52 protein-coding genes and 1 riboswitch (1 of these 53 only partly in view) are annotated in these 56,520 nt (G+C 60.6%); of the genes, 10 read left to right on the forward strand and 42 right to left on the reverse strand.

Annotated elements, in window-relative coordinates; genetic code table 11:
* Positions 1-89: 89 nt before the first annotated feature.
* From RBI05_RS14675 to deoC, 3 genes are all read right to left on the reverse strand, one after another.
* Positions 90-503 (reverse strand): hypothetical protein, encoded by a 414-nt coding sequence (locus tag RBI05_RS14675; RefSeq protein WP_310551653.1) that lies wholly within the window; start codon positions 501-503, stop codon positions 90-92.
* A 102-nt stretch (positions 504-605) separates the two neighbouring features.
* Positions 606-1,913 (reverse strand): homocysteine synthase, encoded by a 1,308-nt coding sequence (locus RBI05_RS14680; protein WP_310551654.1) that lies wholly within the window; start codon positions 1,911-1,913, stop codon positions 606-608.
* Positions 1,914-2,136: 223 nt separating this feature from the next.
* Positions 2,137-2,814 carry a deoxyribose-phosphate aldolase gene (gene deoC / locus RBI05_RS14685; RefSeq protein ID WP_310551655.1) on the reverse strand — a complete coding sequence of 226 codons (678 nt, stop codon included), beginning with the start codon at positions 2,812-2,814 and terminating at the stop codon, positions 2,137-2,139.
* 267 nt (positions 2,815-3,081) lie between these two features.
* On the opposite strand from deoC, the gene RBI05_RS14690 reads away from it, so the two are divergent.
* Both RBI05_RS14690 and RBI05_RS14695 read left to right on the forward strand, forming a co-directional pair.
* Positions 3,082-3,423, forward strand: a complete 342-nt coding sequence (locus RBI05_RS14690; RefSeq protein WP_150459298.1) for a hypothetical protein — start codon at positions 3,082-3,084, stop codon at positions 3,421-3,423.
* Between the two features lie 12 nt (positions 3,424-3,435).
* Positions 3,436-4,431, forward strand: coding sequence for a ketoacyl-ACP synthase III (locus RBI05_RS14695; RefSeq protein WP_150459299.1), 996 nt, complete (start codon positions 3,436-3,438; stop codon positions 4,429-4,431).
* A gap of 188 nt (positions 4,432-4,619) precedes the next feature.
* Here RBI05_RS14695 and RBI05_RS14700 read toward each other — a convergent pair whose 3' ends face one another.
* The 4 genes from RBI05_RS14700 to RBI05_RS14715 are packed head-to-tail and all read right to left on the reverse strand — an operon-like array spanning position 4,620 to position 11,386.
* Positions 4,620-6,356, reverse strand: coding sequence for an allophanate hydrolase (locus RBI05_RS14700; RefSeq protein ID WP_310551656.1), 1,737 nt, complete (start codon positions 6,354-6,356; stop codon positions 4,620-4,622).
* Entirely contained in the window at positions 6,353-10,000 is a 3,648-nt protein-coding gene (gene uca, locus RBI05_RS14705; protein ID WP_310551657.1) for an urea carboxylase, read from the reverse strand. The genes RBI05_RS14700 and uca overlap by 4 nt, the downstream gene beginning before the upstream one ends.
* Positions 9,993-10,661, reverse strand: coding sequence for an urea amidolyase associated protein UAAP2 (locus tag RBI05_RS14710; RefSeq protein ID WP_310551658.1), 669 nt, complete (start codon positions 10,659-10,661; stop codon positions 9,993-9,995). The genes uca and RBI05_RS14710 overlap by 8 nt, the downstream gene beginning before the upstream one ends.
* Positions 10,661-11,386 carry an urea amidolyase associated protein UAAP1 gene (locus RBI05_RS14715; protein ID WP_310551659.1) on the reverse strand — a complete coding sequence of 242 codons (726 nt, stop codon included), beginning with the start codon at positions 11,384-11,386 and terminating at the stop codon, positions 10,661-10,663. The genes RBI05_RS14710 and RBI05_RS14715 overlap by 1 nt, the downstream gene beginning before the upstream one ends.
* Positions 11,387-11,463: 77 nt before the next feature.
* Positions 11,464-11,575: riboswitch (guanidine-I (ykkC/yxkD leader) on the reverse strand.
* A gap of 257 nt (positions 11,576-11,832) precedes the next feature.
* Here RBI05_RS14715 and RBI05_RS14720 point away from each other — a divergent pair.
* Positions 11,833-13,161 carry an APC family permease gene (locus RBI05_RS14720; protein ID WP_310551660.1) on the forward strand — a complete coding sequence of 443 codons (1,329 nt, stop codon included), beginning with the start codon at positions 11,833-11,835 and terminating at the stop codon, positions 13,159-13,161.
* Between the two features lie 127 nt (positions 13,162-13,288).
* On the opposite strand, the gene RBI05_RS14725 is transcribed toward RBI05_RS14720, so the two are convergent.
* From RBI05_RS14725 to RBI05_RS14735, 3 genes are all read right to left on the reverse strand, one after another.
* Positions 13,289-14,125: a prohibitin family protein gene (locus tag RBI05_RS14725; RefSeq protein ID WP_223879930.1), complete on the reverse strand. Its 837-nt coding sequence runs from the start codon at positions 14,123-14,125 to the stop codon at positions 13,289-13,291.
* Positions 14,126-14,233: 108 nt separating this feature from the next.
* Positions 14,234-14,371, reverse strand: coding sequence for a hypothetical protein (locus RBI05_RS14730; RefSeq protein ID WP_310551661.1), 138 nt, complete (start codon positions 14,369-14,371; stop codon positions 14,234-14,236).
* Between the two features lie 65 nt (positions 14,372-14,436).
* The gene (locus RBI05_RS14735; protein WP_150459305.1) at positions 14,437-15,516 is read right to left on the reverse strand and encodes a bifunctional 3-deoxy-7-phosphoheptulonate synthase/chorismate mutase; all 1,080 of its coding nucleotides are present in this window, start codon (positions 15,514-15,516) and stop codon (positions 14,437-14,439) included.
* Between the two features lie 532 nt (positions 15,517-16,048).
* On the opposite strand from RBI05_RS14735, the gene RBI05_RS14740 reads away from it, so the two are divergent.
* A complete protein-coding gene (locus RBI05_RS14740; RefSeq protein WP_310551662.1) occupies positions 16,049-16,735 on the forward strand; it encodes a GGDEF domain-containing protein in 687 nt (228 codons plus the stop codon).
* 83 nt (positions 16,736-16,818) lie between these two features.
* On the opposite strand, the gene RBI05_RS14745 is transcribed toward RBI05_RS14740, so the two are convergent.
* From RBI05_RS14745 to RBI05_RS14755, 3 genes are all read right to left on the reverse strand, one after another.
* Positions 16,819-18,747 (reverse strand): PAS domain-containing hybrid sensor histidine kinase/response regulator, encoded by a 1,929-nt coding sequence (locus RBI05_RS14745; RefSeq protein WP_310551663.1) that lies wholly within the window; start codon positions 18,745-18,747, stop codon positions 16,819-16,821.
* Between the two features lie 207 nt (positions 18,748-18,954).
* Complete coding sequence (locus RBI05_RS14750) at positions 18,955-19,341, reverse strand: response regulator (RefSeq protein ID WP_310551664.1); 387 nt, start codon at positions 19,339-19,341, stop codon at positions 18,955-18,957.
* 149 nt (positions 19,342-19,490) lie between these two features.
* A complete protein-coding gene (locus tag RBI05_RS14755) occupies positions 19,491-20,165 on the reverse strand; it encodes a Na-translocating system protein MpsC family protein (protein ID WP_150459309.1) in 675 nt (224 codons plus the stop codon).
* Positions 20,166-20,356: 191 nt separating this feature from the next.
* On the opposite strand from RBI05_RS14755, the gene RBI05_RS14760 reads away from it, so the two are divergent.
* Positions 20,357-20,908 (forward strand): glutathione peroxidase, encoded by a 552-nt coding sequence (locus RBI05_RS14760; RefSeq protein WP_310551665.1) that lies wholly within the window; start codon positions 20,357-20,359, stop codon positions 20,906-20,908.
* A gap of 103 nt (positions 20,909-21,011) precedes the next feature.
* On the opposite strand, the gene RBI05_RS14765 is transcribed toward RBI05_RS14760, so the two are convergent.
* The 10 genes from RBI05_RS14765 to RBI05_RS14810 all read right to left on the reverse strand — a co-directional run bounded on the left by RBI05_RS14765 (position 21,012) and on the right by RBI05_RS14810 (position 29,901).
* Positions 21,012-21,362, reverse strand: coding sequence for a 4Fe-4S dicluster domain-containing protein (locus RBI05_RS14765; RefSeq protein WP_150459311.1), 351 nt, complete (start codon positions 21,360-21,362; stop codon positions 21,012-21,014).
* Positions 21,359-22,999, reverse strand: a complete 1,641-nt coding sequence (locus RBI05_RS14770; protein WP_310551666.1) for an FAD-binding protein — start codon at positions 22,997-22,999, stop codon at positions 21,359-21,361. Before RBI05_RS14770 ends, RBI05_RS14765 begins: the two co-directional genes overlap by 4 nt.
* Positions 23,000-23,020: 21 nt before the next feature.
* Positions 23,021-24,073: an ABC transporter substrate-binding protein gene (locus RBI05_RS14775; RefSeq protein ID WP_310551667.1), complete on the reverse strand. Its 1,053-nt coding sequence runs from the start codon at positions 24,071-24,073 to the stop codon at positions 23,021-23,023.
* Positions 24,074-24,125: 52 nt separating this feature from the next.
* On the reverse strand, positions 24,126-24,458 hold the full coding sequence (locus RBI05_RS14780) for a 4Fe-4S dicluster domain-containing protein (RefSeq protein WP_150459314.1): 333 nt from the start codon (positions 24,456-24,458) through the stop codon (positions 24,126-24,128).
* Positions 24,455-26,059 (reverse strand): FAD-binding protein, encoded by a 1,605-nt coding sequence (locus tag RBI05_RS14785; protein ID WP_310551668.1) that lies wholly within the window; start codon positions 26,057-26,059, stop codon positions 24,455-24,457. Before RBI05_RS14785 ends, RBI05_RS14780 begins: the two co-directional genes overlap by 4 nt.
* Before the next feature lie 59 nt (positions 26,060-26,118).
* Positions 26,119-27,000: an ABC transporter permease gene (locus RBI05_RS14790; protein ID WP_310551669.1), complete on the reverse strand. Its 882-nt coding sequence runs from the start codon at positions 26,998-27,000 to the stop codon at positions 26,119-26,121.
* Between the two features lie 20 nt (positions 27,001-27,020).
* Positions 27,021-27,824 carry an ABC transporter permease gene (locus RBI05_RS14795; RefSeq protein ID WP_310551670.1) on the reverse strand — a complete coding sequence of 268 codons (804 nt, stop codon included), beginning with the start codon at positions 27,822-27,824 and terminating at the stop codon, positions 27,021-27,023.
* 41 nt (positions 27,825-27,865) lie between these two features.
* Entirely contained in the window at positions 27,866-28,642 is a 777-nt protein-coding gene (locus tag RBI05_RS14800) for an ABC transporter ATP-binding protein (RefSeq protein WP_310551671.1), read from the reverse strand.
* A gap of 197 nt (positions 28,643-28,839) precedes the next feature.
* Positions 28,840-29,295, reverse strand: a complete 456-nt coding sequence (locus RBI05_RS14805; RefSeq protein WP_150459318.1) for a CBS domain-containing protein — start codon at positions 29,293-29,295, stop codon at positions 28,840-28,842.
* A 15-nt stretch (positions 29,296-29,310) separates the two neighbouring features.
* Positions 29,311-29,901 carry a TetR/AcrR family transcriptional regulator gene (locus RBI05_RS14810; protein ID WP_310551672.1) on the reverse strand — a complete coding sequence of 197 codons (591 nt, stop codon included), beginning with the start codon at positions 29,899-29,901 and terminating at the stop codon, positions 29,311-29,313.
* A gap of 282 nt (positions 29,902-30,183) precedes the next feature.
* Here RBI05_RS14810 and RBI05_RS14815 point away from each other — a divergent pair, with 282 nt between their 5' ends.
* The gene (locus RBI05_RS14815) at positions 30,184-31,617 is read left to right on the forward strand and encodes a DHA2 family efflux MFS transporter permease subunit (protein ID WP_310551716.1); all 1,434 of its coding nucleotides are present in this window, start codon (positions 30,184-30,186) and stop codon (positions 31,615-31,617) included.
* Positions 31,618-31,759: 142 nt separating this feature from the next.
* On the opposite strand, the gene RBI05_RS14820 is transcribed toward RBI05_RS14815, so the two are convergent.
* Together RBI05_RS14820 and RBI05_RS14825 are read right to left on the reverse strand one after the other, a co-directional pair.
* Entirely contained in the window at positions 31,760-33,130 is a 1,371-nt protein-coding gene (locus RBI05_RS14820) for a PQQ-binding-like beta-propeller repeat protein (protein WP_310551673.1), read from the reverse strand.
* Positions 33,131-33,306: 176 nt separating this feature from the next.
* A complete protein-coding gene (locus RBI05_RS14825; RefSeq protein WP_310551674.1) occupies positions 33,307-34,092 on the reverse strand; it encodes a Cof-type HAD-IIB family hydrolase in 786 nt (261 codons plus the stop codon).
* Between the two features lie 307 nt (positions 34,093-34,399).
* Between RBI05_RS14825 and RBI05_RS14830 the strand changes: the two genes are divergently transcribed.
* Positions 34,400-35,494: an LLM class flavin-dependent oxidoreductase gene (locus RBI05_RS14830; protein ID WP_310551675.1), complete on the forward strand. Its 1,095-nt coding sequence runs from the start codon at positions 34,400-34,402 to the stop codon at positions 35,492-35,494.
* On the opposite strand, the gene RBI05_RS14835 is transcribed toward RBI05_RS14830, so the two are convergent.
* The gene (locus RBI05_RS14835) at positions 35,491-36,501 is read right to left on the reverse strand and encodes a bifunctional glycosyltransferase family 2/GtrA family protein (protein ID WP_310551676.1); all 1,011 of its coding nucleotides are present in this window, start codon (positions 36,499-36,501) and stop codon (positions 35,491-35,493) included. The two genes, RBI05_RS14830 and RBI05_RS14835, sit on opposite strands and share 4 nt — an antisense overlap.
* A gap of 3 nt (positions 36,502-36,504) precedes the next feature.
* Positions 36,505-37,443, reverse strand: a complete 939-nt coding sequence (locus RBI05_RS14840; RefSeq protein WP_310551677.1) for a phosphodiester glycosidase family protein — start codon at positions 37,441-37,443, stop codon at positions 36,505-36,507.
* A 244-nt stretch (positions 37,444-37,687) separates the two neighbouring features.
* Here RBI05_RS14840 and RBI05_RS14845 point away from each other — a divergent pair, with 244 nt between their 5' ends.
* Positions 37,688-38,827: an N-acetylmuramoyl-L-alanine amidase gene (locus RBI05_RS14845; RefSeq protein ID WP_310551678.1), complete on the forward strand. Its 1,140-nt coding sequence runs from the start codon at positions 37,688-37,690 to the stop codon at positions 38,825-38,827.
* A 127-nt stretch (positions 38,828-38,954) separates the two neighbouring features.
* Here the strand turns inward: RBI05_RS14845 and RBI05_RS14850 are convergent, their stop codons facing one another.
* The 3 genes from RBI05_RS14850 to RBI05_RS14860 all read right to left on the reverse strand — a co-directional run bounded on the left by RBI05_RS14850 (position 38,955) and on the right by RBI05_RS14860 (position 41,817).
* Positions 38,955-39,293 carry a cupin domain-containing protein gene (locus tag RBI05_RS14850; protein WP_150459326.1) on the reverse strand — a complete coding sequence of 113 codons (339 nt, stop codon included), beginning with the start codon at positions 39,291-39,293 and terminating at the stop codon, positions 38,955-38,957.
* Between the two features lie 161 nt (positions 39,294-39,454).
* The gene (locus tag RBI05_RS14855; RefSeq protein WP_310551679.1) at positions 39,455-40,759 is read right to left on the reverse strand and encodes a galactokinase; all 1,305 of its coding nucleotides are present in this window, start codon (positions 40,757-40,759) and stop codon (positions 39,455-39,457) included.
* A gap of 143 nt (positions 40,760-40,902) precedes the next feature.
* Entirely contained in the window at positions 40,903-41,817 is a 915-nt protein-coding gene (locus tag RBI05_RS14860; protein ID WP_310551680.1) for a hypothetical protein, read from the reverse strand.
* A 264-nt stretch (positions 41,818-42,081) separates the two neighbouring features.
* Between RBI05_RS14860 and RBI05_RS14865 the strand changes: the two genes are divergently transcribed.
* Positions 42,082-42,966 carry an AraC family transcriptional regulator gene (locus tag RBI05_RS14865; RefSeq protein ID WP_310551681.1) on the forward strand — a complete coding sequence of 295 codons (885 nt, stop codon included), beginning with the start codon at positions 42,082-42,084 and terminating at the stop codon, positions 42,964-42,966.
* Between the two features lie 111 nt (positions 42,967-43,077).
* The gene (locus RBI05_RS14870; protein ID WP_310551682.1) at positions 43,078-44,382 is read left to right on the forward strand and encodes a glycoside hydrolase family 27 protein; all 1,305 of its coding nucleotides are present in this window, start codon (positions 43,078-43,080) and stop codon (positions 44,380-44,382) included.
* A 262-nt stretch (positions 44,383-44,644) separates the two neighbouring features.
* Here the strand turns inward: RBI05_RS14870 and RBI05_RS14875 are convergent, their stop codons facing one another.
* From RBI05_RS14875 to RBI05_RS14930, 12 genes are all read right to left on the reverse strand, one after another.
* A complete protein-coding gene (locus RBI05_RS14875) occupies positions 44,645-45,604 on the reverse strand; it encodes an acetylxylan esterase (RefSeq protein WP_310551683.1) in 960 nt (319 codons plus the stop codon).
* Positions 45,605-45,716: 112 nt separating this feature from the next.
* On the reverse strand, positions 45,717-46,544 hold the full coding sequence (locus RBI05_RS14880) for an alpha/beta hydrolase (protein ID WP_310551684.1): 828 nt from the start codon (positions 46,542-46,544) through the stop codon (positions 45,717-45,719).
* Between the two features lie 159 nt (positions 46,545-46,703).
* Positions 46,704-48,713 carry a methyl-accepting chemotaxis protein gene (locus RBI05_RS14885; protein WP_310551685.1) on the reverse strand — a complete coding sequence of 670 codons (2,010 nt, stop codon included), beginning with the start codon at positions 48,711-48,713 and terminating at the stop codon, positions 46,704-46,706.
* Between the two features lie 152 nt (positions 48,714-48,865).
* On the reverse strand, positions 48,866-49,696 hold the full coding sequence (locus tag RBI05_RS14890; RefSeq protein ID WP_310551686.1) for a helix-turn-helix transcriptional regulator: 831 nt from the start codon (positions 49,694-49,696) through the stop codon (positions 48,866-48,868).
* Between the two features lie 95 nt (positions 49,697-49,791).
* A complete protein-coding gene (locus RBI05_RS14895; protein WP_310551687.1) occupies positions 49,792-50,526 on the reverse strand; it encodes a LytR/AlgR family response regulator transcription factor in 735 nt (244 codons plus the stop codon).
* Positions 50,527-50,532: 6 nt separating this feature from the next.
* Positions 50,533-51,840, reverse strand: a complete 1,308-nt coding sequence (locus RBI05_RS14900) for a sensor histidine kinase (RefSeq protein WP_310551688.1) — start codon at positions 51,838-51,840, stop codon at positions 50,533-50,535.
* Between the two features lie 96 nt (positions 51,841-51,936).
* Positions 51,937-52,110: a cyclic lactone autoinducer peptide gene (locus RBI05_RS14905; RefSeq protein WP_150459337.1), complete on the reverse strand. Its 174-nt coding sequence runs from the start codon at positions 52,108-52,110 to the stop codon at positions 51,937-51,939.
* Positions 52,073-52,717 carry an accessory gene regulator B family protein gene (locus RBI05_RS14910; protein WP_310551689.1) on the reverse strand — a complete coding sequence of 215 codons (645 nt, stop codon included), beginning with the start codon at positions 52,715-52,717 and terminating at the stop codon, positions 52,073-52,075. Before RBI05_RS14910 ends, RBI05_RS14905 begins: the two co-directional genes overlap by 38 nt.
* 192 nt (positions 52,718-52,909) lie before the next feature.
* Positions 52,910-53,584: a 4'-phosphopantetheinyl transferase family protein gene (locus RBI05_RS14915; protein WP_310551690.1), complete on the reverse strand. Its 675-nt coding sequence runs from the start codon at positions 53,582-53,584 to the stop codon at positions 52,910-52,912.
* Between the two features lie 41 nt (positions 53,585-53,625).
* Positions 53,626-55,227: a non-ribosomal peptide synthetase gene (locus RBI05_RS14920; RefSeq protein WP_310551691.1), complete on the reverse strand. Its 1,602-nt coding sequence runs from the start codon at positions 55,225-55,227 to the stop codon at positions 53,626-53,628.
* Between the two features lie 21 nt (positions 55,228-55,248).
* Positions 55,249-55,974 carry a thioesterase II family protein gene (locus RBI05_RS14925; RefSeq protein ID WP_310551692.1) on the reverse strand — a complete coding sequence of 242 codons (726 nt, stop codon included), beginning with the start codon at positions 55,972-55,974 and terminating at the stop codon, positions 55,249-55,251.
* 19 nt (positions 55,975-55,993) lie between these two features.
* Positions 55,994-56,520, reverse strand: the 3' end of a protein-coding gene (locus RBI05_RS14930) for a beta-ketoacyl synthase N-terminal-like domain-containing protein (RefSeq protein WP_310551693.1). 694 nt of this gene lie beyond the right edge of the window; the window shows 527 of its 1,221 coding nt (coding positions 695-1,221); its start codon lies off the right edge, out of view — the gene reads right to left on this strand; its stop codon occupies positions 55,994-55,996.

Below are 56,520 nucleotides of genomic sequence, written 5' to 3' on the forward strand. Positions count from 1 at the left end.
CTGAATATTGTTTGAGCTTCTGCCCTTTAAACGCCATAAAAATGCACCCCTTAGATTTTATCGGAATAACCAGGGGGGTTTTCCAATGTCTATTCTAAGGGGTGCACTTCACAGTCGCTTCCGGGGCTCTCCAGCAAGGCGGCAGCTTCAGCCCGCAGCCGCAGGGACAGGCGGCGAAGCTCGGCTTCCCGGCTCGCGGACCGGCGGTTCAGCCAGGCTTCATACCGCTCCGCGATCTCCGGCAGGCGAAGCCACTCTTCCGTACGGATCAAGACCGGTCCGGACGCCGAATATTCTCCTTCCCGCTTCTCGCGCAGTTCCCGCCGCTCCTGCCGGCCTTCCCGGAGGACCAGGAAGGCCGGCCGCGGATCGCGGTAAGACAAGGAAAAAGACGGCCCGGACGCCGCAGAAACCGCCATCTCTTGCGGCGGTTCCGTGCGGCTGTCCCACAGCCGTCCCAATGGATCGAAAGAAGAAGGATGCTCCTTCGGTTCATACTTCATGTTAATCGCACCGCCTTTTTCGCAAGGTACTACATACATACGGGCAACCGTCCCGATTTATGCAGAAGCGATAAAAGCGCGCTGATCCCGGAGAAGGGGCAATCAGCCCACCGTCACCTCGACCTGGCTGGCCTTGATGGCCTGGCCGAGATCATACAGAATATCGTCGATGTTCTCTGTGCCGATGGACAAGCGGATCAGCTCCGGCGACACGCCGGCAGTGACCTGCTCGGCATCGGTCAGCTGGCTGTGCGTCGTGCTGGCCGGATGGATAATCAACGATTTGGAATCGCCGACATTCGCAAGATGGGAGAACAGCTCCACGTTCTCGATCAGCCGTCTGCCCGCTTCGCGCCCGCCCTTGATGCCAAAGGTCAGAATCGCTCCCTGGCCCTTCGGCAAATACTTCTGGGCCAATTCATACGAAGGATGGCTCGGCAATCCGGCGTAGCTGACCCACTCCACATCCTCGTGAGCCTCCAGATACTGGGCTACCCGGAGCGCATTCTCGCTGTGGCGGGCGACCCGCAGATGCAGCGTCTCCAGGCCCTGAATCAGCTGCCAGGAATTGAACGGAGAGATGGCGGCGCCCACATCGCGCAGCAGTTGAACGCGGGCTTTGATAATATAGGCAATCGGCCCCAGCGCCTCGGTATAGACAAGGCCGTGGTAGCTCGGATCAGGCTCGGTCAGGCCGGGGTACCGCCCGCTGGCGGCCCAGTCAAATTTGCCGCTGTCCACGATGACGCCCCCGATGGACGTCCCGTGTCCGCCGATAAATTTCGTAGCCGAATGCACAACGATGTCCGCTCCGAATTCAATGGGCCGCAGCAGGTACGGGCTGGGGAACGTATTATCCACAATGAGAGGAAGTCCATGCTCGTGGGCAATGGCCGCAACCGCTTCAATATCCAGCACGTCGCCGCGCGGGTTGCCGATTGTCTCGCCGAAGATGGCCTTCGTCTTCTCATTGATGGCCGCCCGGAAATTCTCGGGATTGGAAGCGTCCACGAACCGTACTTTGATGCCGAGCTTCGGCAGCGTGATCGCGAACAGATTGTAAGTGCCTCCGTACAGGCTGGAGGAGGACACGATCTCATCGCCCGCTCCGGCGATGTTCAGAATCGAGAAGGTAATCGCCGCCGACCCCGACGCGGTCGCAAGCGCGCCCGCTCCGCCCTCAAGCGCCGCAATCCGCTGCTCGAAGACATCGGTGGTAGGATTCATCAGCCGGGTGTAAATATTGCCGAATTCTTTCAGGCCGAACAGATTGGCCGCATGCTCCGTGTCCCGGAACCCGTAAGAGGTGGTCTGGTAGAGCGGGACGGCGCGGGACCCTGTCACCGGGTCGATCTCCTGGCCGGCGTGAATGGCGAGGGTTTCAAATGCGAGCTTGCGTTCTTCTGTCATCTTGTAAGCCTCCTCCAAATATTAGTAGCGAAAAAATGGTTACCCCATTCTCTCATATCTCCCGTTGCTTGGAAATAGGAAATTCACATTATTCGGGTCAGAATTATATCATTTATTTTTGGCACTTCAAATACCCCGACAAACAATTGTTTATCAGGGTAGTGTTTTATCGAAGCGCAGCGTTCAATCGTTGGCGGAAGCCCGGTTAAGAGGAGCCTCCGGATTAGTAACCGGAGGTATTCTGTTCGCCCTTGGCGATGGCTACGCCGCCGCTTGTTCCGATGCGCGTAGCACCGGCGCCGATCATAATCAGCGCGTCTTCGGCGCTGCGCACTCCGCCGGAAGCCTTGACGCCGATGTCCGGGCCTACCGTCCGGCGCATCAGGGCAATGTCTTCCTTGGTGGCTCCCCCGGTCGAGAATCCGGTGGACGTCTTCACATAGTCCGCTCCGGCTTGCACAGCCAGTTCGCAGGCCCGCACCTTCTCTTCGTCCGTCAGCAGGCAGGTCTCGATAATGACCTTCGTCAGCGCTTTGCCCTTGGCCGCTTCCACGACGGCGGCGATGTCACGCTGTACCAGCGCATCGTCTCCGCTCTTCAACGCTCCGATGTTGATAACCATGTCCACCTCGCCTGCCCCTTTGGCAATGGCATCGGAAGTCTCGTATGCCTTCGTCTCCGGCGTTGAAGCGCCCAGAGGGAATCCGATTACCGTACAGACCTTGACTTCAGGCGTATCCTTCAGCACTTCGCTGGCCACGCTCACCCAAGCCGGGTTCACGCAGACCGAAGCGAACTTGTAGAGCTTGGCTTCTTCCGCCAGCTTGACGATATCTTCCTTCCGGGCATCTGCCTTCAGCAGTGTATGGTCAATCATTCGCGATAATTGGGGTGTATTCATAGTGTCTTATCCTCCATGGCCTTCCGATGAAGGCGAATTTGCTTCCCTGTAATCATACCAATTGATCGTCCATTTGCAAAGGAACGGCATTCCGGCTTATGAATCCCAGTACCCAGGGGCCCTTCCGTTAATATGTAGTTTTTCTACACATTCAGGTCTTATATCCTAAATATTTCTTGCCTTGCGTCCGATAAAAGATAAAGTGGCGAACGAATTGCCACTTTTTGTCGCGTCATTTTGATAATAGGAGAGGAGCCATTTTAATTCATGGGTACATTCAATCTCAACACAGACAAAAATGCAAGCACACTGAACGTCAAGGTAGGAGGGACCTTCTCCACCGAGGACGCCGAGCTGTTCATCGCCGACTATAACCGGGCGATTGGCGCTTTCGATCCGAAGCAGTACGAGATCATCCTGGACTGCACGGAGCTGAACGTATCGTCTCCCGATGTTCTGCCCATGCTGGAGCAGTGCTTCATTCTCTACAAAAACTCCGGCTTCAAGAACGTAGTCTTTACCATTAAACGCAACCCGATTCTCAAAATGCAGCTGTCCCGCGTCGCACGTACGACACAGCTTCAGCATTATGAAATCCGGGAAGTTTAAGAGGTAACTTCTATGGATATTTCGGTCTCGATTCGACAGGCAGCCTACTATCATCCCAAGAAAATTGTCCATAACGATTATTACCTGGAACACTTCGATCGCCAGGGCAAGGACATCCGCAATTTTATGGCCGCAATGGGCCGGGAGAACCGCTATATTGCCGACCCAGCCGAAGAGAATGCGTTAACGATGGGTGTTCAGGCGGCTCAGCGCGCGCTGGAGGCCTCCGGTCTCGCCGCCGAAGATATCGATATGTTCGTATTCGCTACCCAGACGCCGGAATATACGTACCCCACCAATTCGCTGCTGCTTCATAACCGGCTCGGCGGGAAGCACCGGGCGATCACGATGGATTCCAACGCCAACTGCGCCGGCATGGTAACCGCGGTCGAACAGACCAGCCGGTATATGCGCGGCAATGAGCAGGTCCGCTACGCCCTCGTTGTCGGCTGCGACTTCAGCTCCGTTCACTGCAACCCGGACGATGAAGTTACCTACGCCAATTTCGGCGACGCGGCTGCGGCCGTGATTCTCGAGAGGGGCGGCGAAGGCCAGGGTCTGATCGACTCGCTCTATTACACGGATTCCGACCTTCATGAGACGATCACTTTCCCTGCCTGCGGCAGTTCCAATCTGTACCGGGAAGGGATTCAGCCCCGCGATATCCATATCCGGTGGCTTCCGTTCGACGGGACCGTCTGCGTCGATGCCGCCATCGCGGATATCCGCACCCTGCTGGAACGCAATCACCTGACACCGGACGATATTTCGGCATTCTGCCTGTCCCAGTTCTCGCTGAAGAATATTGAACTGATGCAGGAAGCTTTGGGACAGTCCAAAGAGAAGTTTATCTACGTCGGCGACGAATTCGGCTATACCGCCACGAGCAGTCCGTTTATCGCCTTCCAGCGCGGAGTCGAAGACGGAAGAATCCGGCGCGGAGATTACCTGATCTTCTGGTCGGTCGGGGCCGGCTGGCAGATTCCGACGATGCTTCTGCGCTACTAGGAGCGCTGTCTCCGCATGCCTCTGTAAGTCTTGCGTCTTGCAGGGGCATGCGACTGCACACACTTATCTTGAATCAGCAAAGCCGCGAGTCCGGGGGAAATCCCCGTCATTCGCGGCTTTGCTGTCGTTGCCGGGACGGACTGCCTATTTAAGGAGTTCGGACCGCTTCCGCCGGCGAACGGCGCGCTCTATACTCCTACCTTCTGCGCCTTCCTCCATCCGCCGTAAGCGGTAAGCTCCTCCGCCTCCTGAACCGCATAGGCTTCGCAGACAAAGCCAGGGACCGCGCTTCCGTCCTCCAGCTCGATTCGGCCGATTCCGAGCGGAGCGGGAATTCCGGCGGTGAAGAGGCCGAAGGAAGCCGCCGGCATCTCCCATAGTTCCAGCGCAATCGAAGCGCCTCCCGACGCAGTCCGGACAAGTCCGGGCTTGGCCGGCTCCGTAGGAAGACGGTACAGCCGGTAGCAGGCAGCGGTTGCGGCTTCCTCTACAAACCGGGCTCCGAAGCCGGTCATCTGCGGCTCCAGCGCCATTCCGCGCATATGCAGCCCGCAGACGGCCACCCGGATGTACGCCTGCTGCTGCAGAAGGAACCGGGAAGCCGGCAGCAGATTCCCCTCTTCCCCGGGAACAGTAAACAGCGTGACGCCAAACGGCAGATCCGGCCCTGCGCTGCCTGCCGGAACGGCGATGGCACTGAGATCGAGCAGATTGCAGTGGTTGGTGTACAGCCCCATCGCGCTGTTCGCGCCTACCGGGTCGGCTTCGGCCTGCTCCCGGGTCCAGGTTCCTCCGCAGGTCGGGAGGACCAGCACCGCTCCGCCCAGCCAATCTCTCACTTCCGCCTTGATTGCGGCCAGACGGTGCTGGGCTTCGAACAAGGAGGCGGCGCTGTATTCCGGCTTCGCCCCCGAGCGGAGAATGCGTTCGGTGACCGGGAGCGCCGCTCCCGGATGCTCTTCAATGAAGGAAGCCAGATCGCTCCAGCGCTCGGCGACGAGCGGCCCTTCGTAGAGCAGCGCCGCCGCTTCCTGAAGCGTTCCGGTCTTCACTTCGCGGACTTCGGCTCCCGAGCGAAGAAGCCTGTCCTTCGCCCCGTCCCAGGCCGCTTCATATTCTCCGGCAAAGGGGCCGTAGAATGTAAGCGGCTCCTCCGGCAGCAGCCATACCCCCGGCTGCCCGGGACGGTTCAGCGGACGGTCCGCCGAATACGGATCGCCTGCGAGCGGACCCCGGACCGCCCGGTCGACGGCGGCGGCCTCATCGGGAGTCCGCGTGAATACCGTCACGCAGTCGATGCTCCGGCAGGCGGGAATGACGCCGGCCGACGGCCAGGCGCCGACGGCCGGCTTGTAGCCGACCAGACCGTTCAAGGCCGCGGGGACCCGCCCCGAACCGGCGGTGTCCGTGCCCAGCGCGAACGCCGCCTGCCCCCGGGCGACAGCGACGGCGGAGCCGGAGCTGGACCCGCCGCTGATCAGCTCCGGGCGCAGCGCGTTGCGGGTCGCGCCGTAAGGGCTGCGCGTTCCGACCAGGCCGGTGGCGAACTGGTCGAGATTGGTTTTGCCCACCGGAACCGCTCCGGCTGCGATTAACCGCTCGACGACGGCCGCATGGGACTTGGGCGTATACTCATAATCGGGACAAGCCGCCGTCACCGGCCAGCCCGCCACTTCAATATTGTCCTTCACCGCGAACGGAATTCCCCAGAGCGGGCACTCCGCGGGATTCAGCTCCTCAAGACGCTCCAGATAGGGCGCGATGCGCTCCGCATCCGGCTCTGTGATCCAGATCTTCATCTCCCGGTCGCGGACTGCCCGTTCAACCACTGCTAGGATGACCTCCCGGGGCGTGAACGCGCCCGACAAGTAGCCGCTCCGCAGCGCATGCAGCGTCAGTTCTCCCGGTACCGCCTGAATGCTCATGATGCCGTCGCCTCCTCTTCCTGTTCGATCGGATAGATGGCCGCGATGCAGTCGCCGGCCCGGACCTGGTCTCCGGACTCCACATAAATGGAAGCGATGATGCCGTCGCACGGGGCGGACTGCGCGAATTCCATCTTCATGCTCTCTTCAATGACAACCGTCTCGCCCCGGCGAACGCGCTGTCCCGGCTCGACGAGCACCTTCCAGACGCTCCCGGACATAGTGCTGTTCATCCCCAGACTCCCGCCGGGCAGCGCCTCCTGCTCGCCGTGGGAAGCGGGCTCCGGTTCGGAGACGTGCTCGGCGATGCCAAGCCGCTTCCAGAGGGCTCTCTCTTCCTGAAAAGAAGCCTGCTGCTTCCGGCGGAATGCCGCCGACTCTTCCCCGATCTCCTCCAGCCAGTTCAGGTAATCTCCCAGATTGAAGGTCGTCTCTTCAATCTCTACGGCGAATTCCCCGCGCGGGAATTCGTCTCTCATCCGCAGCAGCTCTTCTTCCGAGACCGGATAGAAGCGAATCTGATCGAAGAAGCGGAGCAGCCAAGGCTTGCCCTCGGCGAAATTCTTTGTCTGCCGGAATTTGTTCCACATCTGAACGGTCCGGCCTACGAACTGGTATCCGCCCGGCCCCTCCATGCCGTAGACGCAGAGGTAAGCGCCGCCGATCCCGACCGCATTCTCCGGCGTCCAGGTCCGGGCGGGGTTGTACTTGGTCGTGACCAGCCGGTGCCGCGGGTCCAGCGGTACGGCGACCGGGGCGCCGAGATAGACATCTCCCAGCCCCATGACCAGATAGGAGGCGTTGAAGACGACCTCGGCAACTTCCTCCAGCGAGCCGAGTCCGTTCATCCGGCGGATGAACTCCAGATTGCTGGGGCACCACGGCGCGTCGGGGCGGACGTTCTGCTGGTAACGCTCGATGGCGAGCCGGGTAGCCGGATCGTCCCAGGAGAGCGGCAGCTTCACAATCCGCGACGGGACCTCGATGGAATCCAGCGGCGGAAGGGCGCGGTCAATCTCCAGAATGCGGGCCGCGGCTTCCTTGACGGTAATCCGGGAAGCGTCCAGATGAATCTGGAGAGAACGGATGCCCGGCGTCATCTCGATGAAGGGAATCGCTCCGCTGTCCTTCACGCCCTGCATCAGCACGTAGACCTGGAACCGGTACAGGAGATCCAGCTCCCGGTCGCCATATTCCACCAGAATGTTCTCGTCGCCGGAGCAGCGGACGGCAATCGCGAACCGCCGACCCTCTTCTTCATAGGCGATGAGCGGCGCATACGCGCCGGAGGAGACTTCGGGCAGCTCCGGCAGCGGCGCCGCTTCTTCGCCCAGCCGGTCCAGCCAGGCTTCCTGGGCGGCCCGCAGCGCTTCCGCTTCCTCTACCGTGATCAGCCGGAAGCGCACCTTGTCGCCGGGCCGGAGCTGGCCGATCTTCCACAGCTCCGCCGTTGCGGTGGTGACCGGACAGACGAACCCGCCCAGACTCGGGCCGTCGGGGCCGAGCAGAATCGGCATGTCGCCGGTCAGGTCCAGCGCGCCCACAGCATAGGCGTTGTCATGAATATTCGACGGATGCAGGCCGGCGTCTCCCCCATCCTCCCGGGCCCAGAGCGGGGCAGGCCCGATCAGGCGGACGCCGGTGCGGGAGCTGTTGAAATGCACTTCCCAGGCCGTATCCGTGAGCTGATCCAGATAGCCGGGAAGCAGGTATTCCGCCGTACAATGCGGACCCGGGATGACGCCGATGGTCCACTCCCGCCCGCAGAACGGGCGGCAGGCTTCGTTCAGCGGAGCCAGCGGCCGGCGCTGCGGCCGGCTATCCGCCGCGTGCCGCGGCCCGCAGACCCGGAGCACGGCTCCCGGACGCAGGGCTCCGCCCATATGCCCGCCGAATCCGCCCAGGGTGAAGGTGGCGGCGCTGCCCAGCGTCAGCGGCAGATCCAGGCCGCCCGCGACCAGCAGGTAGCCCCGCATTCCGGTCTGCGCTTCGCCGAGACGCAGCACGGAGCCCGCCCTGGCCTGCACCGGGGTGTACAGCGGCACGGGACAACCGTCCAGCTCGGCGCCCATGTCCGCTCCGCTCAGGCAGAACCGGAGATCCCCCCGGAAGCGGTAGGCTCCGCCGCGCAGCGTCATCTCCAGGCCGGCCGCCGAGTCGTCGTTGCCGAGCAGCCGGTTGCCGATGCGGAAGGCCAGCCGGTCCATCGGACCTGAAGGCGGCACCCCGACGTCCCAGTAGCCGACCCGGCCCGGCATATCCTGGACGGTGGTCTGCACGCCCCCGTCCAGCGTCTCGATCGCCCGCTCGGACGGCAGGAAGCCGTTCAGCATATGGGTGTGCACCAATCCTTCTCCGAAAGCTTCGGTCTGAAGAAATGCTTCAATATAAGCCTGGTTGGTGGTCACCCCGTACACGCGGAGCGTCCGCAGCGCTTCGGTCATCTTCGCAATCGCCCCGCTGCGGGTGTCGGCGTGGACAATCAGCTTGGCCAGCATCGGGTCATAGAGCGTCGTAACTTCAAGCCCCTTCTGAATCCAGGTCTCGATCCGGACGCCTTCCGGCCATAGAATATCGTCAATTCGCCCGTCCCCGGGACGGAAATCATTCACACAATCCTCCGCATACAGCCGTACCTGGAGGCTGTGTCCCTGCGGTGTACGCAGACGCGCCTCCAGGCCCTCCAGCTCTCCTTCGGCTTCGCGGATCATCCATTCGACCAGATCGACACCGAGTACTTCTTCGGTGACCCCGTGTTCTACCTGCAGCCGCGTATTGACTTCAAGGAAGTAGTACGACCGGGCCTCCGGATCGTACAGGAATTCGACCGTACCCGCACTGCGGTACCCGGCGGACCGGGCCAGACGGCGGGCGCTCTCGTGCATATCGCGCCGCACGGTCTCCGGCAGAAGCGGCGCCGGCGTCTCTTCGATAATCTTCTGGTTGCGCCGCTGCACGGAGCAGTCCCGCTCGCCGAGTGCCGCCGCTTCGCCGTACCCGTTCCCGAAGATCTGCACCTCGACATGGCGGGCGCGGGCAATATACTTCTCCAGGAATACCCCGCCGTCATTGAAGTTCGCAGCGGCCAGACGGGTTACGGAACCGAACGCTTCCAATAAAGCCGCTTCATCCGCACAGACCCGCATGCCGATTCCTCCGCCTCCGGCGGTGCTCTTCAGCATGACCGGATAACCGATTCCCGCCGCCTGTCTTGCCGCTTCGGCCGCATCCCGGATCAGTCCCGTTCCCGGAAGCATCGGCACGCCCGCCTCCTGCGCCGCCTGCCGCGCTGTATGCTTGAGTCCGAACAGCTCGATGTGTTCCGGGGAAGGGCCGATGAAGACGATGCCCCGCTCTGCGCAGGCCGCGGCAAAGGCTGCATTCTCGCTCAGAAAGCCATAGCCGGGATGAACGGCATCGGCTCCGGTCTCTTCTGCAACCCGCAGAATCAGGTCGGCGTTGACATAGCTCTCCCGGGCCGGGCCTTCGCCGATCAGGACCGCCTCGTCGGCCTGCAGGACATGCAGGCTGTCGCGGTCCGCCCGGGTATAGACGGCTACCGAAGAGATGCCCATTGAGCGCAGCGTACGGATAATCCGGACGGCAATCGCGCCGCGGTTGGCAATCAGCACTTTGCTAAACATGGCGTTCCTCTCCTTCCGCATTCCAGATCAGCACCTGAGCCGGCGTCGGGTTGTAGGCGTTGCACGGGTTGTTGAGCTGCGGGCAGTTGCTGATGAGCACCGTCACCTTCGCCAGCGCCGTCAGCTCTACATAGCGTCCCGGACCCGATACGCCGTCGGCGAAGGTCAGTTCTCCCTCCGGCGTGACCGGCACATTCATGAAGAAGTTGACGTTCGGCGCCAGATCGCGCTTGTCGAATTCGCTGCGGTCCGACAGCATCAGCATGAAGGTATCCCGGCAGTTGTGCATCGGCAGCTTGTCGTGCGCATAGCGTACCGTGTTGCTCTGGGCCGAGCAGGCGCCCCCGATCGTATCATGGCGCCCGCAGGTATCCGCCGTAATCTTCATCAGCTCCCGGCCGGATTCGGCCAACAGCACCGAGCCTGTCGTCAGATACAGATTGCGCTGGCGGGCAATCGTCCGCACCGCGCTGTAGCGGTCGCCGGGGTCCTCGGTGGAGTAGAACAGCGTGTCCACGGCCTGATTGCCTTCCAGATCGACGATGCGAAGCGTCTGACCCGGGAGCAAGTCTCCCATCCAGCCCTCTCCGGCCGGAATAATCCGGTCATAGACCGCCTCCGCCGCATTCTTGCCGCTGCTTACCGGTTGAAATGTGCTCATCACAGGTTCGCTCCTCTCATCAGCCATTCGGCATTCCAAGTGTTCTCAAAAGCGCGCCGGTTCTCGGCGCAGTGATTGACGCAGCGATCATCCGCCTTGACGGGCAGCGCCTCTTCCACCGCGATATTCACCGCAGCATCCGGATACACTCCCGAGGGATTCAGCGGATGCGGAGTGTTCGAGCAGATCAGCAGCACATCGGTCTCCGTCCGCAGCGTCACCGACCGGCCGGCCGAACCGGAAGGGATATAGCGCATCGTCCCGTCCGGCTCGCAGATGACACGGGAGAAGAAATTGACCGGCGTCCCCATATCCCGGGGAGTCAGATTATGGCGGAACAGCTCCACCGTCAGATTCTCTTCCCCGCTGCGCAGCCAGGCGTTGCGCTCGTTCTGATAGGAGGTGGGTCCGTACTTCCGGTCGGTCTCCGCCCGGTCGGTATACCCGCCCAGCGGATCATGCCAGCCCGCCGTGTCCTCGGTGATCGAGGCCAGCACCCGGCCCTGGTCGCTCATCAGAACATGCCCCGCGCTATAGTAGGCGGTGTGCTGCGCTTTTAAGGAATCCGGCATATTGTAGCGTTCCGAAGGATCGGCGGCCTGGTACAGCAGAACGGCCAGATTCGCTCCGTCTCCGGCAGCGGTCAACGTAACGGACTTGCCTCTGCCGATGCGGGCGGACCACTTGCCTCCCGGCTGCAAGGTAATCGAGAATGCGGCTGTCATCTGAATTCCCCCTGATTCGTTCGAGTTTGGATACAAAGAAAAAGCCCGGGAGAAGCATCAAAGTCGCCTTTGATGGATTCTCCCGGGCTTTTATCCCGCCGTGTACACCGGCTTGCTGGAAGCCGATGCGTCTTCTCTCGGACCAGCCGACCCCTGCTGGAGGAGCCCGGAACCCTAGAAGACTTTGCTATGAACTTTCTTGTGTAATTAATCCTAACACATAAATTTCCGTTCGGCAAGAAACCTGACCGTATTTTTTTGTAAAAGACGGATATTTCGCTCCGACTTGCAGTTTTCATTTGTGTTTTTTGTCCGTTTCAAACATATGTTCGGATGTAGCCGCGAAAAAAAGACTTGATTTTTTGAAAAACCCCTGCAAAAATGTGAGGTGTCATGACACGGGTGCCATTTCGCTGCGGATTCATTAAAAGTACGGAGGGATGCAAATGTCCGAAAACCTAACATTAAAGAGAAACTTGTCTCTGTCCCATGTTGTGACGATGGGGCTGGCCTGGATGTCGCCGATGATCTTCTTCACCAGCTTCGGTGTTCTGCACGACGGCTCCCACGGCCAATTGCTTGCAGCTTATATGCTTGCCTTCATCGCCATTGTGTTCACGGCATCCAGCTATGGCCAGATGTCCCGTGCTTTTCCCGTCTCGGGCTCCGCCTATACGTATGTCAGCCGGTCCATGAATCCCTTCATCGGATTTCTCGTCGGCTGGGCCGTTCTGCTCGACTATATCTTCTCCTGCATCATTGCCGTGCTCATGTTCGGAATCAATCTTCACGCCCAGTTCCCTTCCGTCCCCTCCTCCGTATGGATTGTCCTGCTTACGATTGTGGTCATGGGCATCAATATTGCCGGCATCAAGGAATCGGCCAATATCAGCAAAGTGTTCGTCCTGATGCAGATTCTCTTCATCGCCGGCTTCTGCGCGCTTCTCGTCTACAAGGCCCTTCAAGGCGGCATGACCGGGGGCTTGAACCCGCTGGCCGCCGGCGAAGGCGTGTCCTTCTCTTCGATTCTGGCCGGCGCGTCGCTGGTCTGCTTCTCGTTCCTCGGCTTCGATTCGATTACCACAATGGCCGAAGAGACCCGGGACCCGAGCCGGACCATCCCCCGCGCCATCATGATTATCGTTCTGCTGGCCGGGCTGATGTATTTCGCCACCGCCTATCTCATTCAGCAGATGTATCCGAACTTCGCCTTCGGACATATGGATTCCGCCGGGTTCGAGCTGATGCAGTCCATTGGCGGCAGTGTGCTCGCCTCGATCTTTACTTTTGTCATCATCTTCTCGATTCTCTCACAGGGCATGTCCTCCATGACAACCGTGACCCGCCTCCTGTTCGTCATGGGCCGCACCTCCCTGCTCCCGAAGCCCTTCGCTTCCCTTCATCCCAAATTCCGCACGCCGGTATTCAATATTATTCTCGCCAGTCTGATCTCTCTCTCCGCGCTCTTCATCAGCCTGGATACCGCGATCAAGTTCGTCAACTTCGGCGCGCTTACCGCCTTCCTCTTCGTCAACCTGTCCGTCATTTCCCACTACATCATCCGCCGCAGGCAGCGGTCTCCCCGGGATCTGCTGATCCGGCTTGTCTGCCCGCTCTTCGGCTCCGGCTTCGTCCTGTACCTTATCACCCTGCTCGATACCGGCTCTCTTGTTCTCGGCGGAGGCTGGCTGCTGGCCGGTCTGGCCTTCTATGCCCTGCGGGGAATCAAGATGCGGCAGGCCGCTTCGGTAGCCAAGGCTGAAGGAATGGCTTGAAGAGACGAATCGCGCCCCCTACTGTCCCCCTCTTTCGTAAAAAGGCGTTCCTCCGCAAAGGGAGGAACGCCTTGTCATGTCTTGTCTTGTCTTTCCGCTTCTTCCGCTCCGCTTCCGCGCAGGCGGCTTACTTCCCGCTGAGCGAATTCACATCGATAAACGGCGTGGCGCCGCCCGTAACGCTCGGCAGCTTGCCGTCCCACTTCTCCACCGCCTGTTCCTGGACTTCAAGCTGTTTGAGCTGAACCAGTTCCGGCGTGACCTCCTGCTTCTTCAGCTTCAGCGATTCCGCCTCCGCCTGCGCCTGGGCGATCTTCTGCTTCGCTTCAATCTGGACCCGCTTGAGGTCATTCTCCGCCTTCAGCGCCTGCTGCTGGGCAACCTGCTTCGCTTCGATGGACTGATTGAACGCATCCGAGAATTTGAAATTCACGATGTTGATCTCGTTCACGATCAGATCATACTTGGCCAGCCGCTTCGTCAAATGGTCGCTGATCTCCCCGGCTACCAGGTCGCGGCGCGTAATCAGATCTTCCGCCGGATAGCGGGCCGTCACTTCCTTGACGATCTCCTGGATCGCCGGATTGATGATCACCGTATCGAAGTTGCCCCCGATGTTGTTCATCAGCGTGAACGCCGTCTCCTTGTCGACCGAATAGTTGACGGCTACATGCGTCGAGACCGGCTGCAAATCCTTCGAGGAAGCCGAAGTATCCGTCTCCGTCTTCGCCACCTGGGTGTTGACCTGGATCACCTGCTGGATAAAGGGAATTTTAAAATGAATGCCGGGCGTCAGCACACTGTCATTCAGCTTGCCGAACGTCTTGTACAGACCGACGTGACCGTATTGGACGGTCGTGAAGGCGTTGCCTCCGATCACCAGCACCAACAGCACCGCAGCGCCTGCCCCGATCAGCCGGCCCGCCCGTCTGCCGCGAAACTTGGGGTTCAATTCCATGTTCATTGCGGATCCCTCCTTGTTCTCATGCCGTACAATACGAAGATCGCAGCATTTGGATGCAAAATTCGCCCGGCCGGGAATTCGCGGACGCCGCCCGCTCAGGACCGGCTTCTAGTCGTCCGCTCCTTTGCTCCGCTTCCGCTTGCGGTACACGGACGGCGTCGGGATTGCCGCCTTCCACCGGATCGAGGCCGTTCCCCAATATTGCACTGCGCTCGTTCCGGCTGTGCCGCGACGGTCCTGATCCATGACAAAGCCCCCCTTCGGAAGCGCTGAAATCGCGCTTTCGAAGGGGGGCTTCCGCTTGTCTGCCCTTATTGACGGAACAGGCCCGATGCCTTCACGTCATTGTAGAATTGATTGAATTCCTCGATATTGAGCTGCTGTGCCGCATCGGACAGCGCCGTTGCCGGATCAGGATGGACCTCGACCATAATGCCGTCGGCTCCGGCCGCCAATCCCGCCTTGGCGCAAGGGACGAGGATATCCTTGCGTCCGGTGGAATGGGTCACGTCCACCAGAACCGGCAGATGCGTCTCCTGCTTGAGAATCGGCACCGCCGAGATATCCAGCGTGTTGCGCGTCCACTTCTCGTACGTGCGGATGCCGCGTTCGATCAGCATCACTTCCGTGTTGCCGCGGGACATGATATATTCCGCAGCGTGGATGAACTCCTCCAGCGTCGCCGCCAGTCCGCGCTTGAGCAGGACCGGCTTTCTGACTTCGCCCGCCGCTTTCAGCAGTTCGAAGTTCTGCATGTTGCGGGCGCCGATCTGGATCACATCGACATAATCAAGCGCCGGTTCAATATGAGCCGGGTCCACGATCTCGCTGATCGTCAGCAGGCCGTATTCATCGGCAGCTTCGCGGAGAATGCGCAGACCGTCCATGCCGAGGCCCTGGAAATCATACGGCGAGGTGCGGGGCTTGAAGGCGCCGCCGCGCATGACCTTAATGCCGGCTTTGGCCAGCGCGGCCGCTACGGTACGGGTCTGCTCCTCGCTCTCGACAGAGCAAGGTCCCGCTACCATCAGAGAAGCCGCTCCGCCGACGAGCACGCCCTGCGGAAGCTCGATGACGGTGTCTTCCTTGCGGGTCTTGCGGCTGACCAGCAGACTCTTCTTGTGTTCGGCGCTCTGCAGATCAAGGGAAGCCTGGAAAATCTGTTTGAACAGCGTGCGAATGGTGCTGTTGGTGAACGGTCCCTTGTTGCTAGATACCAGCTTCTCCAGCATTTGCTTCTCACGCTCGGGGTCGAACTTCGGCACGCCCTGTTTCTCTTTGACGGTTCCGATCTCCCGTACAACCTCAGCCCGTTCCGAAATCAGGCTCAGCAGCTCTGCATTAATCTCGTCCAGCCGGTCTCTCAGACGATCCAGTTCAGCATTGCTCATTGTTCATGACACTCCCCTTGGTTAATATAAATTCACTTCGATGCAGACAAAAAGGCCCCCCGCCGCAAGGGACGAGGAGCCGTGGTACCACCCTTATTGGCAACCGGCGCGGGTCCGCTCCAGGCGGCCGATCCGATTCCCATCTTCAATCCGGTAACGCAGGAATGCGGGCCTCTCTACTTCCCGCCGGAGCGGTATTCAAAAGGCCGACTCGGAAGTGAACTTCGGCACGGTCGTCTTGCGAGGCTGCTCTCAGTCTTCGGCAGGCCTTCCCTGGTCCGGACATTCTTACCCGCGCTTACTCTCTTCGTCATCATCTGTCTCGTTTGATCGCCGGCCAAGGGCCGGTTTTCTGCTATCTTACATGCAAAGGCATCCCGGCTGCAAGGCACCGCTTTAAAGTGGAAAAGTTAAATGGTATAATTTTATTGGTTCTTTTGCAATTTGGCTAATGATTCGGACAGGGACGGTCGATAGTTAGTTATAAAGACTTACACAGATAGGTCTTAAAGACCAACTCGGGGTGATGTCGATGCGAACAACAGGGAGGGCGGTGGCCTTAACCGCCACTTTGATGTTCCACTCTTTCTATCTGCTCTATTATCATTTATCCGGCCGCGGAATTGACCCGCTTGACTGGTTCGGGTATCCTCTTCTCCTTGCGCTTGGCTATTGGGGCGGATTGCAGTATGACCGCGCCAATTTCTATGCCCATAAAGATCCTCTCACTCTGCTCTACAACCGGCGCTATGCGGCAAGCCGCATTCCCGCCATGATCCGGACGGCCCGTCGCCGCAGCCGGAAGCTCTATCTGCTGCTGATTGACTGCGATGATTTCAAGCAGATCAACGATACTCTGTCGCACGCCGCCGGAGACCGGCTTCTGACTGCCGTGGGGCGTATTCTGCTCTGCGCTCCCAAAAGAGAGCTTGCGGCCCGCTGGGGTGGCGACGAGTTCCTGATCTGCGGCTATTGCGACGATATCCGGGACATGGAGCAGCGAATAGAAGAGCTGCGCAGTGCGGCCTCCGATCTCTCTGCCGCAACCGGAATGCCGGTCAGCATCTCGGTCGGTTCCGCCCTCTTCCCCGACGACCGTCAGGATCAGCTGGAGCAGCTGCTCCAGCTCGCCGATCGCCGCATGTACGCCCAGAAGAACGGAGGAGACGCGGCTTCTCCTCCCGGCAAGGTCTCCGACAGTGTCCGACGAAGCGGCTGAACCTCTTAAGCAGCACGAACAGGCTGTCCGACGCCTCAGCGGGCAGGGACAGCCTGTCTATATACTGCGTCTGGTCTATGCAATTAGTGGCGTCTGGAATCTCCGGAATTCCGGAAGAACCGGTCGATCATCTCCACCACGTCCTCGCTCTTCAGCGGCTTGCTGAGGTATTCATCCATCCCCGCCTCCAGGCAGCGCTCACGGTCGTCCTTGAGCGCGTTGGCCGTCACCGCAATCATAACCGGCCGGCGCTCCGGCGGGAAGGTGGCGCAGATAATCCGGGCCGCTTCCAGTCCGTTCATCCGGGGCATCTGCACATCCAGAAGCAAGAGATCGAACTCTTCCTCCCGCAGGGCATCCAGCACTTCCAGCCCGTCCTCGACAATTCGGACGCTGTGTCCCCGCTTCTCCAGCATTTTGAGCAGCACCAGCTGGTTCACTTCATTGTCTTCCGCTACAAGAATGCGCAGCCGCTTCGCCGGCGGTTCCAGAGAGGTTGCTTCCCCGGCCGTAGCGGCGCTATGCCCGGGTCCCTTCAGAGCAAACTCCGCCGTGAAGACGAATACAGCTCCCGGTCCCGGCTTGCTGCCGATCTCGATATTCCCGCCCAGCAGCTCAACCAAGCGTTTGGAAATGGCCAGTCCCAGCCCGGTGCCCTCACCCTGCCGGTGCGCCGGCGTATCCAGCTGCATGAACGGCTCGAACAGCCGTCCGCGGTCTTCCTCGGAAATGCCGATGCCTGTATCCTCCACCCGGAACTGCAGCTTAATCCGGTCGTCCCGCCGCGCCACCGGGCTTACTTCTACCCGGACGCTTCCCTGTTCCGTGAATTTGACCGCATTGCCGACGAGATTCACCAGAATCTGCCGAAGCCGCCCGCTGTCTCCATACAGTCTGGCCGGTATGCCTTCCTCGAAGGCGACGCCCAGTTCCAGACCTTTGCCCTCCGCTGAAGCGCTGAGCATATGAATCACCGATTCCACCGTCTCCTGGAGGAAGAAGTCTTCCTCGGTAAGCTCGGTCCGCCCGGCCTCGATCTTGGCAAAATCCAGCACATCGTTAATAATTGCCAGCAGAGTGTTGCCGCTGCTGCGGATAACCTCGAGATATTCCTGAATGAGCGGATCGGGGTAATCCATCTCCAGCAGAAGCTCGGTCATACCGATAACGCCGTTCATGGGCGTGCGGATTTCATGGCTCATTACAGCCAGAAAGTCGCTCTTGGCCCGGCTCATCTGCTCTGCCAGCTCCTTCTCGATCTTGAGCCGTCGCTCTTCGGAAATATCCTTGATGATGAGGTAGAAGCCCCAGCGGTTGCCGCTGATGACGATCGGAGCGACCGTGGTCAGCACCTCGACCGTTCCCCCGTCTTTGCGGTAAATGAGGTCAATGTTCGGCTGTTTCGGAGTGACATCGGCCTCGTAATCCAGAATGCCGCCCATATGGCCTTCTCCGACCAGAATCTCGACGCTCGAGCCGGTCAGTTCCGAGATGCTGTATCCGGTCAGAATTTCGGCGCGCTCATTGCCGTGGATAACCTTGCCTTGCAGATCGACGGAGATAATGGCGTCGTGATTATATTTCTTCAAGGAGGTGTAGCGTTCGATCGTCTCCTGAAGCTGGCGCTCCATCGCCCGCCGTTCCGTAATGTCGCGCGCCTCCAGCAGATAGTTAAGAACGCCGCCGTCATCGACCGGATTTATCTTGAACTCCAGCCATACATCATGTCCATCCGCATGCCGAATCCGCAGCTCCATAGCCTGGTCAAGCGTAACGGAATTCAGCTTCTTCCGGTCTTCGGGATGAACCAGCCCGCGGTTATCGCGTCCGAGCAGCTGCTCCGGCCGGTATCCGAGAACGTCCTGCACCGAGGAGGAACAGTACCGGCACTTCCGGCCGGGTCCCTCCAGATAGACAATATCGCGAAAAGCTCCGGCAATCAGCCGGTATATGGAATCCTCGTATAGGTTGCCGCTGGTTCCGGCCGCCTCTTCATTCGGTTTAATCTGCACACCATTCACCGCCTGTTTGTGGGATCAAACTGGATATGTTGACCTATCAGTATTAAAAAACTGTAATACTAATATGTTGTATATCCCGGTGAAAGTCAATTGCATTCCTGCTTGTCCCTGCGCCTCTGACGCGCATCCCGCCAAAAGGCGGGCGCAAAGCGGCATCCCTCCCCGGAATCCCTTTGCAAATCGTCGCAGCCGCGTCGACTAACGGATATCCAGCAGTTCCTCGACAAGCCGGGTAAACGACCGGATTTCAATCGGTTTGGTGACATAGGCGGCAAAATCCGCTTGGCTCGCTCTGGAAATATCAGACTCTTCCGCAAAGGCGCTGATCGCCAGAACAGGTATGCCTGCGCTCTCTTCCTGTTCGCGCAGCCGGCTCAGCACTTCGTAGCCGTCGATTCCCGGGAGCCCGATATCCAGGATGACGAGCTTCGGCCGATGGGTCCGCACGGCCTCCAGACCCTTCTCTCCCGTCTCGGCGCCAAGAAGGCGCACGTCCGGGAAGTTTTTGCGGAAGATATGATGCATCATCGCCATGTTCAGCGGATTGTCCTCAATATATAACACCGTCCCGTCCGATTCAGTCATGTGCGGTCCTCCTTGTCCCAGGTCTCACGGGGATTTGGCCTAAAATGAAAAAGCCGAAGAAAAGGGCATGCGCCCCTCCTTCGGCTTATGTTCGGCTCATGCGACATGTCCGACTCATTCCCGCCTATCCAGGTATGGCCTATCAATTCTCAGTAAAATGTATACGCGATAACGCTGGTATCCTTCTCGAAGTCCCAATCGACATAAATATCGGATAATTCCTTGCCCAGAAGCGGGGCGATAGTCGTGGTCTCTTCCAGATAGCGCTTCTCCATCTTTCGTTTGGTTGTCTTCAGCGTGTTCTCGTAGCCCAGATCAATCAGTTCCTTCTCCAGAAGGATCAGGATGCCTTCCCGCTTGATGATAAGAGTACGAGGGTTAAGCCACCAGGAATCAATGAAATCCGGCTCCTTCTGGACTTTGCGGCTGACTTCCACAATCTGGGCGTGCACCTCTTCGCGTCCCGCATAATGATCGACGTACGTATCGTCGTTCTTAGTCAGAGCTACGATCATGCCCGAAGCGTTATGTATACCCCAATCGTAAAAAATTTCTCCTACCTCGATGTCCATCTCGCTCTTGAGGAACGAAGACAGTTCGGGAAGAAGGGATTTCATCAGCAGCTCCCGGGTATACCGAAAGGCCTGCTCTTCTTCCTTGCTCAACAAAAAGCGTTCGACCGGTCCGATAAAATTGCGAATGTGCAGCGTAATGCACTGCTTGCCGATAGAGGCATAAATGGATTCCGGACCTTTGCCGAAACGTTCCCGGAGCAGCCTGCCCGCAAAACTGGAAAGCTGGCCCGATAGATCAATTGTGCTCATGCATGTTCCTCCAGCAATAAAATTCAGTTCATCTGAATATCCGGGGAGGGATTTTGCCTGCTGAAAAAACAGTTCGCCCAATTAGTATAATCGCTTGCGAAGGGTTCGTACATAAGAATTTTGACATATTTTTTTGAATTGCCTACAATTAAATAGGAAAGAAAATATCTCGCTGGGAGTGGAGAACAGCTATGAACGCAACCGTCTATGACTACACCGCCCGAACGATCCGGGGAACGGAAATCGGCCTCGACCAATACCGCGGCAAAGTGCTGCTGATTGTGAACACGGCCAGCCAGTGCGGCTTCACCACGCAGTATGCCGACCTCCAGAAGCTGTACGACAAATACGCAGAACAAGGCCTGGTCATTCTCGGATTTCCTTCGAACCAATTCGGCGGCCAAGAACCCGGCACGAATGAAGAAGTACATACCTTCTGCCAGCTTAACTACGGCGTTACCTTCCCGCTCTTCGAGAAGATCGAAGTACGCGGCGAAGACAAGCATCCCCTCTATGCCCACCTGATCCAAGAAGCCGGGTTCCGGGGATTCGATGCTGCCAATCCGGCGGCCCGCATGCTCAAGGCTATGCTGGAAGAACGGAACCCCGGCGATCTTGCCACAGACGAGATCAAATGGAACTTCACCAAGTTCCTGATCGACCGCAGCGGCCATGTGGCCGAGCGGTTCGAAACGCCGGTCGATCCGCTGGACATCGAGCCCGTCATTGAATCCCTGCTCTAGGGCTTTGCCTAAAATTGATTAATAGGAAGGCCGCTTGCCACCCGCCCGCTTCGGGCAGGCAGCAAGCGGCCTTTCTCTGTCTTTTGGCGCCGGCACCGGGTTCTTAGCGGCCTCTGTGGCGCAGCGTGAACTCCTCGAACCAGGGCGTGGTGTCCCGCTCGGCCATCGTATCCGGGACGCCCGGCGACCAGCCGATCTCGCTGCGCCAGCTTCCGAGCAGCCCCGCCGATGCCAGCTCCGCCTCCTCGGCCTCCACCCGCCGCTCTGCCTGCGGCGCGACGTACAGGGCGTCCGCCGGACAATAGGCTTCGCACATGAAGCAGGTCTGGCAGTCCTCCTGTCGGGCGGTCACGGGAAGCTTCGCAGTCCGGTCGAAATCGAAGACATTCGTCGGGCATACCCGGACGCACAGCTGGCAGCCCACACAGCGCTCGGCGCTTATAAGCTCGATCATATCGCCCGCTCCTTTCCCGGAAGGGACAGTTCGGCCGCCGTCTCCCGCTCCAGCTCGCCGGCATGGGGCACCGGCTCCGTTCCGGCAGCAATTGTGCGCACGCCGGACAGAATCAGCCGGTGCGTCTGCTTCGGATCGAGCCGGGGATACTCGGCCAGCGTATGCAGCCCGCGCGTCTCTCTGCGCGCCAGGGCGGCGGTGTACATCCACCGGGCGGCGGCCAGCATGCCCGCGGCTTCGCGGGCTTTGACCCGGTCCTGCACGGCGTCTCCTATCCGCCCTTCCAGCTCCGGCAGCAGGCCATCCAGCCGCCGGAGCGCCGAGCCGATGCCCGGCTCGCTCCGGGCAAAGTTAATCTCCAGCGGGAGTACCTCGCGCTGGATCGCAGCAATCAGCGGCCGGGCCTCCAGCGTCCCCGCCGAGCCGGAAGCGCCGCCGGCAAGTCCGGAGGCGGCGCCGCCCGCTCCGGCGAGCAGACGCGGAGCCTTCCCGAGCGGCAGGGCGTAACGGGCCGCCGCTTCTCCGGCCCAGGCGCCGCTGCACATCGCCCAGGAGGCATTGTACGCGCCGCCGCCCGACACCGCGCCGCATACTTTCTCGCGCGAAGCAGCATCTCCGGCGGCGTACAGGCCGGGGACCGTGGTCTCGCAGCCGGAGCCAGTCAGCCGCAGCCCGCCGGTTCCGCGCATGGTCCCTTCGTAGCGGAGCGTAAGCGGGAACCGGTCCCGGAACGGATCGATCCCCGCCCGTTCCAGCGGCATGAAGAAGATCGGATGGGCGCGTCTCAGGAACTGCCGCTTCTCCTCGGTATCGGCAAGATCCAGCGAAGCATAGACCGGCCCCCGAAGCATAAGCTCCGGAAGGCTGCCGAAGGTGCGGTCGCCCTTCAGCAGCGGCCGTCCCGCTTCGTCGTAGAGCGTTGCCCAGGCGAGCATGCGCCCGCGGGTGACGCTGCCTTCGGCAAAGCTTGGCGCATACTGCCGGGTAAATTCCATGCCGGAGAGATGGGCGCCCGCTTCGGCGGACATGAGCAGCCCCTCTCCGGTCAGCACATTGCAGCCCAGCCCTTTGCTCAGGAAGGCGCAGCCGCCGGTGGCGATGATGACTGCGCCGGCCCGCACCTCCCAGCTCCGGCCGGTCAGCCGGTTCAGGCCGCGCGCTCCGCCGACGCCATAGCCATCGCGCAGCAGCTCCAGCGCGGGCGACTGATCCAGAATGCGCACGCCGGCCCGGCGAACCACCTTCCGCATGAGGCCCATGTATTCCGGGCCGTGCAGGTGGGTGCGCATCGGCATCCCCCGGTCATCCTTCGGAAAGGGGTAGCCCCACCCGCCAATCCGCTCGAGGTTCCGGTCCACCTGATCCAGCACGCGGTGAATCCAGGCATTCTCCGACAGGTAGCCGCCCGCGCGAAGGCGGTCCTGCACCGCCGCTTCGCGCAGTTCGGCCATCGGCGGAACGACCAGCAGCGTCGTCCCGCCGGGCGCGGTCGCCCCGCTTGTACCAAGGTAGCCCTTGTCGGCCAGCACGACCCGGGCTCCCGAAGCCGCCGCGCTCCATGCGGCCCAGGCGCCGGCCGGACCGCCGCCAAGAACCAGCACATCGGCAGTCCACAGTTCATCGGTTGACTTGGACATGTTGTTGCCGTTCAACTCCTCTCATTGAAGCTGCCATTCGGATAGCCGGAAGTCCTTTCTTGCCAGCTTCTCCTCTACGAGAAATTGCTTGGTTCCCTCCAGCAGGCTGGTGCCCTCCTCGGTGAATGCCTCTTCGCGGAGATTCTCAATCGGACTGGTCTTCTTGGCAAGCTCCGGCGTGGTGCTGCCAATCTTGGCCTGAAATGCGTAATATTCGTCCTCGTGCTGCTTCAGATCGGCCAGCGCCTTCTTCCGCGCTTCGTTCCAGACCTGCGGGAATTCCGGGAATTTCTCCAGATACGCCTTGGATACGACCGTTGCGCTCGAGCCGAGCAATTCCGGGTGCCGGGTGGCATCGTCCAGCAGCGGATAGCCTTCGTCAATCTGCTTCAATGCCTGGACGCCGTTGTTCGTGGTGGCGTCGATGTCGCCGCGGGCCAGCGCTGCAGAAGCGTCCGGGATCAGCATGTGGACGATTTTGTAATTCTTCACGCCTTCTTGCTTCAACAGACCGACGAGATAGCGGTGCATGAAGGAGCCCTTCTGAGTGGCAATGGTCTTGCCCTCCAGGTCCTTGACGCTGACCGGCCCGTTCTTTCTGGCAATCAGGTAGGCGACGTTGCCGACCGAGCTCTGGGCGATCAGCCGGGTCTTGGCGCCGCCGGCATAGGCGATGATCGCCGGGGTGTCGCCGAGGCTGCCGACGTCGAGCCGCCCGCTGATCAGCGATTCTGTCTGATCGGGTCCGTTCGGGAATCCGGTCAGCTTGATTTCGGTGATGCCGTGTTTCTTCAGTTCTTCCTGAATGATGCCTTTATAGAGTCCCCAGCCTTCGGCTCCGCCGGGCAGATTGAGATCATTCGCTCCGATATAGCCGTAATTCAGCACCGCGGGTGCTGTGTGCTTACCGGCTTCCGCTCCCGCCGCCTCAGCCTTATTCCCGGCCGAACCGGTTCCGCCATTGTCTCCGCAGGCGGCCAGCGCCAGCAGTGAGAGCGCCGCGGCCGTCGCCAGCAGCAGCCGGAGCAGCGCCGGCCGGTTGAATCTTCTACTCTCGCTTGTACGATATGCCATTATAAACTCCCCCTGTTTCTTCATTATGGATAGAGCGTGGAATTCGGGTCCGCTAGACCCCGGCCCGGCGGGACAGCCGGACCAAGTCGTCCCGGGAGGCGACCGGACGGCGGCCCTTGCCCCAGCCGACCTTCTCCCGGTAGCCGCCGAGCAGGCCCGCTTCGGCAAGTTCCGCCTCGGATACCGGCATGGCTCCTTCGGCCTGGGGCGCCACATAGAGCGCATCGGCCGGGCAGTAGAGCTCGCACATGAAGCAGGTCTGGCAGTCGCTCTGGCGGGCGATGACCGGAATGCCGTCCGCTCCGCGGTCGAATACCCGCGTCGGGCAGACGGACACGCACTGATTGCACTGAATGCACCGGCTTGCGCTTACGATTTCGATCATTGCAGCACCTCCTCCTGGACAACCTCTTCGCGGCTGACCCGGATTTCATCCAGTCCTTCGGTGATCAGGCGGTAATGCTGGGCCGCATCCTCCGACCGAAAGTCCTCCCGCTTATGCATCCCGCGGCTCTCCTTCCGCTCCAGCGCGGAAGCGTACATCCAGCGGGCGGTGGCCGTCATGGCTTCGGCTTCCCGGGCCTTGACGCCTTCGGCCGTCCGGGCCGCGGGGCGGACACGCTGCTCCCGCCAGAGGCTGTTCAGCCGCTGAAGGGAAGCGGACAGCCACTCTTCCGTTCGGAACAGGTTGATATCGTACGGCTTCACTTCCCGCTGAACAGCTTCCGTATATTCGCCCGTCCGCGCTGCGGCGCCGCTCTCCTCCTTCCCGCCGCGCAGCGGAGAGACGGCCAGCCCGGCGGGACGGCGGTCCGCCGCATGCCGCCCGAGCGACAGCGCGTACTGCGCCGCCCCTTCTCCGGCGAACGAGCCGGAGGACATCGCCCATGCGGCGTTGTGGCTGCCGCCGCCGGTGAAGCCGCCGCAGATCAGCTCCCGCGTCGCGGCGTCCCCGGCGGCGTACAATCCCGGCACCTCGGTCCGGCAGTCTTCTCCGGCCAGCCGGATGCCGCCCGTTCCCCGGACCGTGCCTTCCAGCCGGAGGGTAACCGGGAAGAGGTCGGTGAACGGATCGATCCCGAGCCGGTCGAACGGCAGGAAGAAGTTCGTCTGGGCTACCCGGAGCAGCGGACGGATATCCTCGGGGGCCTGGTCCAGCCGGGCGTACACCTGGCGGCCGGCCAGGAGATTGCGGGCGATCACCGAGCGGCCCTTCTTGGAGCCGGCCCCTTCCACGACCGTCCCGTCTTCATAATAGAAGCTGGCATAGCTGTAATACGCCGTCTTCGTTACCGAAGAGAAGGTCGGGCAGATCGCGTAGGCGTTCGAGAACTCCATGCCCGACAGCGAGGCTCCCGCTTCGGCGGCGAACAGATAGCCGTCACCCGTCAGCACGTTGCACCCCAGCGCCTTGCTCAGAAAGGCGCAGCCTCCCGTGGCGATGACCACCGCTCCGGCAATGACGCTCCAAGGCTCGCCGCTCTCCAGGCGTACCCCGGAAGCTCCGGCAACGCCGTGGCTGTCGGCTGCAAGTTCCATCGCCGGGCTGTGGTCCAGAATGCGGACGCCCGCCTTCTTGACCAGCCGGCGCATGAGCCGCATATATTCGGGACCTTGGAGGCCGCGCCGGTGCGGGTTGCCGAACTCGTCGACCGGGAACGGATACCCCAGTACGCCGAGACGGTTCATATTCGCATAGGTGCGGTCCAGCACCCGGTTCATCCAGCGGTGCTCGGCAAGCTCCCCTCCGAGCCGGAACCGGCTCGCCTTCGCCTCTTCCCGAAGGCGGGCTTCGGGCTCGACGTACCAGACGCCCGTTCCCGACGGTGCGGTGGCTCCGCTCGTGCCGCAGTATCCTTTGTCCGCCAGCACGACCTTGGCACCGGCCGCTGCCGCAGCCAGAGCCGCCCAGGTTCCGGCCGGACCCCCTCCAAGTATAAGTACATCCGTTGTTAAATGAAGCGAGTTCAATTTCGCATTCGTCATGGACGCTCACCCTCTCTTGTATATGGCCTCAATCGCTTTGGTCTCAATCGCGATGTCCTTTAGCCGCGATAACTGTCCCGCCAGAACAGCAGACGCTTCTCCAGGAACCGGAACAGTGTATCGATCAGCTTGCCCACGACCGCAAAGATCAGAATGCCGACGAAGATAACCGCGGTATCTGAATTCTGCTTCGCTTCATTAATAAGGAACCCGACGCCGGACCGGGAGCCGATCAGTTCGGCCACGACCAGACCGATCCAGGCGACCGCCATCGACAGCCGCAGACCGAGCAGGATATTCGGCAGCGCGGCCGGGAGGATCAGCCGCCGCAGCCGCTGCCACGGGCCGAAGGCCAGTACCCTTCCCACTTCGTACAGCTTGTTCTCCACCCCGCGTATTCCGGCAAAGGTATGGATATAGATTGGGAAGAATGAGCCGCTCATAATGATCGCCACCTTGGAAATTTCGCCGAAGCCGAACCAGAGAATAATCAGCGGAGCGACCGCCAGATGCGGAATCAGCCGCAGAACCTGCAAAGCCGGGTCCAGCAGATACGCTGCGCTGCGGAACAGCCCGGTCAGCAGGCCAAGCAGCAGACCGAGCGCGCTTCCGGCGGCAAATCCGAGCAGCGCCCGCCAGACGCTGATCTCCAGATGGCGCAGCAGCTCGCCGGAGGCTGCCAGCCGGAAGAAGGACGCTGCAATCGACGCAGGGGTTGGCAGAAATTCCGCCGACACCCAGCCGGCTCCCCCGGCAATCTGCCAGACGGCCAGCACAGCTGCCGGCAGAGCGGCCGCCTGGCCCCAATCGGTCAGCTGCGCTCTCCAGCCGGGCCCTGCCGCCGGCCTTCGGGCAGCTTCCGGCCGGACCGGCTTCGCCCGGCTCTTGCCGGCCGGTACGCCCGGGACCGACTCGGCGATGCGTTCCACGTGTTCACTCAAGATTGATTCGCCTCCTTCATCTAGGTCAGAGCCTCTTCCTTCCACCGGAGCAGACGCCGCTCCAAGAGCCGGGCGGCGGTATCCGTCAGCAGACCCGCTGCCGCGAACACCAGGATGCCTACAAAGACAACGGGCGTATCGGCGAACTGCCGGGCATCCGACATCATATAGCCAATTCCCGATGTGGAGGCGATCAGCTCCGCCACCACCAGTCCCAGCCAAGACAGTCCCAGCGACAGCCGCACTCCGAGCATGACATTCGGAAGCGCCGCCGGGAGAACCAGCCGGGTGATCTGCCGCCGCCGGTTGAACCCGAGCACGCGCGTCACCTCGAACAGCTTGTTGTCTGCGCCGCGAATTCCCATAAAGGTATTGATATAGACCGGGAAGAAAGCCCCCTTGGCAATCAGCAGCACCTTGGACTCTTCGCCGATTCCGAACCAGAGAATGAAGAGCGGCACAACCGCAAGGCTGGGCACCATCCGGATCATCTGCAGCGACGGGTCCAGCAGCTTCTCGGGCCGCCGGTACAGGCCGACCAGCACGCCGAAGAACAGTCCCAGTCCGCCTCCCAGCAGAAATCCGAGTCCCGCCCGGACGGCGCTGACTTTCAAATTGTTCCACAGCTCCCCCGAAGCCGCCAGCGAGAGGAAGGATTGGAGAATGGTATACGGGGTCGGGAACAGCAGATCCGAGATCAGGCCGTAATGGCCCAGCGTCTGCCAGACGGCCAGCAGGGCAGCCGGCAGAATGGAGCCCAGCAGAACAGCGGCCAGCCGGCCCGGTCTGCCCGGGCCGCGAAGCGTCAGGGCGCGGTTGCTCATCGGGCAACGCCTCTTTTGTTCATCAACATCATTCTTCCTCCTCAGATTCCCGCGCCGTCCGTCAGCTCCAGCTCTTCCACCTTCTCGAACTCGCTCAACACCCGCAGGCGCAGCTCCTGAAAGGAAGTGCCGGCCTTCTTGCGCGGATACGGAAGATCGATCGGAATAACCCGCCGGATGCGGCCGGGGCGCGGCTCCAGTATAACGACCCGGCTGCCCAGAAAGACCGCTTCGTCAATATCATGCGTGACGAAGACCATCGTCGTCCGCCGGGTCTGCCAGATATCAAGCAGCACCGCCTGCATATGGGCGCGGGTGAAGGCGTCCAGCGCCCCGAACGGCTCGTCGAGCAGCAGAATGCGCGGACTTCGCAGCAGCGCGCGGGCGATTGCTACCCGCTGGGCCATCCCGCCGGACAATTCGCGGGGATAGGAACGCTCGAAGCCTTCCAGCTTCACTAGCGCAATCAGCTCATCCACTCTCCGGCGCACCTGCGGGTCGCGCAGCGACAGATCGGAAGCGATATTCTTCTCGGCGGTCAGCCAGGGGAACAGACGATGCTCCTGAAAGATAAATCCTTTATCTATGCCCGGTCCGCGGATCGCCTCTCCGCCCAGCGTCACGGTTCCCGAGAATTCGGTGTCAAGCCCGGCCACAATGCGCAGCAGCGTCGATTTGCCGCACCCGCTTGGTCCGATGACCGTGATGAACTCGCCCTCCTCCACCCGCAGATTCACTCCCTGAAGGGCCCGGACCCCTCCGGCGGCCGTTTCAAATGACTTATTCAGGTTCGAGATCGCCAACAGCGCTTCTCCCATGGCCTTCCTCCTCGCTCCCGTACACAAAAAAGACAGAGATTCCGCGTCCTTCAACGCAAAACCTCTGTCCGTACAGTCGGGTTTGTGATTTAATTCATAGTATTCTAATGAGTTTTGTTGTTTATTAACCTATCATTGAATCCCGGCTCTGTCAACCGTAAAATCAAGAATTTCGGCACAGCGGCTTCCGGGCTATCTTAGAGCAGCAGGCCGAAGGAATGCCGGATCACGTCGCCCCGGCTGATAATGCCGACGAGCACCCCGTTCCGCTCAACGGGGAGCTTCTTGATGTGCTTTTGCCCCAGTATAGCCGCAATGCCGTCAATCTCATCATCCCAAGCCGCCTTGATCACCTTGCGCGTCGCCACTTCCATCACGTTGAGTTTCAGCAATCTCTGGGCGCGCTGTTCCAGCGCTTCGTTGTCGCCTTCCAGCAAAAAGCTGAAATAGACATAATCGACGATTCTGTCCTTCTGTCTCCCGATATAGCGCATAATGTCCCCGTCGCTGATATAAGCGACGATCTCGTTGCGCTCGTTCACAACGGGCAGCCCGCTGATCCGGTGCTCAATGAACTTCTCAATTACCGCGCGTACCGTATCGTTCTCCTTAACCTTGTATACCTGCCGAATCATAAACTCATGAGCCTGCATTCCTCTTCCTCCCCGTTAATTGCGATAAGTCAGCATGGCGAACTGCCTGGCCAGATACGCGGGCGAATAGGGCATATCGTTCTGCAGCCATTTGATAATGACGCCCATCAGCGCCGACGATCCGTACCAGATGGCGATATCCTTCTGAATTTGCATGGAAGATCCATCCGGCTGAAGCTGTTCCTGCCGCTGGATCTCTCCGAGAATCAGGTTGGAGATCAGATCGAGCAGACGCTCGGCGAAGACGGAAATGCGCCGCGTCGCCAGCACGGATTTGTAGAATTTCGAGTTGTCCGCGATGTGCTCCAGCAGCTTCAGCAGCCGTTCCCGCCTGCCCCCCGGAGAATTCCGCTGCTCGGGGTCCGGATTGTCGACGGACAGAATCCCCGAGATTTCCCGGATCATTTCATCGGCGATCCTGTCCATCAGGTCGGGGACGTCCCGGTAGTGCAAATAGAACGTAACCCGATTGATGGTCGCCCGCTCGGCGAGCTGATTCACGGTGATTTTATCGACTTCCCGTTCCTGGAGCAGCTCGAAAAAAGCCTGCTTCAGCAGCCGCCGGGTGCGCAGCACGCGCGGGTCAACTTTGCCGGAGGTGTTCATCGTCCGGTCTCCTCCCCTCAAACAAGTAATTAACAACCTTTAAGGATGTGTCGTATATCCTTGACAATTTAGACTGTAAGCGAAACCATACTTGAATTATTTACATATCGAAGGAATGTGTCGCTTGTAAACCGGCCATTACCTTTTATAATGATTGATATGCTGTTAACTATACTACGCTGTGTAAATTTAATCTATGGATATACGAAAGGATGATTCCTCTTGAGCAAGACTGCTGCCGCAGGCACCGCCGCTTTGAAGAAAGGTCCCATTCTGCTGGTTATGATTTTGGGAGCTTTCCTCGCAACGCTGAACCAGACCGTCATGAGCGTCGCGATTCCGAAGCTCATTCATGAATTCGGCATTACGGCGGCCACCGCGCAGTGGCTGACAACCGGATATATGCTCGTCAACGGTGTGCTGATTCCGATAACGGCTTTTCTGATGCAGCGCTTCTCCACCCGTCAGCTCTTCCAGGCTTCCATGTGGATCTTCCTGATCGGAACTCTGGTATCCGCAGTCGCGACCGACTTCTCCGTTCTGCTCGCAGGACGTCTGATTCAGGCGGCGGGCGCAGGCATCATTATGCCGCTGCTGATGAACGTCATTCTGGCGATCTTCCCGCCCGATAACCGCGGCGCTGCCATGGGCATGGTCGGGCTGGCGATCATTTTTGCCCCGGCGATCGGTCCTGTGCTGACGGGTTATATGCTGGAGAATTACTCCTGGAAAGTGATGTTCTACGGGATGCTGCCCTTTGTTGTCCTGGTTATTCTGATCGGCATGATCTACCTGAAGAACGTCTCGGAGAAGACCGCAACGGCGCTCGACTCGCTCAGCGTCGTGCTCTCCACCATCGGCTTCGGCTCCACGCTGTACGGCTTCAGCCGCGCGGCAAGCCTTGGCTGGTCCAGCGCCGAAGTGCTCTCCACCATTGCCGCCGGCGTGCTCTCGCTGATTCTCTTCACCTGGCGGCAGCTCGTCTCCCGGCAGCCTCTGCTTGATCTGCGGGCCTTCAAGTACGGCATGTTCTCGCTGACCACGCTCATCAATATCGCCATCACCATGGTAATGTACGCCGATATGATGCTGCTCCCGCTGTATCTGCAGAACGTCCGCGGCTACTCGGCGCTGGATTCCGGTCTGCTAATGCTGCCGGGCGCAATTGTCATGGGCGTGCTGATGCCGGTTACCGGCAAGCTGTTCGACCGGTTCGGCGCCAAATGGCTGGCCGTTGCCGGCATGATCATTACGATCGGAACCACGCTCGGCTTCGTCGATCTGACCGATAAGACCACTTATATGTATCTGCTGCTGCTCTCCACCGGACGCCGGATCGGCATGGCGCTGCTGATGATGCCGATTCAGACGGCGGGCCTCAATCAGCTCCCGGCCAAGCTGCACGCGCACGGAACGGCCATCTCCAATACGATTCGCCAAGTGGCCGGAGCTGTAGGCACCTCGCTGCTTGTCACGATTATGACCGACCGGACCAAGACCCATTATGCCGACATGATGGTCTCCGCCGCCAAGTCGGGGCTGGACCCGAAGCAGATCGCCCTTCAGGCGAATATTCAGGGCATCAACGATGCGTACGTCGTGATTGTCGGCTTCGCTGTAGTCGGCCTGCTGCTTACCTTCTTCCTCAAGGGCAAAGTCCCGGCTTCGCGCAAGGACGCCGAGGCTCCGGCCCGCCAGACCGCAACCGAATCCTGACCCCTCTCCGCCGCTAAGCCAGAAGGGCCGTTCCAAAAGCCGGCAATGGCCAGGGACGGCCCTTCTGGTTGTACAACGACAAAGCGGCCGTCCAAGGATAAGCTCCTTGAACGGCCGCTTTCGTTGTCTTCTCACATAAAGATCAGTTCGGCCTTGCGGCCTTCAGCGTCTGCGGCTCCTTGAACGCCTGGACTTTGCCTTTGCTCTGAACGATAATCATCCCGTTCTCGGCCAGGGTCGGGCCGAACACGTTGCCTCCGGTGACCAGTCCGACCACCGGCTGCGCCGTCTGCAGATTGACCGCGATCAGCTTGCCGTCCGTCTGGATGATATAAAGACCGTGACCGATAAGATCCAGACGGGCTATGGCATAGCGAAGGCCCGCATTATAGCCGACCGCTGTCTTGTTGGCGGTCTTGACGCCATAGAGGTTCAGATTATTGGCGTCGGTGAACAGCATCCGGCCATCGAACGGGCCGGCGATATAATGGGTACCTGACGCTCCGCTGAGGTAAGTATCGCGCACCGTCTTTGCCGGATCGGCGTCGGCGGGATAGCTGTAGACCCGGTCTCCCCCGTCAAGGTAGATCCGGTCTCCGCTGTACCAGGCCATGCCGCCGCTGCGGATGACGCCGTCCTTGGCTGCCGGATGGTCAGGGTCCACATTCTCGGGATTGTAGACGACCGTCTTCTCCGTCTTGCCGGTCCGGGCGTCCAGCCAGTCGAGGGTGGTGAGAACCTGCATGTCCAGCAGATTGCCCGTCCGCTGCGAGATGACCGTTCCGTCCTTGACCGCGGCCGGAAGCGCATGGTTGTCCGCTTCCCACAGTCTGCGGCCGGTCGCCTGGTCAAACGCATACAGCACCCCGTAGGTGTAAGCTCCCGACACGGAACCCTCCGCCAGCACCAGACCCTCTGCGGCGATCATGCTCTCTGCGGGCAGATAGCCGTCCTTCACTGTGGCCTCCCACAGCGATTTGCCGTCCTGAAGCCGATAGGCCCGAATGCCGCCGTCGGCCGCCGCGAACAGCTTGTCCCCGTCGATCAGCAGCTTTCCTGTCTTCGCAGCCGGCTTCGAAGAGGCCCACAGCCGCCGACCCTTGGAGCCGTCCACGGCATAGATCATGCCGTTCTTCGAGGAGACGTAGACCTTGCCATTCCGGTACTGAAGCGGCCACTGCAGGCCGGCTCCATATTTCCAGAGACGCTTGCCGGTCTGGGCATTCACAGCCAGAAGCTGGCCCTTCTGAAGGAAAAAGACGTTGCCGTCTCCGGCAGCCACGGCCCCGCTGTCAGCCATCGTGTAGTCGTTCCCCAAGGCGTCCGCGGGCAGACTCCACTGCGGCTTGACGTAGGTCAGCCGGTCGACTTCCGAGCTGTAATTGCTGCCGCTGTACGACGTGTGCGGCCCGTAGGCCGTCAAGGCTGAAGCCGTCCCCGGCAGGGTCAGGCACAGGCCGGCGAGCGCTGCCAGCGCCGCTTTTTGCCATACTCTACGAAGCTGATTCTTCATGGATTTCTCTCCCTGTAAAAGTATGGTTGTCCTCTCCGTATGATTATACACCTTTCCGCAGGCTCCAGAATCACAAAAAAACGGCGAAGCCCCTATTCATTCACAGGCTTAGCCGTTCATACCGTTAGGCATTCGTTAGATGAAGGACAAATTCCGCCTTCTTCCGTCTGCATGCGTCAGCAGATTCCATCCAAGAGTCCGGCGTAGACCAGCCCCTTGCAGATGCCTCCATCATTCACATCCGCAGTGACATAGTCGGCATAAGGCAGCAGTTCGGGCGTGGAATTGCCCATCGCAATGCCGAGACCTGCGAGTTCCAGCATCTCCTTGTCGTTCAGACCGTCGCCGAAGGCCACCGCCTCTTCGGGCTTCATGCCGAGCAGATTCAGCATCGCTTCGATTCCCTTGGCCTTGGAGCTGCCCGGAGGCAGAACATCCATCGCATACGGATGCCAGCGGATCAGCCGCAGCCGGTCCAGCAGCTCTTCGTACAGGGGCTCCTCCTCCGCCTCGCAGTGCAGGAAGATCTGGTAGATTTCATTGCCGCGCCAGAACTCCGGATCATATCCCGGATGCTCGACCTTCAGCGAATTCACGGAATCCGTCACGAACGGATGGTTCTCGCTGTTGGCGAAGTAGGCGTCGGCCCCTTCAAACACCAGGCTGTGCCCGTGCCGGCCCGATGTCTCCACCAGTGCGGCAATCGTCTCGGGCGAGAGCGGCTGCTTGTAGAGCGTGTCCCCCTTGTAGACGACCAACGCCCCGTTCAGGCACACATAGGAGTCTATTCCCAGTGCTTCCGCCAGCGGCTTAATAAAATAAGGGGCCCGCCCGGTCGCAATGACCGGCTCCACCCCGCTGTCCTTGAGTCTCCGTACGGCTTCCAGCGTATCGGCCGGAATCTCCTTCTCTTCGTTGACCAGCGTTCCGTCGATATCAAAAAACACAATCCGGTATGCCACGCTTCTGCTCCTGTCCGCGGTTCTCCGCCAGCGCGGTCCGCTCTGTAATCTCGTGTCCCGCAGGCTCCATGACCCGTGTAAAGTTCATGACCTTAAAGGTTCCGAACTAAAGGTACCACGGCCTGTCCGTGGTGGCAAGGCGGCCTGTCTTCCGCCCGGCTGCTCGGGCAGCCGCCCGGCCGTTCGGCAGCCGTACTAAGACTGTCCCGAACTTCTGCGCCTCCCGGATGCCTCTCGGATACTCTCGGATAATGGTATAATAATCAGACCCTATTATCGGCTTGTCCGCAAAAGGAGTCCTGAAACCATGAATGCTTCTCCGTCTGCTTCCGCTGAATTTGAATTCGGCGTCTACACCCTCGGCGACCTGGTCGCCGATCCGCTGACCGGGCAGTCCGTCAGCGCCCACCGCCGCCTCAAGGAGATTGTCGCCGCCGCCAGACTGGCCGATGAAGCCGGGCTGGATGTGTTCGGCGTCGGCGAACATCACCGGCTTGATTTTGCCGTCTCCTCCGTTCCCGTTGTCCTGTCGGCGCTCTCCCAGGTGACGGAGCGCATCCGGCTCGCCAGCACGACGATGGTGCTCAGCACCATCGATCCGGTGCGGCTGTTCGAAGATTTTGCCACGCTGGATCTGCTGTCGGACGGGCGGGCGGAAATTATGGTGGGACGCGGCGCGTTCACGGAGTCCTTCCCGCTGTTCGGCTACAATCTGGAGGATTACCAGCGGCTGTTCGCCGAGAATATCGGGCTGCTCCGCGAGCTGGGCGAGCGGGAGAGCGTGACCTGGGAAGGCGAGTTCCGGCCCTCCCTGCACGAAGCCGAAATTGCGCCGCGGCCGTATCAGCGGCGGCTTCCGCTGTGGGTCGGCGTTGGCGGAACGCCGGCGAGCGCCGAGCGGGCCGGCCAGCTCGGCGCCGGAATGGCCCTTGCCATTCTCGGCGGCAGCCCGGAGCGGTTCGCGGAGCTGGCCGGCGTGTACCGGGCTGCCGGCGCGGCGGCGGGCCACTCTCCCGAGAGTCTTCGGGTGGCGATTACAAGCCACTGCTTCATCGGCCGGACGCCGGAAGCGGCGCTGGACAGCTTTTACCCTTACTATCTCAACTATCTGAACGGCTTCTGGGCCAAGGACGGCCGGGATTACCGCTTCACCCGCGAGGAATTCTCGGCCTACACGGCGGCGGACAACGCGCTGGCCGTCGGGAGCCCGGAGCAGATTGTAGAGAAGATTCTCTACCAGCATGAGCTGTTCGGCCACACCCGGTTCATGGCCCAGATGGACGTCGGCGGCATGCCGTACGCCAAGGTGGCCGAGTCAATCGAGCTGCTGGCGACGGAGGTCGCGCCGGCGGTCCGCCGGGAGATTGCGCGCCGCAGCCGCCGGGATCAGACGGGAAATTAGTAGACGAACCGGCGCTGCACGCCGAAGCTGAGCAGGAACAGCATGCCCTCCACAGCGAGCTTGGCCGGAATCAGAGGAACACCAAGACCGGTATGGAGCACCGACAACAGCCCGTAATTCAGACCGAGAATCAAGGCGGCGAGGGCGTAGTAACGCCGGACCGACCGTCCAAGCGCCGTGCCGCTGCGGCGGCCGAACACCAGCTTCCGGTTGACCGCGTAGTTGGCCGCCGAGCTTCCGGCTCGGGCGAGCACGACGGACAGCAGCAAGTTGGACGTCAGCGCTTGAAGAAGCAGGAGCAGCAGAAAGTCGAGCGCGCCGGATACCAGGGAAGCGGCGCAGAACTTCAGAATCGGCAGGTAAATCTTCAGCGAGTCCGCCACAGGCCGGAAATGGGAGGATTCGTTGCCGTTCAGGTAGACCGTCTCGATGGGCAGCTCCCGAATGGCATAGCCCTGGACCGGCGCCTCCAGCAGCAGATTCATTTCGTATTCAAAACGCTCTCCGGGCACCTGGCACAACCAGCGGAGCATGCTCCGGGGATAGCCGCGCAAGCCGGTCTGCGTATCGCCGATCGGTGTTCCGGTCGCAGCGCCGTACACCCGGCTCGTCAGCCGGTTGCCGAACCGGCTTCGGAGCGGCACTCTGCCCGTGAACTGGCGGCTGCCAAGCACCATGCCGGATTCCGCCGCTTCGCTGGCGCGGCCGACGGCCAGAATATCTTGCGGTGTATGCTGGCCGTCACTGTCGGCGCAGACGACCGCGGCAGAGGGCACATGTTCCAGGATGTACCTGAACCCGGTTTTGAGCGCACTGCCTTTGCCACGGTTGGTTCCATGCGTCAGCACGGTGCAGCCCGCGTCTCCGGCCTGCCGGAATACCTCCCGGTAACGTTCGCCGCTGCCATCGTCGACGACCACAATCGGCGCATCGGTCATCCGCCGAAGATTCGCAATCAGCTCCACCAGCCGGTTGTCCGGTTCATAGGCGGGAATTAATACCGTCATGGCTTACCCCTCCCCCAGATACAGAATGTCGCTTACGCCCCGCTCCTGCCCTTTGCCTTGCGGATTATTGACCACCCGTCCCTTGAAATAAAGGGTTGACGAGCCTCCGCCGTCCAGATTGTAAGCCTCCGTTGCGCCGAGATCGGCCATCAGGCCCGCGAATTCGTTCAGCGTCATGCCCCGGCTCTCGCTGGACCGGCCGTCCACAACAACGAACACATAATGATTGGGTGCAATCATGCCGATGCCGGTCCGCGGATTGGCGTTCGAGATGCCCCGGTTGCCAAAATTCGTATCAATCTTCACGCTGTCCAGATTCACCGCGAGCTTGCCGCCCCGAATCAGCGCCGGCCCGAAAGAGAACGTCTGGAGCGCGCCGTCTTCTAGCAGCTTCTCCGCCGATACCTCCGGCTCCTCATAGGCGGCCATCGTCCCGTCCTTGTAGAGCGCCACGCCTTCCCGCGCCGGCTTATTCCGGTACAGCACCCCGTTGCGGATAATGACCCCGTCGTCCCGGAACCCGTAATAGTCGCCGTTGATGGCCAAGACCGCTCCGTGGTCAGAGGCGATTCCGGATGTATTCTCGGTAATATTGGTGCCGAAGGAATTCTGCGCGAATGCCGACTGAAGCATGGACGCATCGGACACCTGAACATCCGCGACGTAATAAATAACCGCACTGCTTCCGCTGCCTTCCGTCTTCTTCGTAATAGAAATGCTCATATTGTCGCTGCGGTAGTTCCAATCGTCGGATACTGCATTCGCAGCCTGCTCTGCGGCCGTCTCGGCCGCCCGGGCGTCTTCGGGAGCCGGCTGAGCCACGACTGCCTCCACATGGTCGATTAAATATCGGTCTGCCAGACCATAGGCCGTTCCGCCGAGCGTCAGCAGAACCGCGGGAATAAGAATCCATCTTCGTCTGAAGGAGCGCTTGATCTTCATAGAGGGACCGCCTTTCGTTATCTTGTTCAGTTACGGGTTCAGTATAGAAACCAACCCTTAAACGAACCTGAAAGGCCGGAGGGGACCGAGTGCGGGCGAGGCAAGCCTGCCGATGTTCCCATTTTTGCGGGAAGCTGTTCCGGTCTTTGTCGGACCTCGGAACGAAATCTCAACAAATCCGGTGCCGGATGCCGATATAGCGGGTAAGAGAGTAAGATGAATTTCCGCGAAAGCGAGGGTACCTATGGTCAAATTGTCGAATATGCGCGTCTTGGGGCGAAGAATACCGGTCTTACTGCTGGCGGCGCTGCTGGCGCTCGGCGTTCCGGCCGAAGCCGGCGCCGCCTACACAGCCAAGGTCTACACCTCGTCGCTGCCCGTGCTGAAGGAACCTGCCGCAGAGGCTGCGGCCAAGGGGTATCTGAAGAGCGGTGCGGTGGTGACGGTTACAGACGAGCAGCACGGCTGGGCGAAGGTGAGTTCAGGCTCGCTGTCCGGTTGGGTAGCAGGCTATTATCTCAAAAAAACGGGAGGCGGCACTTCCGCCGCCCCCCTCATCATCACCTCGGCCGCCTCGGCCGCCGCTTCGGGCCGAGCGACGATCACGGCGGACTCGCTCCGCATGCGGAGCGGCCCCGGCACCGGCTACCAGGTGATCGGCTCCTTGAACGCCGGAGACAGGGTCCAGATTCTGTCGTCGGAGAACGGCTGGTACCGGGTGCGGACCGCCGCCGGAGCGCTGGGCTGGGCCAAAGCGGACTACGTGAAGACCGGCGGGGCTGCGGTGACGACCGTGGCATACAAGACGGCCTCCGCTTCCGCACCGGCCCGGACCGCCGGACTTCGCGGCAAGCGGATTGTGGTGGACGCCGGGCACGGGGGCGATGATCCCGGGATGGTAGGGACGACGTACGATACGCTGGAGAAGGATTTGAACTTGCAGACGGCGCTGTATCTGCGCGACGATCTGACGGCGGCCGGCGCCCAGGTCACCATGACGCGGACCCGGGACAGCCAGAAGCCGTCGCTGTCCAGCCGCGCCCTGCTCTCCGGCAAGGTGGGAGCGGATGCGTTCGTCAGCGTGCATTACAACTCCTCTCCGAAGAAAGTATCCGGGACGCTGACCTTCTACTACTCTCTGTCCGATGACCAGAAGCTGGCCCGGGCCATTGAAGGCCGACTCTCCGGAGGCATCGGCCTGAGCAGCAACGGGGTCTCCTACGGCAACTACTATGTGCTGCGGAACAACTCCGTACCGTCGGCGCTGGTCGAGCTGGGCTTCCTGACCACGGCCCGCGATGAATCCATCGTGCGGACGGCCTCCTACCAGCGCCAGGCCGCTCAGGCCATCGCCAACGGGCTGGCGGATTATTTCAGCCGGTAACTGAGAAGCACGGCCTTATAGGATACATGGGCAAAACAAAGGGACAGGCCGGATAGGATCCGGACTGCCCCTTTCTGTGCGTTCTCTATCCCGCTTCCGTCTCTGCCGCGCCGTAGGCGTTCTGCCGCTACACGTTCTGTCCGTATTCCGGACCCGGCAGCTTGCTCAGCACGACATGCAGCGAAGAAGGCCCTCCGCCGCAGCGGTAAGCGAACTGCTCTCCGCCTCCGATATGGAAGGCGTCGCCCCGCGCCGCCGGATACTCGGCGCCGTCGGCCAGCACCGTTCCCTCTCCTTCAAGCACGGTGATATAGACATCCGCGCCGGGGTGATTATGCAGCGGCAGCTCCTGTCCGGGCAGGAAATTCAGGACAAACAGGACACTTTCCCCTTTTTGGAACAGCACCCGCTTGGTAAAACGTTCTTCCTTATATTCCATCGCGGCGGTAACCGATGCTTTCTCCATTCTGGATTCCTCCTGTAAATGAGATTTGTTCTCATTCTAACAAAAGAGCAGCCTTCTCCGTGTGATCCTGCGCACTCTTGGCCTTTCGCTTATTCAGCGGATCAGGTCGTCACCTTTGGGATACAATTCGGCCGCCGCTTCTCTGCTGCCGGTCGAAGCGATCAGTCCTTCAGAAGTCCGTTCAGATTGACGGAGCCGTACGGACGCATCCGGATCGTATAGGTCTGGTTCATGCCGAAGGAGGCCAGATACGCCTTGTATTCTTCGACCAGAGCATGCGGCAGAACCGTCAGAATCACGCCCGCGAAGCCTCCCCCGTGCACCCGGGTCGCACCGACGCCGCCGTGATTGCGCAGGAACAGCTCCGTAAGGGCAAGGTGAACCGATACGCCCTGCTCGTCCGGCGCCGAACTGGCGTAGATATTCTGCAGCCACTTCCACGACGAGTTGCCGGATTCCGTAATCAGACGCAGGAATGCCTGCGCGTCGCCTTCCGCCAGCGCGGCGATGATGCCGTCAACCCGTCTGTTCTCCTCAAAAAAGTGCAGGGCTCTCATCAGCGCTCGGTCTCCCGCCTTCTCGCGGATTTCGGGAATCCGCGCCAGCACGTCTTCCTCCCGCAGCTCGCCGAGCACCTGCGCACCCAGCACGCCCGCAACCGCCTTCATTTCGGACGGAATGGAGGAATACTCCGCGCTGAGGTCGGCATGGTTGCCTCCGGTCGGAACGATCAGCAGCGTATAATCCCGGTTGATCGCCTGAAAATCGACGCTCGAAATGGCCGGATTGGCCGCATCCCGGAAGTCGATCGAGATCAGGCCGCCATGGCCGCAGGCCATCTGGTCGAGCAGACCGGACTGCTTGTCCCACTTGTGATTCTCGGCATACTGCCCGATCTTGGCGCAGTCGACGACGCTCAGCGCTCCCTCGTTATAGAACGAGTTGACGATGGCGCAGATCAGCATCTCAAATGAGGCCGAGGAGCTAACCCCGGCGGCGCTGATAACGTCGCTGGTCAGGCAGACATTGAAGCCGCCGATGCGGAAGCCCTTCTTCTCGAAGCCCTCCAGAATGCCGAGCACCAGCGTATACGTGCCCGAAGCGCCCGGAACGTCCGCCCGGTTCGCCAGATCAAGGGTGAAGTCCTCGTTGTAGTCCAGACTGACGATGCCGACCTTGCCGTCGCTGCGTCTGGAAGCAACGCCGATGCAGTCCATATTGATGCTGGCGGCGACGATTTTGCCGAGATTGTGGTCCGTATGGTTGCCGCTGATCTCCGTGCGTCCCGGCGAGCTGAACAGGAAGACGTCGCTCTCGCCGAAGCGGGAGGCGTATTCATTCAGAAGGTCTGCATAGCGCGCGCGCTGCGCCTTCGTCACTTCCGGGTCTTGGCCGTACATCTCTTCAAGAAGTGCAGTGAATGCCTTCGATTCCAGTAATGCGCTTGTCTGTTCCAGTGATGGCATGCGCTCATTCCCCCGTTGTATGTGTGTAGAAATACCGCCGCGCCCCGCGCGGCCCGAACTTCTTCATTGTCGGCGCAGGGCGCCGGGCTTGTCAATACCGCCGTCCGGCACTCCGGTCCGGCCGCCCTTGGAAGACGGCCCGGCTACTCGGCCTGAACCGCCGCCTGCAGCAGCGACAGCGCCTGCTCCGCGTGCTTCGACTTGTTGACGACCCCGCCGAACAGCTCCATCTTCTGCAGAGGCCAGTTCTTCACCAGGGCGCTGTCCGTAAAATCAACCGCCGACGGACGCTCGCTGCCGTCTTCGTCCTTGGCCGTCAGCACCCGGCTGTCCTTCGCTCCGTCCGGGAACCATTCCGCAAGACGGGCCGCCGGAAGCTCGGCGTACAGGTCCTGATTCGCCAGCCAGTCGTAGCAGTTGCGGTCCAGCACAAGCAAGTCCGGCGCGTCTGCCGCCAGCACGGCCATGGCCTTCTGCTTGTAAGCCAGGTCCGCCGTCCCTCCGCCTGTCGCATTCGGCACATAGACAATCTCCGTCTCGATCCGCCGGAATCCTGGAAGCGTCTTCACCATGGCGTCCTCGAGGGGCTGTCCGTTCCCTTTCGGATCGTCGTCCGCCTCGAATTCTCCAATGAACATCACATGAAGATCGACCGGCGGCAGACTGGCCTCATAGCGCTTCTTCTCCACCCGGTTCGCGATGCCCCAGACCGCAAAGCCCAGAACGGCAAGAACAATCAGGGAGACCAGCACCTTCGTTCCGTTCATCCGGAAGAAGGTCTCGGTCCGCTTGGCCATTCCTGCGAGCGGGCCGTACTTGGCCAGCCGCTCTTCCTCGGCACGGCGGATGTCTTCCCGCTGGAGGGCCGACAGAATCAGACGGTAAGCTGCGGTTGTCCGCTCATACGCCAGTTCGGCTTCGGATACGCCCTCTGCCGATCCGGCGCTCACCGACCGCCTCCGCTTCAAATGCAGGTCGAACCGGCGGTCGATCTCCTCGCGGGAGGCGTCCTCCGGCAGCTCCAGAAGACGATACGCTGCTTTTACTTCTTCGTTCACTTGCTCTCTCTCCTTCTTCCCGGGCGGCGGCCGGAAGACCGCCGCTCTCCGTAGCGCTTCGTCTCTCCCATGATAGCACACATCCCGGGGAGATTTCCTCTCTCTGCAAGCGGGATCCGCCGCAAGACCGGGAACGGTCTCCGTTCCCGCCGGACTCGGATTTGGGGGCCGCCGGAGAGCGGCGCCCTCTCTTTTTTTGCCGCATCTGCGCGCGCTGGCTTACAATGAAGCCAATGAACCCTGCACAGGGAACGGAGGATGAATATGAGCATAACCGCCCTGAGGGGCACCTACGGCTTTCGCTTCTCGGACGATCCCGATCTGGCGCTAGGCAGCCTGTTCGCCGTCGGCCATGAGACGGTCCGCCACCCCGGCTACTTGTGGGACGGGCTTGTCCGGGAGGACGGTCCGCTTCTGCTTCTGCAGCATACGGTCTCCGGGGAAGGCCGGTTCGAGCGCGGGGGACAGATTTCCCGAATCGGGCCGGGCCGGGCTTTTCTTGCCGAGATTCCCGGCCGCCACCGTTATTATTATCCCGAGCACGGGACGGAGCCCTGGGAGTTCTACTTCATTCTCATGCGGCCGCAGCTGATTCTCCCCCATTGGAGGCGGTTCACCGGACTGGCCGGAGACACGCCCCTGCTCCCGCCCTCGGGCGCAGCCGCCTCTCTGCTCCGGCTGATCTTTGCGGAGGCCGCCGCCGGCCGCATCGTTGACCCCCTGCTCGCATCTTCCTACGTCTACCAGTTCGCAACGGAGCTGGCCCGCAGCGGAGCCGCCCGCCCCGGACGCTCCGCATGGCCCGAGCCGGTCCGGCGGGCGGCCGAATATCTGGAGAACCGCCGCTGCGAACCGGTCAGCATGGATCTGCTGTCCGACTATGCCGGGTTGTCCAAGTCCCACTTCATCCGCCGCTTCTCGGCCTGCACCGGGCTCACGCCGGTCGCCTACCTGAACCGGCTGCGAACCGAACGGGCGATGGAGCTGCTGCGGGGAACTTCGCTGAGCGTCGAACGGATCGCAGACGAGCTGGGCTACTCCAGCGGCAGCTATTTCATCAAAGCGTTCCGGTCCCAGACCGGGATTACGCCGGGCGCCTTCCGCGGCGGCGGCGAGAGCCTGCAGTACCGCCGGCTGTTCTGGGATTAGAGCTTCCGACCGCAATATTGTGCTGTTAAGCGGCATGAAATCACTATAGATTCTCCGAAGGCTCCCTGCCTATGATTAAGAAAGAAGCTATGCAAAGGAGCCTGAAATCCGATGACCGATACATCTGCGTCTTATGACAAGAATGCGGCCGCCCCCTACCCTCCGCTCGGCTGGAACAGCTGGGACTGCTACGGGGCGGCCGTCACCGAAGAGGAGATTCGCGGCAATGCCGCTTACATGGCGGCCCATCTGAAGGAATACGGCTGGGAATATGTCACGGTCGATATCCAGTGGTATGAGCCCGGCGCGGTCTCTTCCCAGTACCGTCCGTTCGTCCCGCTCGAAATGGATGCCTATTCGCGTCTGCTTCCGGCCGTTAACCGCTTCCCTTCGGCGGCCGGCGGGCAGGGCTTCAAGCCGCTGGCTGCTGAAATTCACGGTATGGGCCTGAAGTTCGGCATTCATATCATGCGCGGCATTCCGCGCCAGGCCGTCCATGCCGACACCCCGATCCTCGGCAGCGCCGCCACCGCCCGCAGCATCGCCCATCCGAACTCCATCTGTCCGTGGAACACGGACATGTACGGCGTGGACGCCTCGCGGGACGGAGCCCAGGCGTATTATGATTCGCTTTTTCAAATGTACGCCGATTGGGGAGTCGATCTCGTCAAAGTGGACGACATCGCCGCTTCCCGGCTGTACGGCACCCACCAGGACGAAATCGTCCTGATCCGGGAAGCCATCGCCCGCTGCGGACGGCCGATGGTTCTGAGCCTGTCTCCCGGTCCGGCCCCGGTAGAGCTGGCCGGCTTCTTCCGCGAGCATGCCAATATGTGGCGGGTCACCGATGATTTCTGGGATCAGTGGCCGCTGCTCCTGGACATGTTCGACCGCTGCCGCGCCTGGCAGAGCGTCGCCGGTCCCGGCTGCTGGCCGGACTGCGATATGCTGCCTCTCGGACACATCGGCATCCGCTCGGTGGACGGCGGCGGTTCCGACCGGTGGACCCGGTTCACCCGCGACGAGCAGCTGACCCTGCTGTCGCTCTGGAGCATCGTCCGCTCGCCGCTCATTCTCGGCGGCGAACTGCGCGACAACGACGAATGGACGCTGTCGCTCCTCACCAACCGCGATGTGCTGCGCCTGCACCGCGAGAGCGGCGGCGCGCGCGAAGCGCTCCGCCGGGGGCCCGCCGTCGTCTGGACGGCGGAAGAGAGCGGCGGCGCCGTGTACGCCGCCCTGTTCAACACCGGCGAGACGCCGCTTGCCCTGCGGCTGTCGCCGGAGGAGCTCGGCCTCGCCGCCTTCCCCGGCGGCGGGACCGAGCTGTGGAGCGGCCAGCCCGCCCGGCTGGCCGAAGGCGCCCTGGACGCCGGCGTGCCGCCGCACGGCGTCCGGCTGTACCGGTTCGGCTAAGGAGCCGCGCCCGGCGGGCTCTTAGCCGAACCGGCTCCAGCACCAAGAGGCCGTCCCCGGCAGGGGACGGCCTCTTGGTGCTGCGGCGGCCTTTCGGTGTGGGGTACGGCCTCTTGATGCTGCGGACGGCCTTTCGGTGCTGCGGGCGCCTTTTGGTGCTGCGGACGGCCTCTTGGTGCTGCGGCGGCCTTTCGGTGTTGCGGACGGCCTCTTGATGCTGCGGGCCGCCCACAGGCCCTGCGCCTCTGCCGCCCGCCGGGCCTTACAGCTCCATCAGGAACTGGAAGATCCGGTCCGGCATGCCGGGCAGTCCTTCATGGCCGAAGTCCGGATAGATCTCCAGCTGTAGCGGGGAGCGAATCTTGTTGAGCGCAGCGAACTGGGTGGACGGCGGGCAGATATTATCCATCAGCCCGACGCCGAACAGCACCTCCGCCCGGATGCGCGGAGCGAGATGCTGGATGTCGATATAGCCCAGCTTGGCAAAAATCTCATCCTCCCGCTTGTGCTGCGGATCGAAATGCCGGAAGTAATCCCGCAGCTCGCCGTAGGCGTCCTTGGCCAGGTCCATCTCCCATACGCGCTTGTAGTCGCTGAGGAACGGATAGACCGGAGCCGCCCGCTTGATCCGCGGCTCCAGCGCGGCGCAGGCGATTGTCAGCGCGCCGCCCTGGGACCAGCCCGTTGCGCCTACGCGGTTCTCGTCGACTTCCTCGAAGCCCATCACGATTGCCGCCAGCTGGGCGGTGTCCAGGAAGACCTGGCGCATCATCATCTGTTCGGCCGGGCCGTCCAGACCGCGGATAAAGTGGCCCTGGAACGTGTTGCCCTTGTGGCCGCCGCGGTCCTCGGACCATCCGCCCTGGCCCCGCACATCAAGCGCGGCGCAGGAGAAGCCGAGCGCAGCATATTGCAGCCGGTCCTGCCAGTCTCCCGAGTCTCCGCTGTAGCCGTGGAACTGGAGAACGGCGGGATGCGGCGCCGGAACGTCCTTCGGCCGGATGTATTTGGCATGTACGCGCGATCCGCCGACTCCGGTGAAATACAGGTCGAAGCATTCCGCATAAGGGGCCTGGAATTCCGAGCGCACCAGCTCCACCTGCGGATCGGTTCCTCTCATTTCCTCCAGCGCAGCTTCCCAGTACGCGTCGAAATCCGCGGGCCGCGGATTTCGGCCCTCATAGTCTTTTAATTCTGAAAGCGGCATGTCCAGCATGGGCATCGTATGTATCCTCCTCGTAGGGTCTTGTTGCTTGTAGGGTCTTGTTGCTTGTAGGGTCTTCTTGCTTGCAGTAGTTTGGTTGCTTGCAGTGGTCTTCTTGCTTCCAACAACGTCAGTCTTTGCTTCCTGCCTGTTCCCCGGCAGCCGGCGCGGCCCCGATCCGTCTCAGCCAGGCGGCGCAGAGGCCCGGCCAGGTCCGGGCTTCGGGATGGTCCTGGGCAAGCCCGAGCCCATGCTCCCCCGACTGATAAGAATGCAGCTCGAACGGCACCTTGCTCTGGCTCAGCGCCGCCGCCAGCAGCAGGGCATTCTCCACCGGCACATCCGGGTCGTCCGAGGTATGCCAGATGAAAGCCGGAGGCGTATCGGCGGTTACCTGAAGCTCGTTCGAGAGCAGCCGAATTTCCTCTTCGGACGGTTCCGGTCCCAGCAGATTCGTGCGGGATCCGTCATGCCGGAATTCACCGAGGCTGACGACCGGGTATCCCAGGATCATAAAATCCGGCCGGCAGGACATCCGCTCCACCGGGTCCGCCGCCCCGGCTTCGCCCGGGTCATAGTGTGTTCCGGCTGCTCCGGCCAAATGTCCGCCCGCCGAGAAGCCCAGAATGCCGATCCGGTCCGGATCGACGCCCCACTCGGCGGCATGCAGCCGGACCGTCCGGACAGCCCGCTGGGCGTCGAGCAGCGGAGCGGGATGCCGGTACGGCGCGACGCGGTAATCCAGGACGAACGCAGCGAGACCGAGCCCGTTCAGCCAGCGGGCCACCGGCCCGCCCTCATGATCCGCCCGCAGGAAGTAGGCGCCTCCCGGCAGGACGATCACGGCGGCGCGGAGCGCTTCGCCCGGGTCGGGCAGATAGGCCGTCAGCGCCGGCCGATCTTCCGGCCCGTCTCCCGCAGCCAGCGGGGCGCCTTCCGGCCAAAGTTCCATTCGCATATCGCTATCCTTCTCTCATCAAGCTTGCTTGCACTCGCTTACATATTATCATAGAAGCCGAGTCTGCGGCAGACCCGTCCGGCAGGACAACACAGAAGGAGCGCCTCCCGGGGAGACGCTCCTTCCATAATCCTGCTCCATGCCCTGCTAAAGGTCCGATCACACCTTGAACTTGCCGACCAGTTCCTGCAATTCTTCCGCCATGTGCGACAGCGACGACGAAGAGGCTGAAATGTCCTCCATCGCCTGATGCTGCTCGGCTGCCCCTTGGGAAATGCGCTTGGATTCTCCGAGCGACTCGCGGGAGATCGCAACCATCTCGTGCATGGAGGCCGAGATTTCTTCGGTGCTGGCCGAGAGCTCCTCGGTGGCCGCGGACACTTCCTGAATCTGGGCGGTAACGCTCTGCACGGCATCCAGCACGGACTCGAACACTTCGCGCACCCGGTTGATTCCCTGAACGCCGGCCTCTACCTGGCCGATGCTTGCCTCTACCGCCTGGCCGGTGCTCAGCGTAGACTGCTGAATCTCCGCCACAAGATTGGCAATAGACTCTGTGGCTGCGGACGTCTGTTCCGCCAGCTTCTTGACCTCCCCGGCGACGACCGCGAATCCGCGGCCATGCTCGCCCGCGCGGGCCGCCTCGATCGAGGCGTTCAGCGAGAGCAGATTGGTCTGCGTGGCAATAGAAGAAATGTAAGTCACGATGCCGTTAATTTCTTCCGACTTGGACTGAAGCACCCGGATCGTCGCCGCCGACCGGCCGACGGTCTCCTTCACTCCGTTGATCTGGGCTACGGCGTTCTCGACCGCCTGGTCGCCGTCCATCATTTCCTTCTGCACGTCAAGCGCCCGTTCGTTGACGATCCCGGCCGATTCGGCAATCCGCTGAATGCCGATCGCCATCTCCTGAATGGCCTCCGCCGACTGCTCGGACCCCTCCGTCTGCATCGTTGCGCCTTGGGCCATCGTCTCGGCGGCCTGGGCCGTCTCTTCCGACGTCTGAAGCGAGCTGGCCGCAATGGCGGTGAGCTGTTCCGAAGAAGCCGCCGTATGCTGCACCGAATCGGAGAGCTTCTCCAGCGCATGGGAGAAGGAATCCAGCATCTCGTTCATGCCGGTCTTGACCTGCTCCAGCTCGTCGCTGCCTTTGACCGGAAGCCGGTCGGTCAGGTCGCCTTCCGAGACCTTCTTCATCAGCCGGGTGAACGGCTTCAGCCGCTTCATAATAACGGCGGACGCCAGATAGGCCAGCACCGCTACGGACACCGCACTGACCAGCAGGATCAGCATGGCTTCCCGCTCGGTTGCCGTCACCTTGGCCAGCAGATCGGAATCCTCGCCGCTGACGACCACTCTCCAGCCGGTCAGATCCACGTTGTCATAGGAGGCCGTCTTGGCGGTGCCGTCCGGCTCGGTATAATGCACGGTACCGGATTCTTTTGCCAGCACTTCATTGTCGAACGTCTTGATCTTGGCGGCGTTGGCGAACTCCTTGAAACTCTTGCCGATCTTGTCCGCATTTGGATGGGTCAGATATACCCCGGTCTTGGACAGCAGGTAGGCATAGGTCGTCTTGCTGAGCTTATTCTCATTGAGGCGCTCCAGGATGTGGTCTGGGCTGAGCATGCCCTGAATAATTCCCTGGAATTTGCCCGCCTTGTCTGTCAGCGGGATGTCGATCAGGATGATGTTGGCCCCGCTCTTGCTGTCCTTCAGCAAGTCCGAGACGCCGACCGTCTTCTCCTTCTGGATACGCTGGAAATTGGCAAAGTCCGATATATCGAGCGAGACGTTCTCCTCGTTGAACGCCTGTCCCGCAGCCGTTGAATAGTAGAAAGACAGCACATCAGGGTTCAAGGCCTTCATCGTCTGCAGAAGAGCCACAATGCGGGCGCGGTCTCCGCCCAGCAGAACAGGCTGATATTCGGCCGTCAGACTCTTGAACGCGTCGATCTTCTCCTTAAGCAGCGTGTCCAAGGCAGCCGCATTGGTCCCCGCAAGCTGAAGCTGCTCGTCTTCGATTTCCTGCTTCACAATCCCTGTAAAGGATTGCGACAGCGTCCCGGTTACAATCAGCAGCGGTACAATAACCAGCACCAGCAGCAAGGCTGTCAGCTTGGTTTTGAGAGATACAGACCGCTTGCGCAGAGACGAAAATAATTTCATGCATTAACCCCTCGCTGTCGTAAATGAAATGATATCTCCTATATTTTCGACATTTTTCGCCTTTTGTTTATAGAGAAATTCGTTTTTTCCAAAAAAAAGAACCTGCGTCTAATCCAACGCAAGTTCCTGGATTCACACAGGTTCCGGCCGCTCTACCGGAACAGCCCTGTCAGAGCCCGGGCCAGAGGCTTCCACAGCCGCGGATACTCCCGCTCGATCAGTGCTCTGACTTCATCTGCGGGAATGGTGCTCCAGTTGCCGTCGCCCGGCATCAGGGCATACGCTCCCCGTGCAGTATCCCCGATGGCGATATGCCCGCTGGCATAGCCGCCGATCGCGATATGGGAAGCGATCGCGCAGCCGCCGACCGAGAAGAGGCCGACCGCCAGCCCGCCGGCCGCAATGACGCCGACGGCAAGGCCTCCGACGGCAACCGTTCCGGCGGCGATTCCTCCGGCTCCCAGCAGCACCCCGGCAGCGAGTCCCGCAAGACTGATGAGACCCAGAGCCAGCGCACCGAAGCAGAGAGCGCCCAGCGCGACCACTCCGACCGATATCACTCCGACGGACACCGTTCCTACGGCGACAATGCCTCTGGCCACCCGGATCCCCCGTCCGAGGTTGACATGGACGAGCGGAACGCCGAACCAGGTCCGGCGGCTCTTATATTCGTAATGAAACGACGGCCCCCAGGAAGAGTAGGGCATTCCCGGCCCGGTCTCCGGCACCGGCTGCCGGACGAATCCGTCCGGGGAAGCCGGTGCCGCCTGCTCCGCCGTCCCCGCCTCTTCCTCTTTGAGCAGGGCATCGACGCTTACCCCGAACAGACGGCTCAGCGCCACCATCTTGTCGAGCTCCGGGGAAGACTGTCCCGACTCCCACTTCGAGACGGCCTGCCGGGACACGCCGATCCGGTCCGCCAGATTCTCCTGGGACATCCCCCGCTGTTTTCTGTACATTTGCAGTTTATCTGCCAATTGCATCCTCAATCACCTCATCCCGATCTTATCTCTGACGGCATGAAATTGGCTACCAAGTTAGGCTTGCAAGATGTCAACCGGCGGTTGCGGGGCCTGATTTAGTCCTGAACAATGCCCTTCAGCCCTTTCATGAACCGGCTTGAGGCATAGCAGATCTGCCCGTTCTTCATCCGGATCTCCCGCTTGCCGAAATCGACCTCCATGATGTTGTCCTTGTTGACGACAAAGGAGTTATGGCAGCGGTAGAACCGGGTGTCCCGTTCCAGGATGTCCTTGAGCTTGCCGTAGAACTCCACCTGACGGTTCTTCGTATGCAGGATAATTTTGTGCAGCTGGGGCGATGTCTCGAAGAACATGATCTCGCCATACGGCACACTGATCATCTTGTCGCCGGATTTGACCTGGAAGATCTTCAGATTGTCGTGCTTGTTCATCACGTAACGCTGGTTGGCGGTGTTGATGCATTCAATGACCCGCTGGCGGATATCCGTGAACTGGTCCTTGGTAATGTAGTCCATCGCCTCTACCTTGTATGTGAACGTCAGATAAGTCAGTTCCGGGTGGGTCGTCACGAAGACGATGGCCCCATAGGTATCGTATTCGCGAATTTCCGCTCCCAGAGCAATCCCGCTCTTCTCTTCCTTGAGATCGACATCAAGAAAATAAAGACCCGTTACCCGGTTATTCCGCAAGTACTCCAGAATATCCTCCGAGTTCGGCGTCGCCATGACAATCTTCATATCGAGATTCTCCATGGTGATATAATCGGACACATATTTCACCATCTTGTTGCGCTGCGCTTCATCGTCTTCACAAATAAATACTTCCAGCATGCCTGACTATGATACCTCCTCCATACTCAACACCTGAATAAAGCGTCCGTCCCGGCATTCCGTATCCAGCGTGGCTTCCCTGGAACCGCTGACGACTTCCCGAAGCGTGCTCAGTCCAAGCCCCCGGTTGCTTCCCTTGGTGGAGAAGCCCCGCTCATACATCCGGTAGATCAACGGCGTATCCGGCCGGCAGCTGTTGGATACGACAATCAGAACCGACTGGGGACGCTTGATCAGCGCAACATTGATCGCCGGCTCCTGGCACTGCACCGCCTCTTCAATGGCGTTGTCGAGAATAATGCCGATGCACCGGCAGAGATCGACCGAGTCCATCGGCGTACTCTCAATCACTTCTTCCACCTCAATGACCGTATCAATGCCCAGCTCCTGGGCCTGAATCAGCTTGGAGGACAGAATGCCCTTCAGCTCCTGAAGCTTCACATTCTGCAGAGCGCCCAGCTTGAAATTATTCGATTGCATTCCCCGGCTGATCGGAACAATCTTGTTCTCGAAATAAGCCTGCAGGCGGTCCATATCGTTGGCCCGGATATACTCCGACATGGTCATCAGAATATTGATGTAATCGTGGCGGAACTGCTGCATCTCCCGGTACATGGACTCCAGCGTGCTGGTGTATTCCATCAGCTGCTCGTAATGCTCCTGCCTGCTCTTGAGCGCCGTCTCTTTGAGAATGACGCGGATCAGCACCGAGAACACGGCAATCAGCAGGACAAAATAGAACAGAAACAGCAGGGAATTCGCTTGAATATTATGTTCGGAGAAGCCCTGCTGTTCGCCGTTGAAGATATTGATATAGAAGATCGATAAGGTCGTTACGCTCAGCAGCAGGAAGAGGCCGCCGTATTTCTTCGTGAATTCTTTGTATTGGAGGATCAGCTGAATCAGTCGGCGGATGCCGAAGCTAAGCAGAATGGACAGACAGAGGATGCCAAGACTGTAGAGAACGGCCGGCCAGCCGATCGAGGCCTGAGTCTGGCTGAAGTTGATGTCCAGCAGGAGAATGCTGACCAGGTTGAGAACATAGTCGCTCAGCACGAGCAGAATGAGGGCGATGACCGGAGTCAGAATACTGACCATGAGCCGCCTCAGATGGTACCAGAGAAACAGCGCAATGACGGGCAGAACCACAAAGATGCTGGCCGTTCCGAGAAGCAGATACAGCGGATAAGCCAGTGCCTGGGAGCCGGGAATCAGAATCAGCAGTTCCCTGGAGGTTACCTTGTAGTCCAGCATGACATAAGCGGAGAGAACAACCGTCAGGATTTGGATTAGCAGGCAGAGGAACGTATACATGGATGCTCCTTCAGAAGATCATGTCTATTTCCAACCATACTATCAAATCCCTTTTCCATCGGTCAACAGAAAATGGCCGTTTTTTCCTCGTCTCCTTTATTTGTCCTCCCGAGCGCTCTTCAACAGCTCCAGCGGCAGTTCCGGCTCGTATCCGATTAAGAAACAGCATTTCTCCAGCGACATTTCGCCGCTCTTGATGGCCAGACTGCCGAGCGCATGCGCCATGTGACCTCTAATTCCGGCTAACCGATCCTGCTTCATATTGTTCATAGTTATTAACACTCCTTTTTAATAGTTGGTATGTAAAAGGGTGAATCATCAGCGTCTGCAGTGCAGCGCCCAGCATGAGCAGCGCCTTGAACGGCGCGGGGCAGAGGAGCGCGGCTGCCGTGACGGCCAGGCAGGCGCCCAGCGATTGACTGCGGAGCTTTCTCCGCCGGTTCGGTCCAAGGAGCGGGAACTTGCTGGTGTCGGCCGGCGCGTGCCGTGCCAGATTCCACAGGCAGATCAGGGATGTGAGCAGTACGGGGAAATTGCCAAAGGGCAGGCGGATTGCCAGATACGGCAGTCCCAGGAGCAGGACGGCGCTGGATAAGGTGCAGCCCAGACTCGTATTCGCATGGAGACCGAAGGAGCTCCTTCGCACCGCATAGTAGGCGGCATGGAGCACAAGGGTCTGCCACAGCAGATGACAGGCGGCGGAAGCGGCATAGATGAGAGTCGTTTTGCTCAGATTAATCAGCAGCATTTCGATTCCCAGCTTCATCTTCAGGACTTCCAGCCGGTCCAGCTCTCGGCCTCTGCTGAGCAGAGCGGTAAGCCGGGCAGCGGCCTTCTCCGTCATGGATACCCTGGCAGCGGTTGCTTTCAGCGTCATATCTCATCTCCTCTCTGAATCTATCTTAACTCCTTGACAGACTCGTGAACATTTTAGGCGTGACAATGCGATTTTCCTTCCTGTTTGCGTATAAAAGGGACCGAATCTTGTCCTAACTGCTGCAGCGGAACACCTAGCTGCACAGACAGACTCCCTCCCCTGCTGTCTTCAGGGAGGGAGCCGGATAAATTCTTATGAAGCCATCAGCGCCGCCAGTGCGGCTTCGATGTCCATTTTGGCCGGAACGACGATACTGCAAATCTCCATCTCATTCTTCATGAAGCAGTAGCCGGTCAGAAACGGGAACCAGGCGAACTTCAGGCGGTATACGCTGCGCTGGAACCGCCCGTCCCGGGCAATCCCGCTGATCTCATAGACCGGGTAGTCGGCCAGCAGCCCCATCCGCAGCGCCTTGCCCAACGCTTCCTTGCAGCTGAAGAACATATACCCGAACGCTTCCCGGAATCCGGCCTGCGCGATGAGCGCCTGTTCCGCCTCGCTCAGCATATCGTCGACGGGAATGCCGTCGCGGATGGTCTCGACGTCCACGCCGACCAGCTGGTCCTTCGTATACAGCACCGCCAGAACATATTGCTTCGAGTGGCTCAACCCCACTTCAACCACATGGTCTTTGAGAATGGGGTAGCGAAGAACGCCGTAATCGACCGTGATCTGATCGAAGGCTTTTTGCTCCCCGATAAAGTGCTCCAGCAGACTCTTCTTGATGGCATACCGGCCGTACAGAAATTCCCGCCTTCTTCCCTCATTCACCATGTTCCGGTAAATGTCCATTTCCGTCCGGCTGAGCGTGTCTTCCGCTTCAATCGCCGGCATGGCATCCATTTCGATCAATACGGGGTGTATCACATCGGCTCACTTCCTTACCGTTTCATCAGATGTCTCACGCCTTACAGGCTGTACGCGGCATGGTATTCTTCCCCGATCATGGACGAGATGGCGGCAACGGTCGGATTCTCGATGATATCGAAGAAGCTGAAATCGGAACCGAACGTCTGGTTGAGTTCCCGGGCAATCTCCCATACCGTGATGGAATCCATGCCTAGCTCGAAGAAATCGGTCTGCGGCGTCAGCCGGTCCGTGTTCACGTACCGCTGCACAATCCGGGCGACCTTCTTATCCTTCGGCAGGAAGAAGCGTTCATAGAGCGTCCGCGTATCGGTCTTGCCGTTGTCCGTGAGCGGAAGCTCGGACACGTAGACCGTCTTCGCCGGGAGCATGTACATAGGAAGCACCGACTTCAGCTTGCCGTTCAGGTTCTCCAGGCGGGTCGTGACCGCCAGACAGATTTTTTTGTCCTGCACAAAAGCATGCGCATTCTGGGCTCCCAGCGACTTGGCCGCATATTCGATCTCCTGGAGATCAATGCGGTAGCCGTTCACCTTCACCTGCGTATCCTTCCGCCCCAGATAGGAGATCCGGCCGTCCGCCAGCTTCCGCACCAGATCGCCGGTCCGGTAGACCGGGATGCCGTTCCACTCGGTGAACACCTCGGCGGTCTTCTCGGGATTGCCGAGATAGCCGAGCGCCATTCCCTCGCCGGTCACATACAGCTCGCCCTCTTCGCTCTCCAGACCCGACTCGTCCACAACGAATACCCCGGTTCCGTGAATCGGCGTCCCGATTGCAATCTCCTCCACCTCGCTCTCCATGACGTCCAGCGTCGTGAACACGGTGTTCTCGGTCGGACCGTAGCCGTTGATGACCGCCGTATACGGAAGCGCCTTGCGCACATGCTGGAGGCTGAGCTGCTCGCCGCCGACAATGACGCGGTCGAGCCGCTTGAACATTTCGGGCTTCTTGTCCACCCAGAAGTTGAACAGCGAGCTGGTGATCCACATCATGTCGATCTCCTGGTTGATCCGCTTCTCTACGAGGAAAATATTGAGCACCTCCGTCTTCGACATCAGCGCCACGGTCATGCCGCTGAGCAGACCGCCCCACACCTCGATGATCGAGGCGTCAAATTCCAGCGGGCTGATATGGGAGATCGTCTTCCCCGCCTCCAGCCCGAGCCGCTTCTCGCCGAGAAGCCGGAGAACGCCCCGGTCCGGAATGCCCACCGCCTTGGGCAGCGATGTCGTTCCCGATGTGAAGATCACGTAGCAGAGCTGGTCGGCGGACCGGCCTGCGGTCTGCCATTCGCTCTCCCGCCCGGCCTGCGGCTCCAGCACCTCGTCGATCGTCAGCCGGATGCCGAGCGTCTCGCGCATGTACTGCTTCCGGGTCTCGGGATAGCTCTTGTTGATGACCGTATAGGCGGCCCCCTCCTTCAGAATGGCGAGCATGGCGGCGATGGCTTCGATGCTCCGCTCCAGCTCGATGGCAACGACATCCCCCGGCCCGATGCCGGATTTCGCCAGCAGATCGCCGTACCCGTTCGAGAGGGCGTTCAATCCGGAGTAGGTGATGCTCCGGTTCGTCTCGGACACCGCGACCGTCTCTCCGCGGCTCGTCAGATGGGTGTGAAAAAGCTCCAGTATACTTGTCATTGTAATCTTCCTCCCCTAATTTCAGATCGCGGGCCGCTTCGAGCCCTGAATGAACAGCAGCAGATCCGAGACGACTTCCTCTTGGCATTCGTACAGGAAGAAGTGTCCTCCCGGGTAATCGTAACGGGCAAGCTCACCTTCGGTGACATCCTTCCAGTCTTCCGGCGCGGTGACGGAACGGTCGCTCCGTCCCTGGAACACGGCTACTTCGATCTCCGCCGGGAACCGGCGGCACCGGTAGCCGTTCGTAGTGTTGTACCGGCCCACCGCCGCTATATCGCTCCGCAGCGCCGGAAGGAACAGACGCCGCATCTGCGGCGAATCGAACTGATGCTCCTTGATGAGTCCGTAGACGCGGCAGTGTTCCAGCAGAGCCTCGTCTTCTTCCAGATCCTCTTCACTGACCCGGACGCGGTGCGGAGGGGTGGCCGCCATGAAGATCAGCTTCCCTATGCGGAACCCGCGCTGCTTCAGCAGCTGGGCCAGTTCATAGACAATCAGCGAGCCCATGCTGTAGCCGAGCAGGATCAGCTCTTCATCCGGGTCCAGTTCCGGCTCAAGCCGGGCCAGCAGGTCGGCAGCCTGTTCGGCAATGGATTCCAGCGCCGGCTCCGAGAGACGCCGGCCGTGGCCCGCATATTCAACGGCCAGCAGGCCGAGGTCCGGCAGCCGGGCACGGATTTGTTTGTGCAGCCCGGTAAATACATTGACATGGGCGCCCGCATAGGGGCAGCAGATCAGCTTCACGGTCTTCTCCTCCTTGTCGTTATCCGGCCAAGCGGTCCGGCGATGTGTCGATCAGCAGGTGATAGGCGTTCCCGTGCATGGAATACACCGGGATCGAGAAGCGGGTATACCGGGCCGCCTCCGTCGTCCAGTCTTCCTCCCGCACGGCTCCGATGAGACGGTTCGGCGTCTCGATCTTCCGGCCGGCCAGCTCGCCGCCCTCCTGCCGGGCCTCCAGCAGCCGGCACAGGCCCATCAGCCCGTAGTAGCCGACGACATACTGGACATCCTGCTTCAGGAAGCCGCCCTTAAGGCCGGGATACGATTTGCGCAGATTGCGGACAAAGGACAATTCCGCCGAGTCGTCAATCTCGTTGCCTCTGCCGTACAGGTCCATCATGATGTCGGCGTCCGCCTCCATGCCGGCGGCTTCGAGCGACTGCGCAATCAGCTTCTTCATGACGTTGCGGTTGACGACAGAGCTGCCCATCGCCCCTGTCCCGATATGCCGGATCTCCGCCAGAATCGGGTCTCCGTCGGCCAGCGCGCGCTGCTTCTCCTTCAGCA

Origin of the sequence: Paenibacillus glufosinatiresistens (assembly GCF_031470375.1) — a bacterium.
Lineage (GTDB): Bacteria > Bacillota > Bacilli > Paenibacillales > Paenibacillaceae > Paenibacillus_AQ > Paenibacillus_AQ glufosinatiresistens.

Bases quoted from the DNA above. Each gene is read 5' to 3' on its own strand.
- RBI05_RS14675 (WP_310551653.1), bottom strand. From the start codon at position 503: ATGAAGTATGAACCGAAGGAGCATCCTTCTTCTTTCGATCCATTGGGA.
- RBI05_RS14680 (WP_310551654.1), bottom strand. From the start codon at position 1,913: ATGACAGAAGAACGCAAGCTCGCATTTGAAACCCTCGCCATTCACGCC.
- deoC (WP_310551655.1), bottom strand. From the start codon at position 2,814: ATGAATACACCCCAATTATCGCGAATGATTGACCATACACTGCTGAAG.
- RBI05_RS14690 (WP_150459298.1), top strand. From the start codon at position 3,082: ATGGGTACATTCAATCTCAACACAGACAAAAATGCAAGCACACTGAAC.
- RBI05_RS14695 (WP_150459299.1), top strand. From the start codon at position 3,436: ATGGATATTTCGGTCTCGATTCGACAGGCAGCCTACTATCATCCCAAG.
- RBI05_RS14700 (WP_310551656.1), bottom strand. From the start codon at position 6,356: ATGAGCATTCAGGCGGTACCGGGAGAACTGACGCTGCATGCGCTGCGG.
- uca (WP_310551657.1), bottom strand. From the start codon at position 10,000: ATGTTTAGCAAAGTGCTGATTGCCAACCGCGGCGCGATTGCCGTCCGG.
- RBI05_RS14710 (WP_310551658.1), bottom strand. From the start codon at position 10,661: ATGAGCACATTTCAACCGGTAAGCAGCGGCAAGAATGCGGCGGAGGCG.
- RBI05_RS14715 (WP_310551659.1), bottom strand. From the start codon at position 11,386: ATGACAGCCGCATTCTCGATTACCTTGCAGCCGGGAGGCAAGTGGTCC.
- RBI05_RS14720 (WP_310551660.1), top strand. From the start codon at position 11,833: ATGTCCGAAAACCTAACATTAAAGAGAAACTTGTCTCTGTCCCATGTT.
- RBI05_RS14725 (WP_223879930.1), bottom strand. From the start codon at position 14,125: ATGAACATGGAATTGAACCCCAAGTTTCGCGGCAGACGGGCGGGCCGG.
- RBI05_RS14730 (WP_310551661.1), bottom strand. From the start codon at position 14,371: ATGGATCAGGACCGTCGCGGCACAGCCGGAACGAGCGCAGTGCAATAT.
- RBI05_RS14735 (WP_150459305.1), bottom strand. From the start codon at position 15,516: ATGAGCAATGCTGAACTGGATCGTCTGAGAGACCGGCTGGACGAGATT.
- RBI05_RS14740 (WP_310551662.1), top strand. From the start codon at position 16,049: ATGCGAACAACAGGGAGGGCGGTGGCCTTAACCGCCACTTTGATGTTC.
- RBI05_RS14750 (WP_310551664.1), bottom strand. From the start codon at position 19,341: ATGACTGAATCGGACGGGACGGTGTTATATATTGAGGACAATCCGCTG.
- RBI05_RS14755 (WP_150459309.1), bottom strand. From the start codon at position 20,165: ATGAGCACAATTGATCTATCGGGCCAGCTTTCCAGTTTTGCGGGCAGG.
- RBI05_RS14760 (WP_310551665.1), top strand. From the start codon at position 20,357: ATGAACGCAACCGTCTATGACTACACCGCCCGAACGATCCGGGGAACG.
- RBI05_RS14765 (WP_150459311.1), bottom strand. From the start codon at position 21,362: ATGATCGAGCTTATAAGCGCCGAGCGCTGTGTGGGCTGCCAGCTGTGC.
- RBI05_RS14770 (WP_310551666.1), bottom strand. From the start codon at position 22,999: ATGTCCAAGTCAACCGATGAACTGTGGACTGCCGATGTGCTGGTTCTT.
- RBI05_RS14775 (WP_310551667.1), bottom strand. From the start codon at position 24,073: ATGGCATATCGTACAAGCGAGAGTAGAAGATTCAACCGGCCGGCGCTG.
- RBI05_RS14780 (WP_150459314.1), bottom strand. From the start codon at position 24,458: ATGATCGAAATCGTAAGCGCAAGCCGGTGCATTCAGTGCAATCAGTGC.
- RBI05_RS14785 (WP_310551668.1), bottom strand. From the start codon at position 26,059: ATGACGAATGCGAAATTGAACTCGCTTCATTTAACAACGGATGTACTT.
- RBI05_RS14795 (WP_310551670.1), bottom strand. From the start codon at position 27,824: ATGAGCAACCGCGCCCTGACGCTTCGCGGCCCGGGCAGACCGGGCCGG.
- RBI05_RS14800 (WP_310551671.1), bottom strand. From the start codon at position 28,642: ATGGGAGAAGCGCTGTTGGCGATCTCGAACCTGAATAAGTCATTTGAA.
- RBI05_RS14805 (WP_150459318.1), bottom strand. From the start codon at position 29,295: ATGCAGGCTCATGAGTTTATGATTCGGCAGGTATACAAGGTTAAGGAG.
- RBI05_RS14810 (WP_310551672.1), bottom strand. From the start codon at position 29,901: ATGAACACCTCCGGCAAAGTTGACCCGCGCGTGCTGCGCACCCGGCGG.
- RBI05_RS14815 (WP_310551716.1), top strand. From the start codon at position 30,184: ATGATTTTGGGAGCTTTCCTCGCAACGCTGAACCAGACCGTCATGAGC.
- RBI05_RS14820 (WP_310551673.1), bottom strand. From the start codon at position 33,130: ATGAAGAATCAGCTTCGTAGAGTATGGCAAAAAGCGGCGCTGGCAGCG.
- RBI05_RS14830 (WP_310551675.1), top strand. From the start codon at position 34,400: ATGAATGCTTCTCCGTCTGCTTCCGCTGAATTTGAATTCGGCGTCTAC.
- RBI05_RS14835 (WP_310551676.1), bottom strand. From the start codon at position 36,501: ATGACGGTATTAATTCCCGCCTATGAACCGGACAACCGGCTGGTGGAG.
- RBI05_RS14840 (WP_310551677.1), bottom strand. From the start codon at position 37,443: ATGAAGATCAAGCGCTCCTTCAGACGAAGATGGATTCTTATTCCCGCG.
- RBI05_RS14845 (WP_310551678.1), top strand. From the start codon at position 37,688: ATGGTCAAATTGTCGAATATGCGCGTCTTGGGGCGAAGAATACCGGTC.
- RBI05_RS14850 (WP_150459326.1), bottom strand. From the start codon at position 39,293: ATGGAGAAAGCATCGGTTACCGCCGCGATGGAATATAAGGAAGAACGT.
- RBI05_RS14855 (WP_310551679.1), bottom strand. From the start codon at position 40,759: ATGCCATCACTGGAACAGACAAGCGCATTACTGGAATCGAAGGCATTC.
- RBI05_RS14865 (WP_310551681.1), top strand. From the start codon at position 42,082: ATGAGCATAACCGCCCTGAGGGGCACCTACGGCTTTCGCTTCTCGGAC.
- RBI05_RS14870 (WP_310551682.1), top strand. From the start codon at position 43,078: ATGACCGATACATCTGCGTCTTATGACAAGAATGCGGCCGCCCCCTAC.
- RBI05_RS14875 (WP_310551683.1), bottom strand. From the start codon at position 45,604: ATGCCCATGCTGGACATGCCGCTTTCAGAATTAAAAGACTATGAGGGC.
- RBI05_RS14880 (WP_310551684.1), bottom strand. From the start codon at position 46,544: ATGCGAATGGAACTTTGGCCGGAAGGCGCCCCGCTGGCTGCGGGAGAC.
- RBI05_RS14885 (WP_310551685.1), bottom strand. From the start codon at position 48,713: ATGAAATTATTTTCGTCTCTGCGCAAGCGGTCTGTATCTCTCAAAACC.
- RBI05_RS14890 (WP_310551686.1), bottom strand. From the start codon at position 49,696: ATGCAATTGGCAGATAAACTGCAAATGTACAGAAAACAGCGGGGGATG.
- RBI05_RS14895 (WP_310551687.1), bottom strand. From the start codon at position 50,526: ATGCTGGAAGTATTTATTTGTGAAGACGATGAAGCGCAGCGCAACAAG.
- RBI05_RS14900 (WP_310551688.1), bottom strand. From the start codon at position 51,840: ATGTATACGTTCCTCTGCCTGCTAATCCAAATCCTGACGGTTGTTCTC.
- RBI05_RS14905 (WP_150459337.1), bottom strand. From the start codon at position 52,110: ATGAACAATATGAAGCAGGATCGGTTAGCCGGAATTAGAGGTCACATG.
- RBI05_RS14910 (WP_310551689.1), bottom strand. From the start codon at position 52,717: ATGACGCTGAAAGCAACCGCTGCCAGGGTATCCATGACGGAGAAGGCC.
- RBI05_RS14920 (WP_310551691.1), bottom strand. From the start codon at position 55,227: ATGACAAGTATACTGGAGCTTTTTCACACCCATCTGACGAGCCGCGGA.